We start from the raw sequence: 57,671 nt of genomic DNA on the forward strand, positions 1-57,671 counted from the left end.
TGCTAGCCGAGTTTCTCGGCTTAGAGCGCGGGCGCGGGCTCGCGAGGACGCTGCTAGCCGAGTTTCTCGGCTTAGAGCGCGGGCGCGGGCTCGCGGAGCGACTGCAAGCCGAGTTTTTCGGCTTAGAGCGCGGGCGCGGGCTTGCGAGGACGCTGCAAGCCGAGTTTCTCGGCTTAGAGCACGTGCGCGGGCTCGCGAGTACGCTGCAAGCCGAGTTTCTCGGCTTAGAGAGCGGGCGCGAGCTGGCAGAGACGCTGCAAACCGAGTTTCTCGGCTTAGAACGCGGGAGCGATATAGCGGGGGCGTATGTTCATCCGCTCTTTGTCCGCCTAGCGTGTGTTATGCTTTCGGAAAAAGTAGAACGTGAGCGGTGCGAAAACTACGATGAGCAGAGCTCCCATTCCGATGCCCCACGCAAGGTCAGCCGCAGTCGCCGTTCCATGCATAAGCCCTCTGAGAGCGGATGCAGCAAGGCTGATCGGGTTATAATCAACGATCCTTCCCAGCCAGCCCGGCATCGTAGCCGAGTCGACAAAGATGCTGCTTGCAAAAAGCAGTGGATAAATCATGACCATGCTTGTGCCAGACACCGTCTCCGGCTTCTTCACGACGATGCCCATCATGGCAAATATCCAGCTAATGCTGAAGGCAAAGAAAACGGCATAACCAAGAGCCATCAATACGCCTCCCGATCCTCCTTCTGGGCGAAAACCGAGCAGAAGACCGATGCCGATCGTGACTATCGATGCGACCACATATCGCAAGGAATCGGTGATGATCGGTCCCAGCACGCTCGCCGGCGGCCAGACGGACATCGTCCGGAACCGGTTATGCACACCCTTCGCAATATCCTGGCATAACGTGGTCCCGCTATAGACGGTCATAGGAGCCACAATGAGAACCAAAGCGCCGGGGAGCAGAAATTGAATGTATTCGGAGGTCGATCCCGCAATGGCCCCGCCGAACAAATACGTAAAGATAAGCAGCATCAGAACGGGCGATGCCAGACAATCCACGATAAAGCCAAACGGATTGTTTTTAACGCCAAGGAAGGTTCTTCTCATAAATACGCCTGTTGCGGCAGCACGTCCCGGTCTCCGCAGAACGGCACGCCGGATGATCCAGGCCGGTTGGCCCGACGAGTCCACAGAATGAGTTTTGTTCATGATACCGCCTCCTTGTTGCGCGCATCAGTTAGCGAGAGGAATACCTCATCAAGGCTTGGCTCGGAGAGAGCGAATTCCACTACCGGACAGTGATGGTCCATAAGCGTCTGAATGGCTCGACTTGCCAACCGCTCATCCGGCGAAGGAACTTTGATCATTAGCGGATCTTCCTCATCCCGCGTAATATGCAATCCGTGATCGTCAGCCAGCAGCCGGATATAGGGTTCAAGCACGACCTGCTCCTTCAAGCGAATCGTCAGCGTCTTCCCCCCGACGGCAGCTTTCAGCTCCCTCGGCGTTCCTTCAGCAATGATGCGCCCCTCATCCAGCACAGCGATTCGATCTGCCAGCCGGTCCGCTTCCTCCAGGTACTGGGTCGTCAGCAATACCGTCGTACCCTGCTTCAGCAAGGAGCGCACGACTTCCCAAACTTGCAGACGACTCTGAGGGTCCAGTCCCGTCGTCGGCTCATCGAGGAAGATGACCTCCGGCTGGGCCAATACGCTTGCCGCGATATCCAGACGCCTTCTCATACCGCCCGAGTATTGCTCTACAAGGCGGTGCCTCGCCTCCTCGAGACCGAATGCAGGCAGCAGCTCATCGGCTAGCCGCCGAGCTTCCTTCCAGGAGTAACCGTAAAGCTTGGCGAACATCGCCAAATTCTCAAAGCCGGACATCCCTTCATCCAGCGCAGCGAACTGCCCAGTCAGGCTGATTTTGCCCCGGACGGCCGCCGCCTCCTTCACCACATCGCGTCCCCCGATCCGCGCCGTCCCGCCATCCGGCAAGATCAGCGTGGACAACATCTCGACGACTGTTGTTTTGCCTGCGCCATTCGGACCAAGCAGGGCGAACAGCTCTCCTTGACGAATCGCAAGATCAATTCCTTTCACAACTTCCCGATTGCGGTATGACTTTCGAAGCTGATTCACTTCAATGGCTAGCGACATCGCCATTCTCCTTTCATTCGTAAAAGCAAATACTTGAAATTGCCGGGTATTCGGATGAATACCACACTGAAACCATTTGCCGAATAACGCTTTATATAAATCGATCCTTATGGTCGAGCACCCACTCGGCGAACGTTCTCGCCGGCTTGCCGGTCACCTGCTCCACTGTCGGCAGCACCGTGTACCCGATTTCAGGCGGATTTTTGCCCATCTGGACAAAAAATGCGATGGATTCCTCGTCATAGCCCTGCTCGCTCCATCTTTGTCTGGCTTCTTCCTCCGACAGCTCCTCGAAGCGAATGTCCTTGCCTGTCGCTTCCGCGATCACCTTGACCGCCTCAATCCTTGACAACGCCTCCGGCCCTGTCAAGTAATAGCTTTGGCTATGATGTCCGCCATTAACAAGCGCCGCGACGGATACGGCCGCGATATCTCCTTCGTGAATTCGGGCGCTGCGCACAGAGCCGAACGGCTCCCGGACAACCCCCTCCGCTTGAATGGACGGCTGCCAGTCGATTAGCGCATTGGACATGAACTCCACAGGCATAAGCATCGTCCATTCCAGCGAGCTTGCTTTAAGCGCCTCTTCGAGCGGCCCTTCTTCGTATGACATCAGCAGGGATACCCGCTGCACGCCCGCTTCCTCCGCTAGCCGGATTAGGGCTGGATCGGTATTCCACGGCATATACGAATCATAGCTGGACGCGATCAAATGAATGCCGGTAACGCCCGTCAGCACCTCCCGCAGCGTATCCGCCTTTGTCAAATCGCCCGCTACCGCCTCTGCCCCTTCGGGCAACTGGGCCGTCTCCGGATTACGAGTAACAGCCTTTACCCGCACCCCTTTCTTCACTAGCTGCTCCACTACATGTCTTCCAATCGTTCCTGTTGCGCCAGTTACCAGAATCGTCATCTGTTACGGCCTCCTTTAGTTTTCATATCTTGTACGAATCGCTTCAAGCTGGTTCAACAATTGCTGCCTTAGGTCTTCTGGAGATATAATCTCGACAATCGGACCGAAGCTGAGGATAACGGATAAGGCATAAGCTGGCGAAAAAAACAGCGTATGCACATCGATATGCGTGCCCCGGTGTGTGCACTGGCCTTGAAACTGCTCGAAAATACGCGGCTGATTGGTGGCCTCAAAACGAAGATGAACCTCAATGGCCTGCACATTCTCCTGCCCCATCGATGCAGACATCTCGAGCCTTGGGCGGAATGGTCCATCCGTCACCTGAAGCTGAGACATACGGGATACCTTGAAGCAACGCTGAGCCTGCTTCAACAGGCAGTATCCCTCCACATACCACCAGCCCCGGTCCCAATACAACCGGACAGGCTCCACGCTTCTCTCCGATTCGTTCCCCGCCGAGTCCCTGTACGAGAACGTAACGACTCGTTGCAGTCCGATCGCTTCATACAGAGGCTTGATCGCATCCTTCTCCAATACCGAAGCGCTTGCGTCGATAATAATGGGGTTCGGGCTGCCTCCGTTCAGCAGGGCGGGCTGCAAGCTGCCCAGCTTATGTACAATCGACGTGATTTTGTTCCCGACCGCTTCTTCCATCCCTTTTAGCAGATGAAAAATGACGGACAAGTCATCGATGGAGAAATGCTGCTTCGACAAGTAATAGCCTTCCATCAGCTCGAAGCCCCCGACCACGCCGGAGAAGGACACAACGGGTATTCCGGCCTCGTTAATCAAATCCAAGTCACGGTAGATCGTACGGATGGACACTTCGAAGCGGGTGGCCAGCTCTGCCGCTGTAACCCGTTTTTTCGTCATCAGCTCTATCGTAATACCAAGCAAACGTTCCAGCTTCACACCGTTTCCCCCTCTTTCGGGATGCTAACTCCGATCCGCTACAAGGATCATAACGCAGAAAATATGACATCTTGTATGTCAGTGTTTAAACACGGTAGTTAACTCTTTTCAGCATTTATATCTGATAAAAAAAGAAAAGCGGCATCAGGCATTGTGGCCAGATCCCGCTTCATGTATGAATTAAATGCCTTTCACTGCAAACCGCGTGAAGTGCGTATGGCTTCCATGCATCGTCGCAAAGCCGACGCCGCCATTGAGATAAGGCTGGTCGTTATCCTCGTAAGACAATAACGTCTCACCATTCCATTCTACCGTGAACTTAGCACCCTTTGCCGTAACAGCGATGGTATAGGCTTGTCCTGCCTCCCAAGGGAAATCAACTTCCTTTAAGACCTCATAGCCGTTGTTGTTTTTGAGAAGCGCAAGCTTGCCGCCTGGCGCCAGGCCCACAGCATAGCTCCGAATGCCCCCTTGTACGCGAGTCAACATATAATGGCCCTCACCCAGCTTCGGAATAAGCTCGGCCTCCAGTCGATAATCGGTCCAAGCAGGATCTCCGGTATAGCATTCTGCCGATTCTGCGGAATAACTTCCGCTTAGCTCTCCATCCTCCAGCGTCCATAAACCTCTCAAATACGAGAATTGACTGACTTCAATATGCAGGCTATTCCATACCTCAAGACGTTCTTGTTTGAAGTCAATCTCATAATGAGGCTGACCGGAGAAGCTAAAGTCGTCCACGTAAACCATCAAATCCATCGACCGTCCATCAAGCGGGATAAGCTCAATGCCGGCTTCCTCCAGACAAGCGCCTGACATATAAGGAATATCAAAGGCCGCCTCTTGCCATTGTCCAGGGATAAGCTGAATCGGCTCCCCATAATATCTTTCATTGCGATTGCCATCCTTCACATACATCACCGCTTTGACCGGTACCGGCGAGTCCTGCGGCAGCAGCAGCTGCGCCGAGATCGATTGTCCCGGGTACAGAATCGGCGAGAAGCTAGGGTCATAGCGGCTGTCATCGAAGTCTGCAGGACGGTAATACGTCTGATGATAAAGCCGGTAAGCTTCTCCGCCTTGTACCTTGTCGAACACAACTTTCAATGAACGTGAGCCTGTATAAGCGCATTCTTCCGTATTTTCAATCAAAGCCCTCACATGAGCTTCGTCGCTCGTATCCGTCCTCATCGCGTGCGTAGAGCCAGGATATTCGAAGTGGAATTTAGGTCCTCTGCCCCGTAATATCGCTTCCCATTCCTGCGGCATAGCTTCGCCTGCAATGAGGTAGCCAAAGCGGGAAATATAGGCTGCGCACGATGGCAAATCTGTAATGTTAAGCGCCCCCATCACGCTGGAGCTGCACAGAAAATCATTTATTGGCGCTCTCCACTCGTCCCCGATGCCGTCCAAGCCTACATATACACCAAGAATCGCGCCTACATTCCCTACATTGCAGTCGGTATCCCAGCCGCACATATTGCAAATATTGATCGTTCGCGAGAAATCGCCTGCACCATATAACATGGATAATAGGATAACACCCGAGTTCGGAATGATATGGCAGTTGCCCGGGTACTTGTCATACCCAAAATGGTCTCTGACATACATAAAGCAATCGCGCCAATTGTCCGGATGCTCCAGGTGGAAGGCTCTGATGGCATCCGCCATTTTTCGGTACACGCTTTCCTCTGGAATAACGGACAGACCTGCGTCGATGATCTCATCCACGCTGCCAGCCGTGTATGCGGCAGAGATCGCAGCGGCGATAAAACGCCCCCCGTAGATCCCCTCGCCGTCATGCGATACGCTGGCTGCCTTCTCCGCATATTCGGCGGCAAGCTTCGGATTGCCGGGAGCGATCATCCCCCATACATCGATAAAGATTTGTCCGCCGATTTGCTCCGCAACTACTGCCCCGTTTTGCTCAATCGAACCCGATCTGGGCGCCATGATGCCATTCTTCAAATTCAGATACGCGGTATGCTCCGTGGATACCCCATAGCCGCCCCACCAGTAGAAGCCATGCTGGTCCGGGGCGTAGTTCAGCCAGGTCAGACCGATTTGCTCCGGCGTAATCTCGCGTGTATGTGTATAGTCCTCAAGAGCCCGGAGGAAAAATAAAGGCCCGTTCGTGTCGTCATCAGCGGCAAAATTACGAAAATCATGCGGGTAAGCCGTTATTTCTCCAAATACACGCTGCAGCCGCTCATAGCTCCAATTTTCTACGTTGGCACCATGCCGGACGCCAATCACCTTGCCTAGCCACCCTGCATAGGTGCGTTCAATGTAATCCGCTTTCAAGCCTGTATGGCTTACGGGAGATGCTGCCTTATTATCCATGTCTGTCTCTCCTGTCATTCGAGATCGATTTGTTTGAGTCCACTCTGATTTCAGAACCGCAGGTTAGCATCTATATCCAACCATACGAATCAACTCATTCAACTAAAAATCGTTAATGCGTGCGATACCGGCTCTATTGAATTATTTTCATGAAAATTTTCGAACCGGTTCGAAAATAGTATCACACGGCCTCATTGATATGTCAAGAGACCGCAGCTGACTGCTTGAATGAGAACAATCAGGACTCCGTTACCTTTACCGTAGATTCCCGCACGATCAGCCGAGGCTCCAGCTGCACTTTGCGCAGCGGCGTTGTCTGCCCCTCTTTGATCCGCTTGATCAGCAGCTCTGCGGCGATTCTTCCCGTCTCTGCTGTCAGATTGGAGACCGTGCTGACACGCGGCTTGGTAATGGTGGACCAGCTAATATCGTCTATGCCTACTACTGTAATGTCCTCTGGAACCCGAATGCCGATCTCCAGAAGCCGTTGGATAAGGCCAATGGCGATCATATCGTTGGCAGCATATACGCCGTCGGGCAGCTTCGGAAGATGACTTAGGTAGTCCGCCGCCTCTATGCCTGTCTGCAAAGAGAATTCGGAGCCAATATAGACATGGTCGGGCTTTAACTTCATGAAATTAGCGCTAAGTCCCCCTTCATAAGCGGCATATCGCGCCCCCTGATGCATCTCCTTGGGACCACCAGCGTATGCAATATGGGTACAGCCGATTCGAATCAGATGCTCCATTGCAAGCGTACCTTCCGGCTTGGAGAGATACACCATATCCGCATTCACATCGTCACCCAGATTGCCGATTGCGCACACGGGCACTGTCGAGTGATTAATATACTTCTTTAGTGCTGCCGGGAAGCTGATTGTCGACATAATGATTCCGTCGATATGCATTTCATTGACTTTGCCCATAATCGAGAGTTCTTCCGACGGGTTGCCGTAATGGTTGATCAGCACAAGGCGGAAGCCGTTCTCCTTCGCCACCTGCTCTACTGCCCATGCCAGCTCCGGGTAATAGGGATTGCGAATATCGTCAATGGCAAGCGCAATCTGCAGCTTCATATTCGTCTTTAGACTTCTAGCCAGCATATTAGGCCGGAAGCCAAGCTCCTCAATCGCTTGCAGCACTTTGCTGCGCGTTACCGGCTTGACGCCCGGTACATCGTTAATGATCCGTGACACCGTTGATTTCGCTACGCCTGCCCGCTTAGCCACATCTGCAATCGTAACCGAATCTGATTTGGACATTTGAATCTGCTCCTACGCTTCGTACTGTTCCGATGCTCATGGTACCGGTTCGATTTCATTATGTCATGAAAAGCGATACCCGGCAACTGAACGATAGGACCGGTTATCGGCATATGAAAAAAGACTGGCCTCAATCCCAATACGGCAACTTCTTTAAATCAGCCATTAGGCAAACAAAAGACGGGGCTTTTTCTCCCCGTCTCTCACTTGATGAAGCTTCAAATCACTTGTATCACTTCGCGCCGCTAGGTATGCCGTGCTTGCAAAGCACGCCGTGTATTGCGAAATAAGCTACGTCTGAAGGAAGCTCATCCTTAATCGGCTTCAGCCGCTCTGTGCCGACAAGCTCTATTGCTTTTAATATATTCTCTTCTTGGTGGGGTGGAATAATTCGGTCCCAGTCCACCTCATAGCCTTCGCCTGCACCGCGAATGATATGGCCCTCCACCGTCACTTGGCTGAATCCTCGTTCCTTTGCAATCTCGGCTGTCGACATGCCAGAGTTGAATAGCTCCAGCGAATGCAGATGGCTGGGCTGCTCTCCTTGATCCGATTTTCTGGCAGCCGATGCTTGCTTGCTAGACCGGGAATAGCTCCCTGCTGCGGAATCGCCGGATGATTGCGGGAAGCCGGCAACAATGCCGATAATATCTTCCCCATATTTGCTTCCCTTAGCCGCCCCGATCCCTTTCACATCAAGCAGCTCGTTAATGGATGCCGGGTGGGCATTCGCAATATCTCTAAGGGTAGCATCGAAGAAAATCATAAATGGAGGCACGCCTTCCTTCGCCGCCGCGTCTCTGCGCCACGCTTTAAGCGCATCGAATAATGGGGACGAAACAGATGATGCCGATGCCGCCTGTCTTACGGACGCCCGCACCCGCTGCGATATCCTCTCCTTGCCTTCCAGAACAGGCAGCGCATTCGCCGTCAGCGAGACCGTCGGATATTGGCCTTCGCTAAGCCTCATGTACCCTTCCGCAACAAGCCAATACAGCCAATCCGCAACTTCCTTCTCCGGCAAGTGACGCATGAGTCCGTACGTCGTTAGCCTGTCCAAGCCAAATTCCAGCAGCCTCTTGTCGCGGGAGCCCTTCAGCACTTTCGCCGCCATCGTCACGCCGAAACGTCCCTTCATTCTGCCTACGCAAGAGAGCGCCATCTTCGCATCTTCCGTACGATCGACCGCTTCGCTCTTGTCCAGGCAGCTGCTGCATTTTCCGCATTTGGGGACGTCACTCTCTCCGAAGTAGTCTACAATAAACTGCTGCAGACAGCGCTGCGTCCGGCTGTAATTCATCATCAAATGAAGCTTGGACATCTGAACGGACTTCCGCTCCGTATCCCCTGTTCCCTGCTCAATCAGGAAGCGCTGAACCTGCATATCGGCCGGTTCGAAGAGCAGGATACAGTCGCTCTCTTCCCCATCCCTGCCGGCTCTGCCCGCTTCTTGATAATATGACTCCAGGTCGCCTGGCATCTGCCAATGCAGGACGTATCGGACGTTGGGCTTGTCGATGCCCATACCGAACGCGTTCGTCGCCACCATGACGCGGACCTGGTCGAACCGAAAATTCTCTTGCGTCGCCGCCCGCTCGGTATCTGACAATCCGCCATGATAAATGCCTGATTCCAGACCAAATTGCCGAACGATACCGCCGACTTCTTCTGCTTCTTTTCGCGTCGCTGTATAGATAATGCCGGATTGATCCTCTCGTTGCTTTAAAAAATCTTTCAGGAACCGCTTTTTATCCACTCCGCTCACGACGGACAAGGACAGATTGGGACGGGCAAAACCCGTCACATACCGGCGCGGATCATTCAACCTGAGCATATGAGCAATATCATCGGCTACCTCTTCTGTAGCCGTGGCCGTAAAAGCGGCCACAAGCGGACGATTCGGCATTCGGCCGATCCATCCGGCAAGCTGGCGGTAGCTTGGACGGAAGTCATGTCCCCACTGCGAGACGCAATGCGCCTCGTCAATCGCGATGAGCGGGATGTGCAGCTGCTCCGACAGCGTCTGGAACATCGGGGCGTCCAGCCTCTCCGGTGCTACATACAACAGCTTGTATTCCCCTTGCATCGCCTTACGGAGCACTTCCCGGTACTCCGCAGCACCAAGCGAGCTATTCAGGAACGCTGCTGCTACACCTACGCGGTGCAGGCTGTCGACCTGATCCTTCATCAGCGAGATTAGCGGCGATATTACCAAGCTTGTACCCGGCAGCAGCAAAGCCGGAATTTGATAACAAATCGATTTCCCGCCGCCCGTCGGCAAGATGGCCAGCGTATCGTGACCATCCACTATGCCCGCAATAATGTCTTCTTGACCTTTACGAAACGAGTCGTATCCGTATATTTCCTTAAGCAAGTGCAATGCTTTCTCCATCTCTTACCGCAGCCTCCTCTCTTCCAAAACGGAAAGAACCCTGGCAGCGTTCTGTCAGGGTCCTCCCGTACTTTAAGTCAAAACTATATAGGGATGAGACGAACGAGCCGCTGTTACTGTCCATTACTGCGTGCAGCAAAACGGCTGTATATTTCTGTTTATCCCGTTTTTTGTTCGGATTAACCGGCTGTTACAATTTGAATCACGTTGCGTACGGATTGTGCGGACTGATCCAGCGCCGTTTTTTCTTCAACCGTCAGCTCAAGCTCGATTACCTTTTCGATGCCGTCACCGCCGATTATAGCAGGCACGCCCATGAACAAATTCTCGTATCCGTATTCGCCCTCGAGATACGCGATAACCGGAATAATGCGTTTTTTGTCTTTCAGCACAGCTTCCGTCATTTGTACGAGAGAAGCAGCCGGTGCGTAATAAGCGCTGCCGTTGCCGAGCAGATTGACAATCTCGCCGCCACCGACTCGCGCACGCTTAACGATGGCTTCGATGCGGTCCGCCGGAATCAGCTTCTCGATCGGGATGCCTGCGACGTTGGAGTAACGCACAAGCGGCACCATGTCATCGCCATGCCCGCCAAGCACAAACCCGCGAACATCTTCCACCGACACGTTCAGCTCTTGCGCGATGAAGGTGCAATAACGGGCCGTATCCAGAACGCCGGACTGACCGATAACGCGATTTTTAGGGAAGCCAAGCGACTGATAGGCGACGTAAGTCATCGCGTCTACCGGATTGCTCAGGATGATTACGTAAGCGTTAGGGCTTGTCGCTTTTACGCTTTCGCAGACGGACTTCACGATGCCGGCGTTGGTATTCACGAGATCATCACGGCTCATGCCAGGCTTGCGCGCAATGCCAGCTGTAATGATGACAACATCAGAATCCTTCGTATCCTCGTAGTTCGATGTACCGATAATGTTCGCATCGACGCCGATAACCGGAGTGGCCTCCAGCATATCGAGCGCTTTGCCCTTCGTAGGGTTCTCCAGAGGCGCAATATCGACCAATACGATATCGCCAAGTTCCTTCTGCGCCAGCATAAGCGCCGTCGTCGCACCCGTGAAACCTGCACCTACAACCGTAATTTTCTTACGTTGAATAGCCATTACCAATGACCTCCCTATTCTCATCTATCGCGTAATCACATGATCATGCATCTATACCCTTTTATACACATTTCTGCATCAAAAGATACGCCTACCGCCGCACATCCTGTACGCCAGCGAGGTTTTAGTGGTGCGCGCCGCTCTAAGCCGAATTTTTCGGCTTGCAGCACTACAACAGCTCGCTGCACGCTCTCTAAGCCGAATTTCTCGGCTTACAGCACTCCAACTGCTCGCTGTACGCTCTCTAAGCCGAGTTTATCGGCTTGCAGCGCTACAACAGCTCGCTGCACGCTCTCTAAGCCGAATTTCTCGGCTTACAGCACTCTAACTGCTCGCTGCACGCGCTCTAAGCCGAGTTTATCGGCTTGCAGCACTCTAACTGCTCGCTGTACGCTCTCTAAGCCGAATTTCTCGGCTTACAGCACTCCAACTGCTCGCTGCACGCGCTCTAAGCCGAGTTTATCGGCTTGCAGCGCTCTTTTAAGCCCCACAATGCCTATGCGCCCCTGTACTCCCTCGTGCTTCGAGCGGGAATTCAGAGGCGCATCGCCTTGGCTCCCCTAAGGGAGAGTTAAAGTAGATTCAATCAGGCGATCCCTCGGACGGCTTTATAGCCGCCAGCGAATAGGAAACCTAAACTACATGTTTTTGATGATTTCGTCAGCAAATGCCGAGCATTTTACTTCTGTTGCGCCTTCCATCAGGCGTGCGAAGTCATAAGTTACCGTTTTGTTGTTGATGGAAGTTTCCATGCCTTTATAGATCAGGTCAGCCGCTTCTTGCCAGCCCAGGTGCTCAAGCATCATAACGCCGGACAGAATTACGGAACCTGGGTTCACGACGTCTTTGTCCGCGTATTTAGGTGCAGTACCGTGAGTTGCTTCGAAAATAGCATGTCCAGTCAGGTAGTTGATGTTCGCGCCCGGTGCGATACCGATGCCGCCTACTTGTGCAGCCAGAGCGTCGGACAGGTAGTCGCCGTTCAGGTTCAAAGTAGCGATTACGTCGAAGTCAGTTGGACGAGTCAATACTTGTTGAAGCGCGATGTCCGCAATTGCGTCCTTCACGATCAGTTTACCAGCAGCTTCTGCTTCTGCTTGTGCTTTGTTCGCAGCGTCAACGCCTTCAGCGTCTTTGATGCGATCGTATTGGCCCCAAGTGAAGGTTTGCTCAGCGAATTCTTGCTCAGCCACTTCGTAGCCCCAGTTTTTGAACGCGCCTTCTGTAAATTTCATGATGTTGCCTTTGTGTACCAGTGTAACCGATTTTCTGCCGTGCTTGATCGCATATTCGATCGCAGCGCGAGCCAGACGTTTCGAACCTTCAGCAGATACTGGCTTGATGCCGATACCGGAAGTTTCAGGGAAACGGATTTTGTTAGCGCCCATTTCATTTTGCAGGAACGCGATTACTTTTTTCACTTCTGCGGAACCTTCAGCGTACTCGATACCAGCGTAGATATCTTCAGTGTTCTCGCGGAAGATAACCATGTTAACCAGCTCAGGGCGTTTAACCGGGGAAGGTACGCCATCGAAGTAACGAACTGGACGCAGGCAAGTGTACAGGTCAAGCTCTTGACGAAGCGCAACGTTCAGGGAACGGATGCCACCGCCGATAGGCGTAGTCAGAGGACCTTTGATTGCTACGATGTATTCACGGATAGCTGTCAGTGTATCAGCTGGCAGCCACTCGCCGTATTCGTTGAATGCTTTTTCGCCGGCAAAAACTTCGTACCAAGCGATTTTTTTGGAGCCGCTGTAAGCTTTTTCTACAGCAGCGTCAAGAACGCGTTTCGAAGCGCGCCAGATGTCGCGTCCAGTACCGTCGCCCTCGATGAACGGGATGATCGGGTTGTTTGGCACTTGAAGCACGCCATTGTCAATAGAAATTTGCTCGCCTTCAGTTGGAAGAGCGTATTTTTCGAACTTAGCCATGAATAATTCCTCCTAAAAAGTTTTGTGATTTGGATCAGCGATTAGCTGATTAGAGCAAAACTTACTTCGTAAGCATCGACCTAAGTTTTGTGATTTGGATCAGCGATTAGCTGATTAGAGCAAAACTTACTTCGTAAGCATCGACCTAAGTTTTGTGATGGGAATCAGCAGTTAGCTGATTGGAGCAAAACTTACTTCGTAAGCATAGATCCAAGTTTTGTGTTTAGAGTCAGCGCTTAGCTGACCGAAGCAAAACTTACTTCGTAAGCATCAACCTTAAGTATAGCGATCTTCTGCGACGATAACCAGCCCGCACGGGAAGGAGAACAAGCTTGCCGCTTGCTCTCGCTATATGCGGAAGCCTATGATCGATTAACGTTGCTCGATCGGGATGTATTTTGCATTGACAGGGCCGACGTAGTCCGCACGTGGGCGAATCAGACGGTTGTCTTGGTATTGCTCAAGGATATGTGCGCACCAGCCGGATACACGGCTAATTGCAAAGATTGGCGTGAACAGGTCGCGCGGAATTTCCAGTGCTGTGTATACCGATGCGGAGTAGAAGTCAACGTTCGGCTTCAGACCTTTTTGACCGGTTACGAGCTCTTCGATTTTAACTGACATTTCGTACAGCTCCATGTTGCCAGTCAGCTTGCCCAACTCGCGGGACATTTTTTGCAAATGCTTGGCGCGCGGGTCGCCGTTTTTGTAGACGCGGTGACCGAAGCCCATAATTTTTTGCTTGTTCGCAAGAGCATTGCCGATATAGCCTTCAACGTTCGCAAACGTGCCGATTTCTTCAAGCATAACCATAACGGCTTCGTTCGCGCCGCCATGCAGAGGGCCTTTCAGAGCGCCGATTGCGGAAGTTACACCGGAGTAAATGTCGGAAAGCGTCGCTACCGTTACGCGAGCGGCGAACGTGGAAGCATTCAGCTCGTGGTCGGCGTGCAGGACAAGCGCTTGATCCAAAGCCTTCACTGCCACTTCAGCCGGTTCTTTGCCAGTAAGCATATACAGGAAGTTGTAAGCAATGGATACGCCTTTCTTCGGAGCAACCGGTTCCTTGCCTTCGCGAATACGCGAGAAAGCAGCGATAACTGTAGGCAGCTGCGCCTGCAATTTAATCGCTTTCAGTTGGTTAGCCTCTGCAGTCATGTCGTTCGCCGAAGCGTCATACAGCGCTAGGCTGGATACTGCCGTACGAAGAGCCGCCATGGAGTTTGTATCTTTCGGATACAGTTTAATTTGATCGATTACTGCGCTAGGCACTTCCGAATATTCGTCAAGCTGCTTTTGCAGACCGTCAAGTTCGGAACGATTCGGGAGTTTGCCGTACCAGAGCAGATAAGCTACTTCTTCAAAGGAAGCGTTTTCTGCAAGATCGTCAATGTCGATGCCGCGATAAGTGAGGACTCCATCAATGATCGAACTGATGGAAGACGCTGCTGCGACGATTCCTTCCAGACCTTTAGTTGCTGTCATCGTTCTCTCTCCTTTATACTCGATATAGTTCTCATTCCAGGAATGGTAACGTTATTGATGCACTATCTTTAATCATAAATGATTTTTTCAATGAAGCCAACAAAATAGGACATAAAATTGCTTTATCGGCATCATTGATAATTTGAATCGGTTATGTACGCAGAGTATGCGCGGCCGTGCCGCGCAAATGTTCCCGACAGCTCATTATTCCACAATCCAAACACCAATATACTTCAAAAAAACCGGGACGATATGATAGAATGTCCCCAATACAGACGGCATGCTACCATGCCGGAACGGAGGTTTAACATGACTGGACAACGTATCGGCATCATCGACATCGGCTCCAACTCTGTCAGGCTCGTCGTGTACGAGAGAACAGCAGGCGGTGCCAACCGCGTCGTCGATGCCAGCAAACGATCCGCCAGACTAAGCGGAAAAATAGATGAAGAAGGCGCATTAACCGAAGAAGCGGTGTCCGAGCTTGTAGAGACGCTCCGACACTTCATGCGCATCTGCTCGCATCATGGCATCGGACATATTAGGGCCGTTGCGACAGCAGCTATCCGCAACGCGACCAACCGGGACTACGTCCTTGAGCGAATCAAGACCGATACCTCATTGACCATCGAGCTGCTGACCGGCGAGATGGAAGCTTCATTCGGCTTTCTCGGCATGATTAATTCGCTTAACGTGACGGACGGCTATCTGATTGACATCGGAGGCGGAAGCACAGAGCTGTCGCTATTCCGGAACCGGGAGCTGATCCATTCTGTGTCCTTTCCGTTCGGCTGCGTCAGCTTGAACAAGTCCTTCGACGCCAAAGAAGAATTGTCGGACGAGTCGCTGAAGGCGATTGAAGCCATAGTGACCGACGCCGCAATAAAGCATGACTGGATACATGAAGCGCCGGGACTTCCCCTCGTTGGCGTCGGAGGAACGGTTCGCGCGCTGGGCAAGGTGCACCAAGCCGTGCATCATTACGCATTCGAACAGACGCATAATTATGAACTCTCAGGAGCAGGCGTAGATGAGCTGTTCCAGACCATGAGAAGCCAGCCGCTGGAACGCAGACGCAAGCTGCCCGGCTTGTCCAAAGACAGGGCAGATGTCATTGTGCCAGGCGTTGCCGTGCTACGGATATTGTTCCGATTAGTGAGAGCATCTCATTATCAAATTTGCGGAGCTGGCCTTCGGGACGGTCTGTTCCATGCGACACGCTTTCCCGCACAGCCTAAGCTGAATGACCCGCTAGCCTACAGTTTGCAGAACTTGAACGCCCTGCATACTGAAGCGCCAAGACAGCATGTGATGCAAGTGAACCGTCTATCCCTGGAGCTATACGATGAGCTGCATCGCCGTATGCCCACAGGAGGCGACGCTCGCTCCAGACTGCTCCTTGATGCCGCCTCGCAGCTCCATCGAATTGGAGCGTCTATCGACTATTACGATTATGCGAGGCATTCCTTTTATCTAATAATCCATTCCCATTTGAATGGACTCTCCCATCGAGAGATTATTATGACAGCGGCAATCGCATCGTTCAAAAGCAAAGGACGCATCAAAACCCAAACCGCGCCTTATCGCACGCTGATCCAAGATGAGGATATCGATCAAATATGCAAATTAGGCTTAATCCTTCAGTTGGCCGCTGCGTTAGATCGAAGCGAGACACAGGCGATCGGAAAGATCGCCATCCGTCAAGCCGAGCCCCAGCTCCTCCTGCGGCCGCTTCATCCCCGCGGATCGCTGGCGGTAGAGCGCCGGGAAGTCGAAGAGCTGGCTTCCGATTTCAAGAAGCACTGGCATCTCACGCCTGTACTTGATCATTACCGAATGCACCGCTAAACTTCACCTTTCCACAGCGGAATCACCTTGGCTTCGAATTGGCTGCGGAATGGCTTGTCGCTTTTGCTGACAACCGGCTCATAGAGTCCGCTCGGCTTTAATTCCCTGGCCTTGACGTTATCCTCCAGGTTCAGCTTCAGCATATTGATCAAGATGACGCGCAGCTCAGAATCGAATACGGGACACATCAACTCGATCCGCTTCATGAGATTTCGCGTCATCCAATCTGCACTGGAGAGATACACTTCCTCTTCCCCGTCATTGTAGAAATACATCACTCTGGCATGCTCCAAATAACGGTCCACTATGCTGATCACTTTAATATTTTCGCTGCGCCCGGCCACACCCGGCCTCAAACAGCAAACACCTCGTACGATCAAATCGATTTTCACACCGGCCTGTGACGCTTCATACAATTTATCAATTATATCTTGATTGGATAATGAATTCATCTTGGCGATAATATGCGCTTTCCGTCCGGCCAGCGCATTGGCCTTCTCCCGGTCGATCAGCCGGAATAGCTTCTCTCTCAGATCGGTAGGCGCCACTCCGAATGCCTTCCAGTTATAAGGAGAGGAATAGCCTGTAACCTCATTAAATAGGGCCGATGCGTCTCCGCCAATGACGGGATGCGAAGTAAATAAGCCGATGTCCGTATACAGCGTTGCTGTATTGTCATTGTAATTCCCTGTACCTACATGCACATAGCGGCGAAGCGTCCCTTGCTCGCGCCTGACGACCAGTAATATTTTGGCATGGGTTTTCAGTCCCACAAGACCATAGACGACATGACAGCCTGCCTTCTCCAGCTGTCTTGCCCAAGCGATATTGCGCTCCTCGTCAAACCGGGCTTTCAGCTCAACCACGACCGTAACCTGCTTGCCTGATTCCGCTGCCTTCGCAAGCGCCTGCACGAGCGCCGATTGTCCGCTGACGCGATAAAGCGTCATTTTGAGAGCCAGAACATCAGGATCATAAGCAGCCTGCAGCACAAAATCATTGACCGGCTCAAACGACTCGTACGGATGATAGACCAGCACATCCCGCTGCCGTATCACGTCAAACATATCATCCGACTCATCGAATTCACGAGGGTAGACCGGCTCCAGCTTCTCGTATCGCAAGTTATCATAGCCTGCCAAGCTCCCGGCAAACCGCAACAGAAAGCTGAGGTCAAGAGGTCCTTCGATCTCGAACAGATTATCCTCAATCTCCAGCTCCTCCCTAAGTGTTTGCAGTGCGTACGGATGCATGCCCTTCGCTACTTCAAGACGGACAGGAATACCCCACCTGCGCCGGCGCAGCTCCTTCTCAATCTCTTCCAGCAAATCCTCCGCCCCTTCTTCGTTCAGCGTCAGATCTGCGTTGCGGGTCAGCCGGAACGGATGGACAGAAAACGGCTCGTAGCCGTTGAACAACGTATGAATAAATTGCTCTATCAACTCTTCAAGCAGCACAAACTCTTGTTTCTTGCTATTCACTCTTCCTGGCACAGCTACGAATCTCGATAAAATCGATGGCACCTGCACAATGGCAAATAGCGGCTCTTCTTCTTCCTCTGCCCCTTCACGCTTCAGCAGTACCGCCAAATACAGTTCCTTCGTATGTACGAGAGGAAACGGTCTGCTCTGGTCTACGGCCATCGGCGTAAGGACCGGAAATACGATTTCATGGAAGTAATCGGATACGGATTTCTGCTGATTCGCATTCAGCTCATCCAGCGATCGAATACATATTCCTTCTTTGGCGAGGCAGCGTGTCACTTCACGATAGGTGCGGTATTGTTCGAACATCATACTGGTAGCGCGTTTTATTAGCCGCTTCCATAGACCTGCAGGCGTATATCCCGTAAAGTCCATTTTCGTCAAACCCGCTCTCATCTGATCCTGAATACCGGCCACTCGTACGCTCATGAATTCATCTAGATTACTGGACACGATAGACAGAAACTTCGCTCTCTCCAGCAATGGATTACGCGTGTCCTGCGCTTCTTCGAGCACTCTCCGATTGAATTCGATCCAGCTTAAATCCCGATTGACGTATGGGGACAACTGCTTCGTCATGGTAATCCATTTCCTCGCTTTCGATGTAACTTGCTATAGCAAGCCAAAGCATATGCTATCGATACCATTATGATAGATGACTATTTTTGGCACATTATCGATTTGTTAACTTCATGTAAACATTAAAAACGCCTGATCGTAAAGCCTCCATTGCGCATTCGTTTCTCCAGCCACTGCAATATCATATTGCGGAAGAGGGGTCTGGTGAACGGCAGGAGCATGATGATACCAAACAAATCGCTGAAAAATCCTGGAAGCAGTAACAACAGCCCGCCCAGCAGCACACATATCCCGTCTATCATTGCCCGGCCAGGGATTTGCCCAGATTGCATTTGTCTCTGCGCCTCCACCCATACTTTCCGGCCTTCAAACTGAGCGACCAATGCGCCTGCAGCGCTTAGTACGAGAATAAGCAGGAATGTATTCCAGCCGCCGATCCAATCGCCCATTCGGAGAATGCCCCAAATCTCAATGATGGGCACTATTATTATCGCTGCTAATATCCACCTATACATCATATTCCACCTTTCGCTTGTAGCATGCACATGATTATTTCCGGACCAGCAAGCGGTAGTAAGTCGATGTGATCGACTTATATGGTCTCAACTGCGCAACAGCTCCTGCACCAACCTGTCACTTACTTCCCGCTAATGAGCGCATACAACTCTGGAAGCACCCGGCTTAGCCTTGCCGGCTGCCACTGTTCATTCACCCAGACATGCTTGGTGCCGCCTTCAACCAGCAATTCTCCCGGGAGCTCATCGCCATATGCTGCCTTAGCTGCCTTGAAGTCCGCCTCCGTCACTCTGCGAACCTGCGATTGAAACTCCACGCGCAGCGGTGAGCTGCTGGCAATACGAGTGCACACGACAACAAGATCGTCGTATTTGGCCGGCGCAACATACGTGCACTGAAGATCAACGACCGGCAGCAGCAGTCCTTTGCTTTCAATCGTCTTATAGTCGTATCCGGCCGACCTTATCCATTCCGTACGGCCAACTTCGAACCAGGTTACATAATTACCGTGAAAAACTACGCCCATCTGATCCGTTTCCTGATATCTGACCCGAATGGGATATAATGTCCATGCGCCTTCCGTCCCCACCTTTTCATCCCCCGTTCTATTGTTTGCGACTATGGCGTGCCCTAAGCTTACGGTTTGAAAAAACCTCTAACGAAGCCGTCATTAAAGAAGCGGCCGCATTAGAGGTTGTCCGATAGTTGAATAAAAAGCGACGGTGAACGCACCATCGCTTTCTATCCATTTATAAAGTTAAATTACAGTACTTTGGATTGGCCGGAGTAGATAAAGCCCGTTTCCGCATATACAGTAACTTCCATACCGTCTTTCAGTGTATCCGTAGCACCTGTCACACCCAGAATGACCGGAACGCTCAGGTTAAGACCGCATACTGCCGCATGGCTCGTAATGCCGCCTTGCTCCGTAATAACCGCTCCCGCCTTCTCGAATGCAGGCATGTATTCCTTGTCTGTCGAGACAGCTACCAGAATGTCGCCTTGCTGTACTTTTTCATTCGCTTCTTGCGGCGTGCGAGCTACTACCAGCTTGCCCGTAACCGTCTGGCTGCCGATGCCTTGGCCTTTTGCCAAAAGCTCGCCAATGTGGTGGATTTTCATCAGGTTGGTTGTGCCTGCAAATCCTACCGGTACGCCTGCCGTAATGACAACCGTGTCGCCCAGTGCCAGCAAACCTGTGCCCAGTGCCCCTTTGACCGCATTGTCGAACATCTCGTCAGTAGTGTCCGCGTCAGCTCCCTTAACCGGGATTACGCCCCAGCCCAATGCCAGACGCTTCATTACTTTCGCATCCGTCGTAACCGCGATGATCGGTGCTTTCGGACGGTATTTGGATACCATGCGAGCTGTAAAGCCGCTTTGCGTTGAAGTAATGATCGCTTTTGCATTCAGATCCAAAGCTGAGTTTGCTACCGCTTGGCTGATTGCTTCCGTTACGGACGTTTGCTGAGCGTTCGCTTGCTTCGTGAAGATCTCACGATATTCAAGCGCGTTCTCCGCGCGCTCTGCAATACGGGACATCGTCTGAACCGATTCAACCGGATATTTGCCCGCAGCCGTCTCGCCGGAGAGCATGATGGCATCCGTGCCGTCGAAGATCGCGTTCGCTACGTCACTCGCTTCTGCGCGAGTCGGACGAGGATTGCGCTGCATGGAATCCAGCATTTGTGTTGCTGTAATAACCGGCTTGCCTGCGCGGTTACACTTCTTGATCATCATTTTTTGAACCAGCGGCACTTCTTCCGCCGGAATCTCAACGCCAAGGTCGCCACGGGCAACCATCAGACCGTCGGATACTTCCAGAATCTCATCCAGGTTGTCTACGCCTTCCTGGTTCTCGATTTTGGAGATGATCTGGATATGGCTCGCGTTGTGCTTCTCCAGCAATTCGCGGATTTCCAGAACGTCGCTTGCTTTACGCACGAAGGAAGCTGCGATAAAGTCGACGCCTTGCTCGATACCGAAGATGATATCGTTCGCATCTTTTTCCGTGATGCCCGGCAACGAGATTTTAACGCCTGGAACGTTCACGCCTTTTTTGCTCTTGATCGGACCGTTGTTCACGATGCGGCAATGAATTTCTGTACCCTCGATGGACTCAACAGTCAGACCGATCAGACCGTCGTCGATCAAAACTGTCGAACCTACGGAGATGTCATTGGGAAGATTATTGTATGTTACGGGAATACGCGTGCGGTCGCCCAGAATTTCTTCCGTAGTCAGCGTAATCGCATCGCCTTGCACCAACTCAATCGGCTCTTCCTTCAGCTTGCCCAGACGAATCTCAGGACCTTTCGTATCCAGCAAGATTGCTACCGACGTACCCATCTCGGCATTAGCCAATCCTACGTTTTTGATCCGGTTGCCATGTTCCTCGAAGTCACCGTGCGAGAAGTTGAGACGGGCTACGTTCATCCCGGCTTGGATCAGTTTTTTTGTGTTTTCCAGTGATTCGCTGGAAGGTCCGATTGTACAGACGATTTTAGTTTTGCGCATGTTATGTTTCCTCCGTTTAATGCCTGAAATGTCATTATTGAATATAAATACACGCCTTCACGGGCTTGTCCCCCGCGTAATAGCGATTGTATACGTTAATTAAGGGTTGGGGCAGCTTCCTGTCCCGCGGAATGGCTGGCTGCTGGTCCGCCCAGCTCGTTCCCTTGCTCCGCAGCCGCGGACGGCTCCCGGACTTCCCCGGCCGCTTCAAGCTCGGCCATCTGGAAATATCCGATTTTACGGAACTTGTTGTAGCGATCCTCAATCAGCTCATCAGCGCTCATTGCGAGAAGTTCTTGAAGATGAGTCCAAAGCCCTTCCTTAATACGCTCCGACTGGTATTCAAGATCGCGATGGGCACCGCCTTGCGGCTCTTCGATAATCTGCTCAATAATGCCGAATTCCAGCAGATCCTTCGCAGTAATCTTCATGGCTTCGGCTGCCTGGTCGGCTCTCGAAGCATCCTTCCAAAGAATCGATGCCGCGCCGTTCGGCGATATCGCCGAATAGATGGCGTTCTCCAGCATCAATACACGGTTGCCGACGCCAAGCGCCAGGGCGCCGCCGCTTCCGCCTTCACCGATGACAACGCAGATAATAGGCACACCGAAACCGGCCATCTCACGCAGGTTGCGCGCAATCGCTTCCGATTGACCGCGTTCCTCTGCCGTATTGCCCGGATAGGCGCCTTTGGTATCGATAAAGGTAATGATCGGGCGATTGAATTTGTTCGCCTGCTGCATGAGTCGCAGCGCTTTGCGGAAGCCTTCCGGATGGGGGCTGCCGAAGAAACGGGCGATATTCTCGCGCGTATCCTTGCCCCGCTGATGACCGATGACCGTTACCGGCACCCCGTTTAGCTTAGCCAGACCGCCAACGATCGCCAGGTCGTCGGCGAATAGCCGATCGCCGTGCAGCTCCATAAAGTCGGTAAAGACCTCGCCGATGAAATCCAGCGATGTCGGACGTTGATGATGACGCGCAAGATGCATCTTCTGCGCTGCCGTCAGTTCGCTGTAGAGCTCTTCTTCCAGCTGCTTGCAGCGTTCCTCCAGCCGAAGAATCTCTTCGGAGAAATCAATACCTTTGCCGACGCTCAAGCTTTTCAGTTCTTTGATTTTTTGACGCATTTCCACAATTGGCTTCTCAAAGGGCAGTTCATTCGGCATGGAACGATTCCTCCTTCACGCAATGCATGTCCAGCAGCTTTGTAAGCGTCGCCTTCATATCCTTGCGGTGCACGACTTTATCCAGCTGACCGTGCTGCAAGTTGAACTCGGCCGTCTGGAAGTTGTCCGGAAGCTTCTGGCGGATCGTCTGCTCGATGACGATGCGTCCCGCAAAACCGATCAATGCGCCGGGCTCGGCCAAATTATAGTCGCCAAGACTCGCGAAGCTGGCGGATACGCCGCCTGTCGTCGGGTCAGTGAAGACGGAGATGTACAATCCGCCAGCCCCTTGGAACTTCGCCAGCGCAGCGCTTGTCTTGGCCATCTGCATCAGGCTCAAGATACTCTCCTGCATACGAGCGCCGCTCGATGTCGAGAAAATGATAAGAGGCAGCTTCTTCTCATGAGCCGCTTCGATCGCTCTTGTAATTTTCTCGCCAGCGACTGAGCCCATGCTTCCTGTAAAGAAGTCGAAGCTCATCACGGCAACAACCACAGGAAAGCCGCCAATCTTGCCTTCGCCCGTTATGACGGAATCGCGAAGATTCGACTTGGCTTTCTGCTGTTCAAGCTTATTGGCATAACCCGGGAAGGACAACGGATCGACCGATTCCATAGCGGCATCGTATTCCGTCAGCTTGCCGTCGTCCAGCGTCATGCCGATCCTCTCCCAAGCATTCAGCCGGTAATGATGCCCGCAAGAGGAGCAAACCTTCATGTTTTTTTCCAGCTCTTTGCTATATTGAATCGTGCCGCACTTGGAGCACTTATTCATCAAGCCTTCTGGAATATCACGCTTGGGACGCTCCGAAGGGATCGTCGCATATTTTTTTTTCGAAAATAAGTCCTTAATTTGCACTGTTACACCTCTCAAGGCGCAATAATGAACAATTAGCCATCAAGAGCGGAACAAGGAATTGAATACTTCCTGTACTTCCTCAAGCTCGCCTGACGGAACTAATATCTCATATTGCTGTTTAGACAGATTGACGGGCCGGACCTTTATCAAAAAACCTTCTTCCGTGAGCCGCTTCTTGATGTTTTCTGCCATTTTTGCTGTTGGTGCGATATAGATAACCGTCCACATCTTGGTACCTCCTGATAACCCCGCGTTAGCAAAGTTAACCTGTCGAACGTTCACGACTGTCGCCGTCCTGTCTAGTAAAACCAAACTAATCCCGCCAAAAGGCCATATGATGCCATAATGATAACATAGTTATGGCGAATCGGGCAAATGATATTGGATGGCTTTCGGATCGCCGTGAGCGATGCGGGCAGATGCCGCAGCCGCCAGACCGGCTACCAAATCGTCCAGAAAGACATGGATTTTTTCGCCTTTGACATTCAATTTGCGAATGATGCCTGGCTTCATTTTGTCCAAATATCCGAAGCTCGTAAGCCCGATCATGCCGTACACGTTCGTAATGCCAAGGGCAAGCGTCTCATCGACGCCATACAGCGATTCGTCGCGCTCCATAATGGATTGCAGCGGCTCAGGCAGAAGCTTCCGCTCAGCCAGCTCATCCAGAGCTATGCCGGTATATAGCACATATTGCACTTCTCTCTTCTCCAGCACTGCTCGCACGCTTTCCCGGCACTCCTCTATGCGTAGATCTGAATTATACGGCGATTGCAGCGTATATACAATCTCTGCAATATCCTCAACCGTCACGCCGCGTGTCTCCAGCCATTTTTCGATTGCGTTCACGGACATCCTTCCTCTCGGGGCCTGCTTGTATCTCTATGCATATGCGTGGACAAGCCATAATGTGCATAGAAATACAAAATCCGATAAGAAGAGCGCCTGAGTGCTTATCTGATTACAGCTGAACCGGTACCCAGCAGCTCCTCGATCGCCCCCAGCAGCTTGGGTCCCGGCTTTATGCGATGGCTTGCGCTGAGCGCGATCGCTTTGCCTTCCCGTTCATAGAACAACGCGCAATCTATCGTTCCCGGATGGGACAAGAGCAATTCCTTCAGGGCGTTCAGCACATACGCACGCTCGTTGCTCTCCGTAATTTTGATGTAGAGCAGCTGGCGCTTGCCCGTCCTTATCTCGCCGCCGGCGGCAGGCCGGACAGCAGCGCTCGTCCCGGCAGGCTGCTGCCGAGCACCGTCTCCATTCGAACGGAATGATGACTCTGAGGAGGCTTGACGCTGCGGCGCTTCCCCCGTTGAAGACATTCTACCAGATGCCCCGCGGGAAGAGGAGTCTACGCTGGCAGCAGTCCGGGATTTCGATTCGGCTGCTTGCTGCTGAGTCCCGCCAGCCGATGCCGGACGACTGCTGTCCATTCTGGCCGACCGAGTGCGCGCTGCGTTACGCAGTCGTCTGACCTGGGCCGCCATATAGTCATCGGTTCCCTCGATCGGAACGACATCATCGACCAACAGCTTGAAATCCTCGTCCTCATGCTGGACCTTCGCTTGTACAATGACGAGCCCGTCTTTGGCAAGCTTGGCGCCTACCCGCTTCCATACGGCCGGGAATACGACAGCTTCCACTCGCATGATGCGATCCTCTACATCCATAAACCCCATCGCATTGCCTTTCTTATTGGTGAAAGGCTTGAGGCCCGCAACCATGACGCCGACTACAGCAATCGTCCCGTCCGCCGCATCGTTCAAGTCCACCAGACGGTCAAGCTCCAGCTGATCAAGCCGTTCTGCTACGGATTCCAGCGGATGGCCCGACAAATACATGCCTAGCAATTCGCGCTCGAAGTCCAGCTTTTGGGAAGTCGTGAACGGCCTGATGTCCGGCAGCTCTACATCCCAATTCTGCACCTCCTCGAAGCCGAACATCTCAATCTGCAGCTCTTCCTTCTCCTTGCGCCACTTCACCGCCGTCTCCACCGTCTCCTCCAGCGAAGCAAGCAGCTGGGCGCGGTGGCCCGGCAAGGAATCCAGCGCGCCGGCCTGGATCAGCGATTCCAGTACGCGCTTGTTCACGACGCGCAGATCGACCCGCTTGCACAGATCGAGCAGGCTGACGAACGGTCCGTTCTCCCGCTCCCGCAGCACAGCATCTATCGCTTGAGTGCCGACGTTCTTAATGGAAGCAAGCCCGAATCGTACCGCAGATTCCACAGGGGTGAACGACACGCTGCTTTCGTTCAAATCCGGCGGCAGCACCTCGATCCCCATCCGGCGGCATTCATCGGCGTATTCTGCCGTCTTGCGCATATTGCCCGTAACCGATGCCATCATGGAGGCCATAAAGGGGACAGGATAATGCGCCTTAAGCCAGGCGGTCTGGAATGCAAGCACGCCATATGCCGCGGCATGCGCGCGCGGGAAGCCGTAATCGGCGAAGCGGACGATCATGTCATAGACCCGGTTGGCCTCCTCTTCACTGTAACCTTGCCCCAGGCTGCCCTTCACGAAGTGGGTGCGCTCCTCATCGAGCACCTCGCGCTTCTTCTTGGATACCGCACGGCGCAGCAAGTCGGCTTCACCGAGCGAGAAGCCCGCCATCAGAGAAGCAATCTGCATGATTTGCTCCTGGTAGACGATGATTCCGTACGTATCCTTCAGGATAGACTCAAGTTTCGGGTGAGGATAAGTGACATCCAGCACACCATGCTTGCCCCCGATATACTTGGGTATAAATTCCATCGGACCCGGACGATACAAGGCCACCACCGAGATGATGTCTTCAAAGGCTGACGGCTTCATCTCCCGCAGTACTCGCCGCACGCCAGTCGACTCCAGCTGGAAGATGCCTGTCGTATCGCCTCGTCCAAGCATCGTATAGGTATCTGGGTCAGAATCGTCTATCGTGCGGAAATCAATTTCCTTCCGGAACAGCTCCTTCACCCAGGCAAGCGTTCGTTCCAGAATAGACAGCGTTCTTAGGCCCAGGAAGTCCATCTTGAGCAGGCCGATCGCCTCCAGATGCTCCATGGAATATTGGGTCAGCGGAATCGATTCGCTCCCGCCCTGCAGCGGAACGTAATCCGTCAGCGGCTCCTTCGAGATAATGACGCCTGCGGCGTGAGTCGAGGCATGACGGGGCATCCCCTCTACCTTGATCGCCATCTTCAGCAGCGCATCTGTCTTCGGCTGCCGTTCGCAGGCGGCTCGCAGCTCCTCGCTCTGGCACAGCGCCTCCTCCAGTGTAATGCCAAGCTGATTCGGGATCAGCTTCGCGGCCCGGTCCACCTCTTGGAACGGCACGTTCAGCGCTCTGCCCACATCTCTGACCGCAGCCTTCGCGGCCATGGTGCCGAACGTAATAATTTGCGCCACATGCTCCTCGCCGTACTTGGCGGATACATAGGCAATAACTTCGTCGCGGCGCTCGTCGTTGAAGTCGATATCGATATCCGGCATCGATATCCGCTCCGGGTTCAGGAAGCGCTCGAACAGGAGCTTGTATTTCAGCGGATCGACATCGGTTATTCGCAGCGCGTAAGCGACGAGACTTCCTGCGGAGGAACCCCGGCCAGGACCGGTGCGTATGCCGCGTTCATGGGCGAAGCGAATGAAGTCCCATACGATCAGGAAGTAATCGCTGAATCCCATATTCTCGATAACGGACAACTCATAAGCCAGCCGCTCTTCAGCCTTCACTCGGAAATCCGAGCCGTCCGTCCACTCCGGCAAACCCGCATATCGCGACACAAGACCGCTCCCGCATAGCTCCGCCAAATATTGAGCAGAGGACGCTCCGGCGGGAACAGGTCGGAATACGGGCAGAGCTGCCCTGCCGAATGTCAGCTCCAGATTGCATTTGTCCGCAATTTCTACCGTATGGGCGATCGCCTCCGGCACATGGCGGAATAAAGCCGCCATCTCTTCGCCGCTCTTCATATATAGCTGGTCCGTCGACATGCGCATGCGGTCCCCATCCTCGACGGTCTTGCCCGTGCCGATACAAATGAGCACATCCTGCACGCTGGCATCTTCCGGCCGCAAATAATGCACGTCATTGGACGCAACCAGCTTGATCCCCGTCTCCCGGGCAAGTTCGATCATGGCCGTCGCCACCTTCTTCTGCTCCAGCATCCCGTGATCCTGAAGCTCCAGGTAGAAGTCGTCTCCAAAGATCGTCCGGTAGCGAAGCGCGGCTTCCCTCGCCTCATCCATGCGGTCGTAGAGCAAATGCTGGGAGACCTCTCCCATCAAGCAGGAGCTGAGGCAGACCAAGCCCTCAGCATGCTTAGCCAGCGTCTCCATGTCCACTCTCGGCTTATAATGGAAACCCTCCAGATGGGCGATAGAGCTGAGCTTCATCAAATTGCGGTAGCCCGTCTCATCCTTCGCCAACACGATAAGATGATAGGTCGGATTATCCTTGCGCGCCCCCTTCTCGAATCGCGATCCCGCTGTCAAATACAGCTCGCAGCCGATAATCGGCTTGATCCCGTTCGCACGGCAAGCGCGATAGAACGGAATCGCCCCGTACATCACGCCGTGATCCGTCAAGGCAAGCGCGCGCATGCCCAGCTCGGCAGCACGGGATGCCAAGTCCCGTATGCGGGCGGCGCCGTCAAGGAGGCTATATTCGCTATGCGCATGCAGATGTACAAATGCCTTTTCTTGTCCGGCACTTACGCCCATGGTATGACCACCTTTCCTAGCAAACCTCTGTTCTCATTTTAAAGTTATCGCTATTTTATCATAATCGGGTTGGACACGCCCATAGAATGGTATAAAGCGCTGGGATTACGAATTGGAGGCAATGGGCATGAGCTATTTTTTATCAAAAGCGGGTATGGATTTTTTTATCGCCTTTGGCGTCGTCATCGGAGGAGCCACGCTGGCGGGCGTCGGCTCTGTCTTTATGCTGATGCCTCCTGCCACCGTTATGCTCGACACCGCACTCCGGCTGAAAATATGGGCCATCGTAGCCGCGATAGGCGGATCGATCGATCCCGTCAGAGTCATTGAAAGCAATATCTCATTGGGCCAGCTGTCGCCGGTGGCGCAGCAAATCTGCTTCATTCTGTTCGCCTTTCTGGGTGCGCACATGGCCACCGAGCTGGTTCGATTAATATGCAAAGGAACGGTATAGTCGATGAGACTGCCTCCGTTCGAACGATATATAAGAGGCATGCAGCTAATAGGCGTGTTCCTGCTGGGCATGCTGGCCGGAGCTGTCACGCTTAACTCCCTGTTTGTTGCGCAGTTTGAAGCTATGTATCATACAAAGAATGAACTGGAAGCCAAGCTGGAGCAATACGAGCAAGATATTCGGGGGTTAAATCAATACAAAAACCAGCATACGGTCATTAAGAGCATTCAGTTGAGGCTCGCCGAAAACAATGGCAAGCGTACGCATCTGGACAAAGTGACGGAAGCGGAGCTGATCAAGCGCGTAAAGGAGGACCTCTCGATCTTCCTGGGCCAAAGCATCTATGAGGTCGACTCCGACGCCAAATTCGCCCGCAAGATTCTGGAGAGGAAGGTCTATGAGGACATTAACGGAAAAGATTATGTGGTTGAGCTGCAGACGGTGCTGCTTGCAGACAATGTACTTCAGATCTGGATGATTGCTCTGCCCCATGCCAAAGCTCCCGCTTCTTGAGGAGGTTGTTCAAAAAGTCCGCTTTTGATCACGAAGGGGATCATGAAACCTATTCGACATCGAATATAGCATTCAGCCGAACTTTCGGTGCTCACAAAAGCTTCCACTACGCTCCGCTCCTCATTTCCCAGCTTCATCCCATCTTCTGCAGCGTTTTGAAAAAACGCATCATCGGAAGCATAAGCTGATGTGCTGAAAACCGGACTTTTTGAACACGCACTTGAAGCAAACACACACACAATCTGATACAATAGAAAACGATTGACAGCCGTGAACGCCGATAGCGGCGCCGGCCTCTATTTTTTGAATTAAAGGAGCTGTATAGGTAACATGGATCAATTGCTGCAATGGCTGCTCTTCCCGGGCATCCTGATTACGCTGGCGCTTTCGACCGTATTCAGTTTCAAGTCACGGCGCGCCACGGATCCCAGAACAAGGGGCATACAAGCCGCAAGAATGAACATAAGCATGGGCGGCATGCTGCTATTTATCGCCGCTGTCCAGCTATTCCTGTCCGCCGAATCTACGCTTCGCATCGTGATCGGCGCGATCTTTATCGTCATCGGCCTGTTCAACCTGTTCGCGGGCATCCGCAACTTAAGCGTCTATCGTTCCATGGCTGCAAGCGAGCAGACACAGCGTTAATACGGATCGATCATCTGGGCCGTCAGCATCGCCTTCGCGGCGAGTCCCTGCCGGTCCAGCACCTCGATCTCAAGCTTGGAGAATTTGCGGCTTAGCTCAAGCGGCCGCGGCTTTATCGTAATCTCACTATCGATTTGCACGGGTCTGACATAATAGGATGTCATGCTCTCCAGCAGGAAATCCCGCTTGCCGGTATCACGGATCATTCTTCTGGCGGCTTGCGCCATAAGTGTCGTTAAGAGCCCCTCTGAGGCCATACCGAGCGCGCCTGACATTTGCGGCGTAATAGCCCCTTTGTAGCTGATCCCCGCATCGTCCTGGCTGCTCTCCTCCGTCTGAATGAAGCCTGCCCACATCAAATCCTCGAACGTCTGTCCTGATTCCGGCTGCTTGCCCGCGAATCGCATTGCATCCAGCACCTCTTGCCGCGTTACGACGCCCAGCAGCTTGCGATGCCGATCGACGATCGGCAGCAGATCAATGCCCTCAGCCGCCATCGTATGTGCTGCGGATGTGACCGTAATATTGGGCGCTGCCGTAATAGGCTGCCTGGTCATAACCTTGTCCACCGCAATATCTTCCTTGGAGCCTACCGCATCCTTCGCCGTCATCATCCCGATTACCCTGCCCCGATCATCAACGACTGGAAAACGCGAATACCCTGTTTCCTTGGACAGCCTATTATAGTCCGTTACAGTAGCTCCGGTGCGAAGCACATCCGCTGGACGGCTGAATGTGACGATATCCTCGATCAGCATAATCTTCCGCTTGATAAGCCTGTCATACATCGCCCTGTTGATCATAGAAGCAACGGTATACGTATCGTGTCTGGATGACAGAATCGGCAAAGAGAGCTCGTCCGCTAGCGCAATCACCTCTTCGCTAGGCTCGAACCCTCCTGTAATCAGTACGCCTGCGCCCTGCTCCAGCGCCCTGCGGTGGACGTTCACGCGGTTTCCTACGATAAGCAGACTGCCTTGGTCGATATACCGAAGCATCGCTTCCAGCTCCATCGCGCCAATGACGAATTTGTGTAGCGTCTTGTCCAGCCCTTCGCCGCCTCCGAACAACCGGCCTTCCACAATTTGCGCAACCTCGCCGAACGTTAGTTGGTCCAGCGCGTCACGCCGCTTGCGGTCGATTCGCACGGTGCCGATTCTCTCCTTCGTGCTGACGAGGCCGGACGCTTCCGCTTCCTTGAATGCCTTGTATACGGTGCCTTCGCTCACGCTCAGCTCTTTTGCAATGGCTCTAACCGATATTTTCGTGCCGATCTTAAGTCCCTGTATATGTTGAAGAATTAGCTCATGCTTGGTCGTCGTATCATTGCCTGGCTCATGGATCGTACTCACGTTCGTTCCCTCCTCGTTAGCTCCATTATAGGACATGGAAACAAGAATCGGAAATCCGGAACGCTTGTCCTGAGCTTGGCAGCTTAATCTACCATTGCAACTCTACCTTCTTCACCTTCAGATGGGCGTCGACCGGCTGGCCGCTCGCCCCAAGCAGCTTCCATTTCTTAAGCAATACGTTCATGCTGTTCGCGTTAATGGCGCTCTCTGCTCCGTCTACTATAAATTGCTGCCAGTCATAATCGATCGGCACACGGTAGCGAAGCTTATGAATCGGATAATTCATATAATCGATAACCTGTTCCGGAATGGCCTCATAAATACTGGAAAACAGGAACGAACCGCTTTCGCTATAGGGCCTTTCTATCGGTTCCGATTTCAATTGCATCAAGTATTCGACCGTTTGCGTGTGCGCATTCACTCCGCAACTGAAAGTCCCCTTTGCTGTCGCGGACTTGTTAAGCCTGTGCGAGAAGCGATAGGTGAAGGACAGCGAGAACGACACATTGCAATAAAAAGCCCGGACCTTTCTATAAAATTCAAATTCCTCTACCATCATCCCTTCTTCACCCTGCTCCTTCAACTATTATCCCACCATTCTAACACATTTGTCATATTTATGTTAATTATAATAAATCATCCACCCCCGAGTCAATGACTATAGTAATGATTTAATATACATCCTATATAACGTTGAGACGCTGCGTTTAACCTTTTATCGTTAGGCTGAGGTGACTTTATGAGCGACATCGGACGTTTGGTCGGCGAGAACATACGCGCATTGCGCAGAGCCAAAGGGCTTAGTCAGGAGCAATTGGCGCTGCGCGCGGATATCAACGCTTCTTATATGGGACAAGTCGAGCGTGGTGACAAAAACCCGACGATCGACGTTCTGAGCAGAATTGCCGCCGCGCTGCATACGCCGCTGGAGACGATTGTGAACATCCATGCGGAGCCGCCAACCGAAGAAAACGACGAGGCTGTGCGGTATGCTGACAAGATCGCAAGCCAGCTGTCGGGTCTAAGCGTCAAAGAACAAGAAGCCGTCTATAAACTAGTCAAGCAATTGGTTCAGTTCAAAGATTTGGAATAATACCAGCATCTATTGCCGCACACCAAAAAGGCCCCTGTCAGGGGCCTTTATTGTTAAGCTTATTCCGCCTAGAGACAATAGGGGCGGGCCTCGCGCCTCTCCCTTATCCTCTGCCTCTAGTGCGCTGCACAGTCTCTGCCCGCTTCGATATCCGCTTCTCCAGGGCGCGCTCCCACCGCTGCGCCTTCGCCCGCTTGATGCGGGCCATCTCCTTGCGCTTCCCTTCGCTCATGAGCAGCATATTCACATTGGCTGCTATGATGACCGCCGTAAAGGCGAGCCATACATACCAGAACAAATGGGCAGTACCGCCTCCCGCGCTTTGTCCCATTTGGGTCAACGCATAAAAAAGCATGCCCGAAGCAGCGATCAGATAGAATACATGACGGCCTTTACCCGGCAATTTTCGTTTACGCTCCATACTCTCCTCCTTATTCACCCCGATGCGGACAACAATAGTCTTGTCCTTTGTACTTCTATTCTATGATCCGAATTCCGACTCTATGACTGCGGAAAGTGCTTCGCTCCGAACACGCATTCACCATCCGGTAGGCGAACTCATATGATGAATTAATTCGTGTAAAACACCTACAGGCCTCCATATCCCTCATCGCATGACCTTCTGGCTTGGAAGGAGATTAGAAATGCTAAGAACGAAAGTCGCCATACAAGTCATCGCTGCAAATCAGCTGCCCGAAGATACCATCGTGCTTGGCGAAGGCTACATCAAGCATTGGAAGATCCCTAGAGGACAGCATGTAGAGCTCAAGTTCGGCGCTTTCCGCCGGCACTTGAAAGTTATACCGGCAGCGAAGCTCGACGGCATGCGCATCAGCCAGTCGCTCGCAGCCAAAATGGGCTGGCCGCCAGACTCACCCGCACGCATCCATCTGCGTATGCATTACAAGACGGCTACCGGCATGCTGTCACTTGGTCCGCTCATCGGCGTACTGGTAAGCCGCGACTTCCCCCAGACGCCGGATAAGCCGTTCGGCACCATAACGATGTTCTGCCGAGAGCTGGTGGAAGCGTGCACGGCGCAAGGGGCGTACGTCTACTTCTTTACGCCCAGCCACATCGGAAAGAGCGCCGATGCAGTCGAAGGCTGGACCTATTCAGGCGGGTGGAAGCAGAGCCGGTTCCCCGCGCCCGATATTGTGAACAATCGCCTGACGACGCGAAAGCTGGAGAACAGCTATGAGGTGCAGCGGTTTATGAAAGAAACCAAGCTCTATCATTCCACTGTCTTCTTCAACGAAAAGTTTCTGGATAAGACCGAGGTGTTCGAAGCGCTTCAGAAGGACGAATCGCTCGTCCGGTACTTGCCGGAGTCGCATCCGCTGCGCAGCTATGCCACACTCCGGAGCATGTGCGGCAAATACAGCAATGTGTTTCTCAAGCCGGTACGAGGCAGTCTGGGCAAAGGCATCATTCGCATCTCCCATCTGGAGGGCGAAAGTTACCAAGCGCTGCATGCCACCCCCGCAGGCTCGCGCAAGCAGGTGTATCCCAATCTGACAAGGCTGTACGCCTCGATCTCTTCCAAAATGAAATCAGTCCGCTATCAGATCCAGCAGGGCTTGCATCTGATTGAAATCCAGAAGAGGCCGGTCGACTTCCGTGCGCTCGTCCAGAAGAACGCCACCGGCAAATGGATGATCACCTCCATCGTCGCCCGTACAGCGGGCAATCAGCATTTTGTGTCCAATCTCGCGCGGGGTGGTACGCTCAGCACGGTAACCGCAGCCGTGTCCAAGTGCAATATGAACAGCAACATCAACCGGCTGGACACCACCGGGCGGCTCCGCAATGCGGCGCTTCAAATCGCCAAGGGCATCGACACCCATATTCCCGCCCACTTCGGGGAGCTTGGCATTGACCTTGCGCTCGATACAAGCGGCAAAGTATGGCTGCTCGAAGTCAATTCCAAGCCGTCCAAGAACGACAACACGCCGCTGAACGAAGGCAAGATCAGACCTTCCGTTCGAATGATGATCCAATACGCCCGCTTCCTTGCGGGCTTCTGACGGAGGCAGCTATGGAACACACGATATTGTACCTGGGCATTCTGACCGCACCGTTTCTTGGCCTTGCTTCAGAGGGGCAGGGGCGAATGACACCGCCGGAGCCTCGTCTATGCAGGGATCTGTCCGAGACTTCCGACCGATTGTCTGTGCACGCTTATGTCTTCACCTCTGAAGACTACGATCATGCTGCCGGAGAACTGTGCGGCTGGTGCTGGCAGAACGGCGAATGGGTACGGCAGTTAGTGCCGCTGCCGGATATCGTGTACGACAGAACCTTCTTCCATTCCAAAAGGGAGCGGCTGCGCTGCGAAGCGGCGCTGTCGGCCATCCATGCACGCAAAGCCCATCGCCGTATGAACGGAAGCTTGCCCTCGAAGCCGGTCGTCTACGACCGGCTTGCCGAGGACACGAGGCTTGCGCGTCACATCCCGCCAACCATTCGTTACGCTCCCGAGAGGCTGAAGCCGTTCCTCGCCTCGCATGGAGGGAGCGCCATTATAAAGCCCGCCGCCGGCATGCAAGGCAGGGGCGTCATCCTGATTCGGCAAGGATTGTGGAACGACGCGCTGTCAATCAAGGGCAGAACCCGCAGCAACCGCCCGTTCGAGCGTATCCTGCCGAATCTGGCGGAGCTGTCAGATCGGCTCTCCCGATTTATGGGAGACTCCCCTTTTCTTATCCAGCCCTATCTGCAGCTGCGTGATCGCGAGGGACGCCCTTACGATATACGCGCGCTGATTCAGAAGGACGGGAGTGGCAAATGGAGAATAACCGGAGAGGCTGCGCGGATCGGCCGCAGCGGCTCCTTGACGTCCAACCTGCACGGGGGCGGGGAAGTTATGGACTCCTTCGCCCTGCTATCTGCCAATTTTGGCAAGCCTATGGCCGAACGTTTAATCCGTGAAATCCATACAATAAGTGGGCATACAGCAATACGGCTGGAGCATGGCTTTGGAAGATTCGGTGAGCTTGCCATGGATTTCGGGATTGAGTCGGACGGCTCGATATGGCTGCTGGAAGTCAACTCGAAGCCTGGCCGCGAAGCCTTCCGCCAGACCGGTCCGGATACCGTCTACGCCATGTCCATCGAACGACCGATTCGTTATGCCAGATACTTGAAGGACCGTTTATCGCCGACCTTTACCGCATCCGAGTCTGCATACGACCTTTTTCAACCGCAACGTTAGATGGCCCATTCTAGGCAGGCCGAGGTCTTTACACGTTCAGGAGGTTCATCGATGAGTTTGACAACTTGCAACGTACACTTCTCACAGCAGTCCGATAAAATCATCTATTTGTCCAGACCGCTCTACAGGCAGCTCAATCTAACTGACAATCGGTCGATCCATCTCAAGCTGGGCAATGAAGTCATTACCGCCGCGGTCAAGCAATTGAAGCGCGCCGGCAACCATCTGTATCTGTCCGCCGGGGTACGCAATTCCATTAAGGTGCCGAAGTCGGGCAATGTCTATTTGCTGAGCACCGGAGAGAATGAATTGCAGCTTGGACCGCTAGTCGGCATCTTGACCGATACGATTCATCCGGCAGAAAGCTATCCCTTCGGCTCCCGCTCAGGCTTTATCAAGCAAGTGATCCGCACGGGCGACCGCAAGGCTTATATGTTCGGCTTTACACCCAGCGATATCAACTGGCAGCAGGAGACGGTCAACGGGTATTTCCTGAACACCCAAGGCAACTGGTACCGCAAAATCGTGCCTTTGCCCGATGTCGTCTACAACCGCCTGCCTAACCGCAAAGCGGAGATCTCCCCCTACATCAGCTCCGTGCGGGAGAGATTCGTGAAGAAGCAAATTCCGATCTTCAACTGGAGCTTTCTCAATAAAGCGGATGTCTACAAGCTGCTCGACAATGATCCGGAGGCGCTGGCGCATCTGCCGGAATCCGTATCCAATCCGACCCCCGCCAAAATGAAGGAGATGCTCGACCAGCATCAGTTCATCTATTACAAGCCGGGAGGCGGCAGTCTCGGGATCGGCATATACAGGCTGACCTACAATCCAAAACGGGGCTATTTCGTCCGTTACCGGAAAGGAAGCCAGAACGTACTGGCCCGCTACAGTACCTTCCAAAGCATGATGAAGATGCTGCAGGCCCGGCACGGCAGCCGGCTTAGCCAATATGTCGCCCAGCAAGGCATCCGCCTAATCGAGATAGACAAATGCCAGTTGGACTTCCGTTTTCATATGCACAAGAATGGCAGCAATCAATGGATTGCCGCCGGAATCGGCGCCAAGAAAGCCGGGCGCGGCAGCGTCACAACCCATGTCAAGAGCGGCGGATCGCTCATGACGCCCGAGCAGGCGCTAAGCCGCACCTTCGGCACTGAAGCCGGCGCGGTATTGGAGAAAGCGAAGCGCGTTGCCGTCAAGCTGTCGGAGGCCATCGAGCGGAATTATTCGCACCGGCTGGGCGAGCTCGGCCTTGATATCGGTATCGACAAATCCGGCAGCGTATGGATGTTCGAGGCCAACGCCAAGCCGGGACGCTCCATTTTCAAGCATCCTTCGCTGCGCTCTGAAGGAAAAGCATCCATTTCTTACATCTTTGATCATTGCCTGTATTTGAGCCGATTCAAAGGAGGTACCAACCTATGAACAGCTTAATCCAGGATGAAAGGTATGCGAAGGAGTCTTCCCGCCCTTCAGCCCACGTACTGGCGATCTTGACGGTAGACGATCCCGCAGGCGACTTCCGCGGCAACCGTTCCAACTTCGCCGATCTGATCCGTACCGGGCAATCATTAGGCTTCCTAGTCTATGTGCTGACCGTCAAACACTTGCATCTGCACCGAAAAATACTGCGCGGCTACGTGTACAACAAAGAAGCAGGGGGCTGGCAGAAGCAGCCCGTTCCCTTCCCCGACATTATCTATAACCGCATTCCGCTGCGCGAGAACGAGGTTCAACCTGCTGTCCGCCAAAAAATCAATGCGTGTCGCAAGCATTCACGCGTCATTCTATTCAATCCCTCCTTCTTCAACAAATGGGAACTGTTCGAATGGCTGAGCCAATCGAAGTTGACTCGGCCGTTCATTCCGACGACCAGGCGACTTATGTCAGTAAGCGGACTGGGGAGGCTGATGCGTAAGCACAGCTATCTCTATTTGAAGCCAGAAAGCGGCAAAGCGGGCAAGGGCATTATGACCGTCAAGGTGCACGGGGAGAAAAGCCTCCCCTATCGCCTTAAAATTCAGGAAAATAAAACCAGCTCCACCTACAGCTGCTCTTCCCTGCAAAAGCTCTGGACGCGAATCCAGAAGCAAAGCGGGGGCGAAGCTTATATTGCGCAGCAGGGCATTCAACTGGCATCCGTCAACGACCGCAGATTCGACCTGAGAGCACTTGTGCAAAAAAATCGCAGAGGCTACTGGGAGCTGACAGGCATGGGCGCCCGTCTGGCAGGTGCGACCAGCATTACGACGCATGTGCCGAGAGGCGGACGGATCGAAGATCCAGAGAAGCTGTTGACGTATTCATTCAACTCGGAGCAGGCTCATAAGCTATTGCAAAAAGCCAAATTTGCCGCCCTGACGATCGCAAGACAGATTGAGCGCGCATCCGGGCAGCGCCTTGGCGAGATGTCGATGGACCTTGGCGTCGACAGCAATGGGAACCTGTGGTTTTTTGAAGCTAACTCCAAGCCAATGAAATTCGATGAGCCTCACATTAGGCAAAAATCGCTTGAGCGCATATTCCACTACGGAGCTTATCTGGCACGGAAGAAAAAAATAAAACGAGCGGGAGGCGCGTAATGTGGAGCTGCTGCTGCTGACACCTGAAATGTGGATAAAAGAAAAGAGAAAGCTGCTTGGCTTTATTATACGATTCGGGGAAAAACGCATTACAGTAGCGTCGCTTCATGCGCTTCGAAGCCTTGAGCCCGCCTGGCTCATGGCGGATGAGAGCGGCTACAGCAAAGCAGCGGTAGTGATATCGAAGTCAGGCGGCCGCATCACCGGCCTCGGCTTCGCTGCCGAAGGCGGTGATGGCGGCTGCCTGATCGTCGTCCATCCCGGCGCCCGCCGAACCGGCACGGGCACCGCGATTATGCAGCGCATGATGCATGCGCTTGGCCATCTGGCTTGTCACGTCGCAGCCGATAATATCCCCAGTATGGCTCTCTGCTTCTCTCTCGGCATGAAAGCCGTCTCGATCCACAAAGGGCCTACCGGTAAATCGACGCTCCGTTTCGAGGGGGGAATTCAGCATGACGCAGCCCGTCCTGGGCATATTGACGCTATATCTCAATGACGCCGGCGCCCTGGAGGAGAGGGATTATTACCGAAGGATGACGGAAGAGGGACGGCGTCTTGGCATTGATGTATTCGTCTTTACGCCGGAGGATGTGCATTATAAGCGAAACCGGATACGGGGCCAGTTCTATCATCCCGATACGCGATCCTGGCACAAAAAATGGACGGATTTTCCCGATATGATCTTCGACCGCTGCCGAATCCAGCGCTCCCACAGGTTCGAGCAGCTGCTAAAGTTCAGGGCGCGTTATCCTAGCGAAACTTTCCTCAATCGCCCGCTTCGCAATAAGTGGACGATCCATTCCCTATTGGCCAAGGACGCCCGATTCAGTCCGTACTTACCGGCTACACGCTACTATGAAAGTGTGCAGGACGTCAAAGAAATGCTCAGAGTTCACTCCCAGCTGTACCTGAAACCGATTAACGGCACCGGCGGGCGGGGCATTCTCCGCATCGAGAAGGAACGTGACGGGTTGCTGCTCATCCAAGGCCGAAACCACTCCAGGCGCATCATCCAGCCCAAGCGGATGAATGCCGGGCAACTGGGCGACTTCCTGGCCGGCTGGAAAGTGAAGGACACCCGTTATATCGTGCAGCAAGGTCTCCAATTAAAGCTGAAAAACGGACGCGTCCATGATTACCGGCTGCTCGTACAGAAGGACGGCAGCGGACAGTGGCAGGTGACGGGCTGCGCAGGCCGGGTTGGTGCGGCCGGCAGCATTACCGCCAATCTGCATGGCGGAGGCCGAGCCGTCAAGATGGATATTTTACTTCGGTCATGGATCGGGGATGAAGCCAAAATGGCGAAGATTAAAGAGGATGTCGAGCGTTTCGGCGTATCCGTCGCTCAATATCTGGAGCTTTGCTATGACGCGCTCTGCGAGCTTGCCGTCGATATTGCCATTGATCGCAAAGGGCGCATCTGGATGATTGAGGTCAATCCGAAGCCTGCCAGAGAAGTGTTCATACGGGCAGGCGAATCTGACGTCTACCGCAGCGCCATCGTCAAGCCGCTGGAATACGCCCTCTGGAAGTACAGGAGCATGAAAACCAGAGACAGCAGCGACGAGAAAACCGACTAACGATGAAACGAGACTAATATAAAAATGTTCTTTCACCTCAGCAGTTCGATTATGTCGGTAAGATCGACTTAATAGCGTCCGCTCGCCTCAGTAGTGGAAATAAGTCGGTAAAACCGACTTAAAGTCGTCCGTACGTCTCGGTGGCGGAAATAAGTCGGCAAGACCGACTTAATAGCGTCCGCTCGCCCCCCATAGCGGGAAATTAGTCGGTAAGATCGACTTAAAACCCTTGGATAGAGGCCGGACCAACAGTTTCAAGAAAGCGGCAATCGGCCAAAAGCAAGAAATGGCGATGCAGAGGGTCTCCTTAGCATCGTCATTTCTTTGCTGTTTTTTGATCAAACGAGTCTTCTCGCCAATCGAGCTGACCAGCTTCCGTGACAGCCTCCTTCAGCTACAAATGCAAATCTGTCAGAATGGCTGCATGCCCAGCGTATCTACTTTCTCTCCTGTAATATCAACGCCCATCTGCTTCGTAATATCGCGGTAGTGGCCTGCACGGCGCTTGACCGGGCTGCCGTCCGTCTCGCCGAGATTCGCTTCCAGACCGTTCAATACCATGATGGTGACGCCGAAGCCGCGGTTGCCGAGACCCTTGTCTATCTGCTCCTGCGTAGGCTTCCATTTGTTAATGATCACATCATGCGCGGATGGCTTCGGATCTTGCGGCGTCATCCAGAACAAGATGGCGGTCATATAGCCGACCTTGCCATCCTGCGCCAGAATTTCCGGCTTGTTCAGCAGCACGTTTTTGTCCCCATAAATAATGGAGCTGAATAGCCCGTAGTTAAAGTTCCAGCTCATCATGATCGGACCGCGCCCGTAATAACGCTTGCCCTCTGCGCCCGGATACAGCTCGGCGCTGTTCGGATCGACGAAGTCGGACATATTGGCGCCTGTTCTGCCCGCTATGTTCTCGTTCCAGAAAAGCCCCCACTTCAGCTCGCCGCCAGGAGCCGTCGCCCAGCCGCCTCCCGTCTCATGGGACAGGTTCGCAAGGAAAGCTGCCAGCTCGCGCTTGCGATCCTTCTTGAAGCCTTCCTTCAGGAACGTGCCAAAATCAATGATAACGGTTTCAATTTCCTTCTTCTTGTTTTTCGAGGAGTTGAAATCGGCTGAGCGGCTGACCAGCGTCTCAATCCGGGCATCCTTGTCCAGCCGGTAGATTTCCTGTACGCCCGGGGCGTCCCTGCGCGTACTGATCTTCAGCTTGATGTTCGCTACCTCCGTTACGGCGCTGATCAGATTTTCGTAAGAGAAATAATCGGTCTGGTTTTCTTTGTAATACTCTTTCTCCTTCGCGACTTCCTTCCAAGCCTTCGAACCCAGCCGGTACGGGAACAGCTCCTCGAAGTCCTGCTTCGTCAGCAGCGCACGTACCGCCTGGACTGCCTGGTCAGGCTTGTAATCCGGGTCGATCCCATCCCATTCCCTGCGAATATCCTGACGCGTCAGGAAGCGGTTCTCTCCAACGGCCAGATTGCTGCCTTCATACACAGCGGCGGCTTCGTGCTTCGTTGTGCTTATGACTGGCTGAGGCCCTGGCGCGGCAGATGCGGCAAGCGGCGTCAGCAGCAGGGCGGCACCAAGAGATAGGCAGGCCGTACGGTAGAGCATGTTGCGGGAACGCGATTCATTGCGTTGTAGCATGAACAAGTCTCCTTTACGAAAAATTAGTTTACCACTAAAAGATAAGCACGCAGACCGCGCTTGTACATAGAGCCGGAATCCTGCATAGAAAGGCCGATATGCCGATTTCCGATTCGTTTCTTCCATTGTCCGGCGGCGGGGCGGGATCAGCTTTAAGACTTCGCTGTCGAATTAGACAAAATGGTATATTATGCCATGTTTCCAAGGAACTACGAGAGAACTCGTTATCCGGGCGCTCCTGAGCGCAAAAAAATAACTGTCGAAATGAATTCGACAGTTCATTGTTGCCCAGATCTTACAGCTGAAGCTGCAGCAGCTCCCGGAAGTCGGAAATCCGCACATCCGCATCCGCGAGCTCCGAAGCACGGCCATAGCGCGCATAGGCGCATCCGATCGTCTTCAGGCCGTTGCCTCGTCCCGCTTCCACATCCGAAGAGCGGTCGCCCACCATCCACACGGCATGCTGTGAGCCCAGCTTATGGTCGTGAAGCAGCCTTGCGACCAGATCAACCTTGCTCGCCGTTTCGTATTCGCCCGCACTGTAGATGCCATTGAATAGCGAAGCAATCCCCTTATGCTCCGCAACTCCCTTCACATACCATTCCAGGCCGTTGCTGGCGACAAACAATTTGGCGCCGTTCTCCTTCAGCTTCCGAAGCGTATCCTCAACATGCGGATACAGGGCGCCTTCGCCTTCCGCCAGTCCCTCCAGCTCATATTGCAGCAGCAGCTCATCCGCCCGCAGACGTGCCTCTTCGGTGCTGCCCGGCATAATCTCGCGCCATATATCATCCAACAGCATGCCGAGACATCCCAGCAAGCGCTCCGCTGGCGGGGCCTCTTCTACATACAATCCCTCTTCGCGAAGCGTCCGGAATACGCGCTCGTGCACCGGAATCAGCAGCTTATCCGTCTCAAATAATGTTCCGTCCATATCAAAAATGACGGCATCTGGCCGTCCTTGTTGCCCTATCGTCATGAAATGCGTCATCCTTTCAACCAAATTCCATCTATCATATCGGATGCCGACTGTTCCCGCAAGCCTCGCCCTACTTCCCCCGCCATGCGAGCAGAGCTAATCTGGAGACGCCATAGGGTCCGAGGTATGCGCCGCTGATCAGAAATGCAGGATTCAACAGCACGCTGTGAACCTCTGTCATGAATACTGTATCGTCAAGCAGCGTCTTCAAGACAGCTCCCGACACGGCAACAAAAAAGACAAATGCCGCGAAGCAACCCAGCCCGTCAAGCCATCTTCTTACCTTCTCGTACTTCCCCCCGGCCGCCGTGAGTGCAAGCGAAGCTACCGCCAAGCTTATTGCAATCATGATGATCACTCGATCTCCTCCTTTACTTGTTCGCCGCTATTGATAAAATGAACCGATTATGTCAAACTGTGTGTTGGACCAAAGGCCTCCGGCCAACACATGCGCATGACGCAAGGAAAGGACGTGACGGTGCCGTTATGACCAAATGGCTGCTTCGCGCCATGACGGAGCTTAGCTCCCGCAAATGGATTTCCCGCCTGACCGGCAAATTCGCCCAATCTTCGGCAAGCCGTCTTATGATTCCCCGATTCGCCAAGCTGTATGGCATCGCGGTGGAAGAAGCAGAGAAAGAGCTTCGGGAATATCGCACATTAAATGAATTTTTCACCCGCAGACTAAAACCAGGCATGAGAACGATCGATTCCGGACCCGCTGCGCTGGCAAGCCCGGTCGATGCGGTCATAACCGGACTTGGCCCCATCAACGCGGGTACGATGATGAATATTAAAGGACAAGACTATACCGTCGATGAGCTGCTGAACGGTTCGTCAAGAGCGAAGAGCTATTATCACGGTTACTATATGGTTCTCTATTTAAGCCCAACTGATTATCACCGTATTCACGTTCCCGTGTCGGGAGTCGTCACAGAGAATGTACATATTCCGGGGAAGGTTTATCCCGTCAATGATTTCGGCCTGAAGCACATGAAGCGAGTGCTGAGCCGGAATGAACGCCTGATCACGTACATTCGCCATCAGGGCGGAGAAGCGGCTGTCGTCAAAGTCGGCGCGATGAACGTAAGCAGCATCAAATACGCCGCTCCGCTGCCGAAGTCGGTGGAGAAGGGCGCCGAGCTTGCTTATTTTGAATTCGGCTCGACCGTTGTCCTGCTTCTGGAAGAGGACACCTTCACCCCGCGCCCGGATTTGAAGCTTGGCACAAAAGTGCGAATGGGCGAATCACTGGGTGAATTGCGCGGGTAACCTCGCACGCGCTTACCGGCTATGCTGTAATTGCAATATCAACTTATATGAAATTCATGTATACAGAAATGGCGGCGCCCGTTTTATCTAGCGCCGCCATTTTGCTTGCCTTGACTATCCAAATCAATTTATTCGATATCTACCGGATGCTTGATCCCATCCTTGAAAAAATCCACATACAACTGCCCGTTGCTTCCCTTTACGGCATAAAAAACCTCCTGTACCGTTTTGCCGATTACCTTTAGCTCTTTATGCAGCCAATCGCTCGATATGTGGTTATTTTCAAGATTGCCGACTAATATTTGGCCGTCCATAATTAACTCGATCGGGACAGGTTTATGCGCACTCGCCTTCAACTGCAAATCTTTTAATGTCACATTTCTGTGCATATCTTTTTTCATAACAGACAATCTGCCGTTCAGTTCCAGAAATGCGTGCCCTACCTCGCCAATATCAAAAATATCCTTCTGCCGCAGCAATTGATTCATCGAATCCAGTGTCAGATTATTTTTCTTTAAATTCTCTTCAAGAATTTTACCGTCTTCAATTAGGACTGTGGGGGTGCCCTCCGTCCACTTGCGGAGTTTTCTGTTGCGGATCAGAAGCTTAGCGAGTACATAGGAGGTTCCTGTAAATACGATAAGCGATATAAGCAGATGGGTTACCTCAATTTTTTCGTTAAAGGCAAAATTCGCTCCAATCGCGCCCAAAATTACAGCTGTCACAAATTCATGGAAGTTCATGTTAGAGAGGGTCTGTTTGCCCAATATTCTAGTTATAAGCAGCAATGTAATAAAGGCGGAGATGCTCCTTATAAAGATGATGAAATGTTCGTACATTCATATCGCTCCAATCAGACAGTTATCCAGTTCTTGTGTACCCGCTTGGGTATAAGTATGTTCCGAACCAGATAGGCATATCCCAATCACGCTCTTGCTCTAACATAAAAAAGAGCACAATCAGTAGATTGCGACTCTTGATCATGACACTATAGCATTTCACCTGATCTCAGACGGACTTCGTCCCGTATATTGCTTGAATTGGCGGCTGAAGAAGAAGATATCCCGATAGCCAAGCGCATCAGCTACCTCCGTCACATTCATGCCCGCATGCATAAGCAGATGTTGTGCACGATCGATTCGGGTGCGAATCATATAGGTCTGGACGGACATGCCGACCATCTCCTTGAATTTCGTCGAGAAATAACGGGGAGAAAGCTGGGCTCTCGTAGCCAGATCCTCTACCCGGTGCGGAATACCTGGATGCTGCCGGATATAATTCGCAATTTCATGTATGGCTTCAGTCAATTGATTGCTCGCCTTCTTCTCGATCGGGGCATGGTTATGATTGTCAGCCCTCAGCAACTGGATCAGAAGTGCCTTCAGCACGACCTTGGCTTCTTCCTCCGCGGCATAGGTTTGAACCAGGAACAGCCTGACGTATCTGGATAGCATATATTCGAAATCGACCGTTTCGTCCAGCACGCGATACCGTTCCGGAACTTGGTCTACCAAACCATTGACCGAGAAGTGAATATAGGTAAGCACTAAAGGCCTCTGCGGGTTATGCGTCGCGCTTGTGTAATCCCCAGGCCGGAACAGGAAGCAGCTCCCCGGCCCCACCTTGTAATGGACGCCGTTCACTTCAACCTCTCCTTCTCCGCTCCAGACATAGAACAAGTCGTAGTTCGCCATCGGCTTCTCGCGTCTGGCCCATCGCCACCCGGGCTCACAGGAGATCTTGGCGAAGGCTGGCTGCAGTCCTAGCGAATCGGGCGATATATGAAGCATAAGTGATCCTCCCTCGCATCATGCGCTGTTTCTATCGCGGGTAGGCGATGCCACAACGCTTCCTTCCTTTATTATAGTGGATTAACGCTATCAATCAATAGAAGGACTTCAAGCGCTAGCAACGATTATCCCAAAATTATTCACAATCCTGAATGGTTTGCGGCGAACAAAAATGGTATAATATCACGAACATTAGAAGTACAATAACGATTGAATTCGGAAGGATGGAATGAAATCCATGAACCCACTGGCAGAGCAATTAAATGAGACGTTGCAGAAGGAGAGTCCGAACGTCTACGCCATGTTGTCAAACCTAGGTAAAGCGATCTATTTCCCAAAAGAAGGCATTCTCAGCCAATCTGCTGAAGCGAAGACGAAGGCAACCAAGTTCAATGCTACCATCGGCATCGCGACAGAAGGCGGAAAGCCCATGCATCTTAAGCTCATTCAAGATACGCTAAGCGCCTATAATCCGAAGGATATATATGAATATGCACCACCAGCCGGAAAACCTGAGCTGCGGAGCGCTTGGCGCGCCAAAATGTTAAAGGACAACCCGTCGCTGGAAGGCGTGAGCTTCGGCAATCCGATCGTAACGAACGCGCTCACTCACGGACTAAGTATCGTAGCTGATCTCTTCGCTGACGAAGGAGACGCTGTCGTCATTCCGAATAAAAACTGGGAAAACTACGAGCTCACCTTCGGCATCCGCCGCGGCGCCGAGATCGTGGAGTACCCGCTCTATAACGAAAACATGCAATTCAACAGCGCTGCTTTGCGCGACGCGCTGCTCGCTCAGAAAGGTAAAGGCAAAGCGATCGTCCTGCTGAACTTCCCGAACAATCCGACCGGTTATACGCCTGGCGTTCGGGAATGCGAGGAAATTGTAGCTGCCATTCGTGATGCTGCAGAGGCCGGCATTCATGTCGTAGCCGTAACCGACGATGCCTACTTCGGGCTGTTCTTTGAGGACTCGATTCAAGAATCGCTATTCTCGAAGCTGGCTGCGCTGCACCCGCGCGTCCTTGCTGTGAAGGTGGACGGTGCTACGAAGGAAGAATACGTATGGGGCTTCCGCGTCGGATTCATCACATTCGCTTCCGAATCACAGGCAACGCTGGCTGCGCTGGAGCAGAAGACGTTAGGCATTATCCGCTCGACGATCTCCAGCGGTCCGCATCCGTCACAGACCTTCGTGCTGCACGCACTGCAGTCACCGGAATTCGAAGCACAGAAGGCTGAAAAGTTCGACATTATGAAAGGACGCGCCAATCGCGTCAAGTCACTGCTGGACAGCGGCCGGTATGGCGATACATGGGGATACTACCCGTTCAACTCCGGATATTTCATGTGTCTGAAGCTGACGACGGTATCCGCAGAGTCTGTCCGGCAGCATCTCTTGAACGAATACGGCATCGGCACCATCGCTTTGGGCGAGACAGATCTTCGTGTTGCCTTCTCCTGTATCGAAGAGGAGAACCTGGAGGAGCTGTTCGACTTGATCCACAAAGCGGTAACTGAAGTGGCCGCGCGATAAACCGATCTTTATACATGCGTTTATAAACAGCAAACCGCCCGGGGCATCTGCCTCAGGCGGTTTATTTTGTTTATGTTCTTCAGTCTTCGTCGGCATCGGATCTGATCTTGCGCCGCAGCCGCATTGGTCTGATCGCCAGATACGCCAAGGCGCCAATTAGCATGACCACAGGCGGTGTTACGATGCCGGTTAGCAGCAGCGGCAACGCTGCGGGCAGCCAAAGCAGCAGCAAGCCTGCCGCCAGCGCGACCCGATCCACCTGAAGCAGCTGACTGGTCTGCTTGTCATCAGGAAGCGGATAGACATGCTTCCATACCGAATAGCGATGTACGCTTCGAAGCCCGCCAAGCTGCAGGCTGAATACGATGCCGAACAAGGCATATACAAAGGCGGTAACCCAGCCCGACAAGGAAGCCGCATCCGCAGTCATATAGTTCACGAGTGCGCCAAGCAGCAGGATACGAATCAGTATGCCGCCGATCTCGGAGCGGAACAGCGTGGCGCTGAACAGATAGTTGAACGTATACCGGTGCGCAAACGGAATACGCGGCAATAGCCAAGACAGATATGCTCTGCGCTTGATGCTGGACGGGAGCACCGGCACATCAATGAACAGGCCAAAAAACGCATAATAACGCCTCCGCGTCACCGCTTCCTCCGCAATCAGCCTCTCCCAAGGCAACCGATGCCGCTGCGGCAGCCGGTAGCACACGAACGCCAGCACTGCGCATAAAACGGTGAACAGCAAGGCTTGCCACGGAGGAGTTAATAGCCAAGCCGCAACCGCAAGACCCGTAAGCAGCCACCGCGCCGAACGCAGCAGCAGCCTCATACTGTTCCAGGCCAGCTTGCGCTCCTGCCACCCCCCGGCAGCATTGGCCGCTTTCAGAACAAGCGCGGCGAGTACGATCCATACCATGTCGCTTCCGGTGCCTGCTTGCCTATAGATAGGCAGGTATAGCAGCATAACGGCAGCTGCAAGAAAAACGCTCTTCACGATGGTTCGCTGAAAGGAGGATCGAAGATAAGGCCCCATCTCGTATTCCCGCGGCATGAGATAGACGACGTCCGCGCCTGCTAGATAGGTACGCATGGGACTCCAGCATAATACAGGCGTCAATACTAACACCCCAACCTGCACAATGGGAAAGTCTGCTGGCACATCCCGTACAAGGGTGAAATATCCGATAGCCGAAGCGATGAACACCAGCGACAAAAAGGATGGAAAACCGCTCATCGCCATATAGCGGATATAAGGCTTGATCTCATTCCGGAAGTCTTTGGCCCTGCTGCGCCACAGCGCTGCCGGTTCATGATTGGCGGGCAGCATCAGTCTACTCCTCCGGCTACCAGCTTGTAGAAAGCATCCTCCAGCGTCCCGCTTCCGGCATCCATTCCCGCTGCGAGTCTGACGTCATCCAGATTGCCTTGCGCGGCAATTCTTCCATGGTGCATCACGATATACCGATCGCAATACGCCTCTACTGTGGATAAAATATGCGAGCTCATTAATATAGCCGCTCCTCCGCGCTTCACTTCGACCAATTGGTCAAGCAGCGAGCGAATGCCAAGCGGGTCGAGTCCCAGGAAAGGCTCGTCAATAATGTACAAAGGCGGCGAAGCCAGCAGCGCACTCATAATCATAACCTTCTGCTTCATGCCCTTGGACAGATGTGAAGCGAATGCCTTCCGCTTCGGCACCATCTGATACTGCTCCAGCAGCTTCGACGCTTGCTCCTCGTAATCCGAGCCAGGAACATTGTAAGCCATGCCGCTCAGCCGCAGATGCTCCTCTACGGTCAATTCATCGAAGAGCACCGGCGTCTCCGGCACATAGGCGAATGCCGAACGGTATTGCTGCGGCGATTCGTTCAGCGTGACGCCCGCTACCTTGATCCCGCCCTGATGGGGACTCATCAGCCCCAAAATATGTTTGATCGTCGTGCTTTTCCCTGCTCCGTTCAAGCCGATCAGTCCGACCATCTCGCCGGCCTTCAGCTCGAAGTTCAGATCATGGAGCACCGGTCTGCGCGGGCTATACCCGCCAGTCAATTGCTCGACCTTTAATATGGATTCCATATCAATCACCTTCTGCCTTCCAATTATCGCCTTCCTATTAGCTAGCATACCGAATCCTCAGCCTAATATCAAAAAAAGACTGTTTAACCCTATGGCTAAGAACACAAACTGCGCAAGATATATACAACCTTACGGCTAAGACCACAAACTCCGCAAGATATATTCAACCTTATGGCTGAGAACACAAACTGCGCAAGATATATTCTTCCGATCGCTGTTGTATCCAGATTCCTTGAACAATGGTTAAAGGTTGGAATCCGGATACAAAGGCGAACGCTATCGCTTCTCCAGAATATATCTTGCTCCATTTGCTTCGGCCACGCAGTACAACTTACGAAAATCCAATTCAAAATCTCTAAAACCGGACTAATATAAAAATGGCGATGCCAGGAGTAATCTCCAGAGCACCGCCATTTCTCATTGTTGCAACTTCATATCAATTTACAAGAGCATTATTTGATTTCAATCGTTTTAACGACGTTTTTGTCGCCCTTCACTTGAACCAGCTGGCCGTTCTTCAGCTTGGTAGCGTCGCCGACGATGGTGACGTTAGGATCGACATTATAGATAAGAACGGAATTTTGAGTGCTGTCAGCCGGATTGATCGCAATGGTCGACAGCTTGGCCTGGGAGTTGAAGCCCAGTGTACTTACAACGCCTAGCTGTGTGAATGCAGTGCTCGCCTGGCCGTTTTCTGTCACTTCAATAAAGACCACTTTGTTCTGGTAAGTGCGCAGGAACAGCTTATCTCCCGCTTGCAGCGCGCTGATCGGCGACTTCTTGTCGTCGCGGAAGATGAAGACCGTCGGGTCAATCGCCAGCGTCAACTCCGTCTTGTCCGGCTTTATCAGCGTAAGCTTGCCATTCGCCGGCGCTGCTTTCAGCTGGCCGGAGATGGCTTGCGCGTCATGGTCCGGCATCTCGCCGTCTGTACGGTCAAGCAGCGCAGCAAGCTCAGCACGCGTAACCGGTTGGTTCGGACGGAATGTTTTGTTGCCATGCTTGTCTTCATAGCCGGTAATAATACCCTTCTGCAGCGCGAGCGCTACATAGCCGACGGAGCCAGCTGGAATCTCATGCGCATCCTTGAAGTCCAGCTTCGTGTTGTTCAGCGCTTTTGCTTCGTTCTCCAGCTTGAGCGCTTTGATCAACAGAATCGTCGACCATAGTCTTGACGCATTTTGCTCAGGCTTGATTTCTGTATCCGTCTCGAAGAACAGGTCGTTCTCCAGCGCTACAGCAACGTATCCGACTGCCCAAGGATATTTTTTCTTCAGCTTGTCCGCATCCTTGAAGTGAAGCTCTGTATTCATCTCCGTCGAAGATTCCGCTTGATCGCGCAGGCCCATCAGCCGTACCGCTGCAGTAAGCGTCTCGATGCGGGAGATTTTTTGCTTCGGCTTGAACGTGCCGTCCTCATAGCCGGTGAATACGCCTTTGGAAGCCAGACGCATAATGTATTCCAGCGCCCATTGCAGATCAGCCTCGTCCTCGAATTGCCATGTTACTTTCTTCTCTTTTTTATCGTCATTATCTTTGTCATGCTTGTCATCTTTATCTTTGCCTTTGTTCTTGTTTTGCTCATATTCCGATTTCCATTTGCCGTTTCCGTTGTTACTATGTTTCCCGTCAGCAAAGGCGGTGGTTGCTCCTGTTGCCAACATCACTAGCGCCGTAGCTGACAGCGCAGTTTTTTTCAACATTTTCATTTTAGACATAAAAAGCCACTCTCCTTTTTTTTGAACGATTGCGGGAAATACCGCTTTTTACCTTCGCCCATACCTTTCGGGGGGACTCGTTCGTTTAAAGGGGGTGGCTTTCTAAAAAAATATTTTATTCCGGCTTCGAAGCCGACTGGCGCTTCTCCTTCAACCACTTCGGAGCGCCCTTGTCTTTGGCTTCCCGTTTCCGGACCGCCTTGCTCTTCGCAGGCTTCACTTCAGGCTTGTCCTTCGCTCGCGCCGGCTTCTTCGGCGAAGGGGTCGCACCACCGCCAGCGCGAGTGCGTGAAGCTGGTTCTGCGCTTCTTGCTGGGGCTGTCGGCTTCGCTGAGACGGATGCTTGTGCCGGCTTTCCGCCTTGCTCGGCTGATGGTTTACCTGTCTGCTCTACAGACGGCTTGGAAAGATTGCCTGTGCGTGCGCTCTCTCTAGCCAGGCGCTCCATCTTCGGTCTCGTCGCCTCGCGAAGCTCCTCCTCGGACAGCAGCTCGCCACGGTACATCGCCCGTTCGCTCAGATTGACGCCGAGCTGCTTGCGGAATTTTTCCATGATGAAGAGCTCATGCGGCGTGACGATCGTAATGACCGTGCCGCTGCGCCCCATTCTGCCCGTCCGGCCCGCGCGATGGACATAGTGATCCGCATCGACGGCAGGGTCAAGCTGAAGCACAAGCGGAAGTCCTTCGATATCCAGGCCGCGCGCCGCCACATCGGTCGCCAGCAGCAGCTGGCAGCGGCCTTCGCGGAACCGCTCCAGCGTCGCCGCTCTGCGCTGCTTGTCGGAATCGCCATAGAGCATCTCGACTGTGAAGCCTTCATAGCTCAGCTTGGATTCCCAATTGGCAATTTCATTGGTATCATTCAGGAACAGCAGCGCCGAAGACGGGTTAAGCAACCGGATGAGCCTTCTTGCTGTATCGGTCTTATCCCGCTTGTCGCTAATGACGTAATAGTTCTCGATCGTCTGCGAGACCCGGTGCTCCGGCGTCAGCTGGATACGCTGCGTGCCTCTCATCCAGCGGCCTTCGAACCGTGCCATAATGTCCGGATAAGTCGCGGAGAAAAACGCCGTCTGCCGCTCCTTGCCCATGCCGAACAATACGGCCTCCACTTCCTTCGTCGAGCCGAGCTGGAATACCTGGTCCGCTTCGTCGATGACGACATGACGCACATCGCTAAGCTTCAGCTTGCGATTTTTCAGCAATTCATGAATCCGTCCAGGCGTACCAATAACCAGCTGCGGACGAAGCTTCAGCTTCTCGACCTGACGCTTCATGGCGGCTCCGCCGATCAACTGCTGCACGCGGACGCCAATCGGCTCCGCATAACTCTGCGCAACGCGGACAATCTGCATCGCAAGCTCCTGCGTCGGAGACAGAATAACCGCCTGAATCGCTCCAGACTCCGTGTTGATCTGCTGCAACAACGACAGCAGGAAGGCAAGCGTCTTGCCCGTGCCGGTCTGCGATCTTGCCGAGACATCATGTCCGGCCAGCATGGCCGGGATGGTCTCCGCTTGCACGGACGTCGGCTCCTTGATGCCGTTTTTGGCCAATTCTTCAATCAGTTTCTCTTGAATTCCTAGATCAGTCCAGGTTGTTCCGCTCATTGTTATACCTCGCTTATCTTCTATAACCCTATTGTTATCTTATTTCTTGTTGAACAGTCCGCCGAACAGCACATCCGCCATCCGCGGAAACAAACCGTAGAGCTTAATACCTATGGACGCCGTGCGCGGCAGATCCAGCTCGGCAGTCCGCTTCTCCATGACGCGCACGATGGCGCGGGAGACATATTCCGGCTTCATCATGAACCAGCTTACGTTTTTCACATAGGAGCCTGAAGGGTCGGCCAGCGCAAAAAACTCCGTGTCAATCGGTCCCGGATTGATGGCCGACACATGGATGCCTTGCGGCCTAAGCTCCATCCTAAGCGAATTCGTAAAGCCGAGCACAGCATGCTTCGTCGCCGAATAGCTGGTCGACTTGGAGGAGCCGATCTTGCCCGCCATTGAAGCCACGTTAACAATATGTCCCTCGCCGCGCCTCTGCATATAGGGCAGCACTGCCTTGACGCAGCGTACGATGCCCATATAGTTGGTTTCCATCATTGCCTGGAACCGCTCTACGGGCATCTCTGTAATCGTCTCGAATTGGCCGTATCCGGCATTGTTCAACAAAATATCGATTCTACCGTACTTTGCGATGACCGCAGCGACCGTGCTCTCTACGTCTTCGGTCTTCGTTACGTCCATAACGTAATAGGAGCATTCGCCTTGTATAGAGTCTGTCTGCTTCTTCAGCCTCTCGACATTTCGGCCGGTTAATACCGGTATCGCTCCCCGCTCGGCAAGCATCGAAGCCGTCATGGCGCCTATTCCGCTGGAAGCGCCCGAGATGAGTACGATTTTTCCTTTCAACATGCAGCATCACCCATCCCTCAGTGTACTCCATACCAAGCCCTCTAAGCAAAAAAAAGCTCCAAAAAGGAGCTTCTTCTGCATTAAGATGCAATAAGCACTTGAATGTCCAACTCGCCGATCCCGTCCATAATGAGAGGAATCGTCAGCGCTTGCGTAGCGTTGAACCCGGCCGACTGCGCCGATTGAATCAGCTTCGGCGGCGTAATATCCACCCTTACGCCCTGATTGTACAAGATGGTGCTGGCATTGCCGCTGATCATATTGCCAAGCTCGGAGATTGCGCTGCGTCCCATCTCATCGATCTCAGAGATGGCGTATCCGCCCATCATCGCCGATACCATCTTGAGAGCTACCTGTTCACTTAGTCCGAATACGATATCACCGTTCATTTGTCCGTTGAGGCCTATTTGAATCCAAATATAGTTTTCTACGAACTTAATGTCCTTGACTCCGAGCTGCCCTGTCGCAGGCTTGATCTGCACAAGCTGCTCGATTACGATTTTTGCTGACTCAAGAAACGGGTTTATATATTCTGCCTTCATAAAGAGGATGCGCTCCTTTTTCGACAAAATTCGCAATTTGTCTATTTTGCCACTATTATACTTGAAATAATAGGACAAGTATACTACTAGAAACGCATATCGATCTTAAGACCTACAAAAAAATAAGGCCGCATTCTAGTCTAAACGGCTTTGTCTTGGCTCGTTTTCCGGTAATGCATTCTAATTAGCCTAAGTCTTTCGTATAGGATTTCAACCGGCTGGCCGGGCTGAGCGGCTGCCTCATCCCCATACACATGCTGGAGTACAGGCTTCAGGTACCGGTCTCCGAGGGACGCCATTGCCTCCAGAATCTGCTCCCTCTCCTCCTCTGGAACTACGCTTAGCTCACGCTCAATAAGAGCGTCAACGTCATAACCTTCCTGCTCCAGCAATTCGATTCGCAAGAGAAGCTCCCTGCGCGGCAGCTTCAGCTCGGTCTGTAATTGGTCAAGCCCGCCCGCTTGCTGCAGAACGGCCAATATCCTCCGCTTCTCTTGCTGGCGGTCCATGATGCCCTTAAACTTGTTTTCCTTTTGCTTATATAGCCAAGCCGTGTAGTGCTCTGCATCTAGCTTCTCCTGCACCCAATCCAAGGGAAATGACGTTTCCCGCGCCATGCCTGAGGTAAGGCCGATAATGGCATCGCCATAGGCCTCCTGCTTGCTCTTGCCCCAGCCCGGAATTTGCTTCAGCTCGTCCAGCGTCTGCGGGACAAACGCGCTGATCATCCACAGCATCCGGTTCGTTGCTACCAAATACGCGGAGCGCTTCTCTGCAGCGGCGGTCTTGCGACGCCACTCTCTCAGCGCTTGGAACAGCACTTCATCGGCATTCAGCTCTCCATAGCATTGCAGCATGGATGGCTGGCTGCCGCCGGAGGCGCGTCCGCTATCCAGCATGCCATCCATAATCGGGGCATAGCCCGCTCCCATCATTCTCGCTACGCCATACCGGAAAGCGGTCAGCATCTCCTCCCACGATATCCCCTCGAACCAGCGAAGCGGCTCCTTCTCTCCCTCTTCATCGGCACCAGCTTCCAGCCAGAGTACCGAATAACGCCCTCCCTCCTCGCATATGGACAGCTGGGCCGACTCGATTCGGCCTCCCTCCGCCGGCTTCTCAAACGTGTTCAAAAATACGATGTGCATAGCTTCTTCTCACCTTTCGTCATAGATATTGGCGAATGCAAGAACGAAAGCCCCCACTTCAGATATGCCGACAAATAAAAGCACCCCTTCCGCAAAGGCAGAAGAGGTGCTTCCTCACACGTTCATGATTCGATTGCCATTATGCTAACATATTACGGTACAATAGGCAAGCCTATCCTTTTATCTGCAAATTCGCTTCCTTATCTTTTGCCTCGTCTTCAGGTATAATGTTCTCAAAACCGAAGCGGAGGATGATCGCCATGGAACTGCCTCATTACGACTTTATGTCCGATACGACAGAAGATACGACTACGAGATTCACAACCTTTATAACACCCAGCATGAAGCGCTTCGATCTGGCTGTTACGACGACGAACCGCTTCTACGGCAAGAAGCTAATTACCGACCTGCAGTCAGGCAAGACGGCCATCATCGGGCCGGACGATCTGGAGCAGGAAGGCTATCTGGAGCATACGTTCAAGCTGACCGAGGAAGAAGCCGTCGAGCTGGCCCAATTCCTCTACTTCGTCGTCGGCACAGTGAATTTTACCGACTGAACTCGGCAACCCTAGGATGGCATACCATTGCCAAAGAGGAGGGACTTGCCACTTGGATCAGTTTGATTCGGAACAGCGTGATGCAGTCGAGGATCTGGCTACAGTCGAATCACATCAGAATGACCTGGCTCTAGAGGAATTCCCGGAGGGGCCTTACGGCTCCGACCTGATTAGCGAATCGCTAGGAAAAAGCACGCCATGGAGCACGGGTCAGCGGTCTTCGCCGCGATTCGGCTACGAGAACCGCGAGCTGCACGCGGGACTTCCTCGCCAGTATCCAGGCCAAGATGATAACGCAGCAATCCCGGAAGCTCTGGATGAACCATAAGTTCAATCGATAGGAACAACGCCCTTATCGGCCAATTGGCTAATAAAGGCGTTATTCATATTTCATGAAGCGTAATCTCGCTTCTGACCATAAAACGCGCGTTTATGCCCGCTTGCCCGATCCCTTTGGAAATATAATAGGTCCCGCTCGGGCTGTGATGCAGTCCCTTGTAGATGCCTTTGGCCGGCAGCGGCCCCTTCTGTACAAAGGAAAAGAAAAACGGGATGTTCATCTGCTTCCCGTGCAGATGACCGGACATGAGATATTCAAAGGGCCTGCGCAGGACAGGCACAATATTGGGGTCATGAGTGATGACGATGACCGGCTTCATGCCGTTGTTGCCGTCCACATCCCGATACGCTTCTTGTATCCGGCTATGGCCGGTTCCATAGTTATCGATGCCCACGAGGATGAAATCAGCAAGCTCCCTCGATTCATTGCGCAGCACCGTTACGCCGTAACGCTCCATCACATCGATTATTCTCTGCACACCTGGGAAGTTATAATCGTGGTTGCCAAGCACCGAATAGACGGGTACACCTTCCTCGGCAATCATTCTAATATAGCGGTCCAGCTCCGGCAAACAACTTTCCTTGTACGTATAGTCGCCTGTTAGAAAAATATAGTCCGGCTTGGTTCTCTGAATCGCCTCTTGCAGCTTGCCGGAGGATACACGGAGCATATCCACATGCAAATCGCTAATCTGCAAGATACGGGCGCCGATGCCAAGCGGATGCCGCACCTGCTCAATCTTAAGCCAACGGGTAGGAACGATTAATGCAATATAGAGCAAAGCGGCCACAGCCGCAGCGACAGCGAGCAATTCCAGCAGCAGGTCCAATGGCGGCGCTCCTCTCCCCTCATCTTATAGGAATATAAGATTTAGTATAGAGAAATTGAGGCTACATTGCCACCGGCTGCTTGCTGCCGAGCAGGCTGCGGAACATGCCCCCCTGCTCCTCTGCGAGCGTCTGGAACTCTCCTGCCTGCACGATCCGGCCATCGTCGACCACGATAACATGATCCGCATCTTGAATCGTGGTATAGCGGTGGGCAATGACGATCATCGTCAGCTTCCCTCTCAGCCGCTCCAGCGCTTGCTGGATTTTGGATTCGTTCAGACTGTCCAGCGCGCTCGTCGCTTCATCAAGGATCAGGATCGAGGGCTTGCGCAGGATGGCCCGCGCCAGTACCAGCCGCTGCCGCTCTCCGCCGGAGAGCAGAACACCCCGGTCGCCAATGATCGTATCCAGCCCTTGGGGAAGCTCCCGCACAAATTCGATCGCCGACGAGAATTCCATGGCCTCCCACATCTCTTTCTCGGTCGCGTCCGGATCGATTGACAATAAATTGTCGCGGATACTGGCATGGTACAAGAAGGAATCCTGCGGTACGTAGCTGATGGACCTGCGAAGCCTCATCACCCCTTCCGGTTGAAGCGGCTTGCCGTCCACAGCCACGATTCCCCGCTCCGGCTCGATCAATCCCAGCAGCATATCGACAATGGTGCTTTTGCCAGCACCCGACTTGCCGACAATAGCCGTCATCCCGTTCACAGGAATGCGCAGGTTGACATCATGCAGCGTATAGTCCGGGCTGCTGCGGTCATAGCGGAAGAAAATATCCCTCAGCTCCAGCGCTTCATTCATAGGCAGCGGAAGCAGCTTCTCCTCGAACGCTCCTGTTAGCAATCCGCCCCGCTCTCGCTCCGCCTTGCATTCCAGTTGAAGCTCCATTAAAGCTCTGAAGGCAGGGATCGAGGAAGCCAGCTGCTCCAGATTGGATTGAATGCCGGTAAATCTGGGCCATAATCTGGCAAACAGCAGCGTGATCAGCAGCATCTGTCCACCCTGCGTATCGAACAGCGTCACCGCCGCAAAGATAAATACCGCGATCATGACGGCCGAAGCCCATTTATAGAAAAGCTGCGAATTGTTTCGCACCTTGGTGAATTCGTATCGTTCGCGCTCGATCTTCGCCGACCAGTCTTGCAGCCAGCGATAACGGGATTGCTCGAGCGAGTTGCTTTTGATCTCTTTCATGCCGTTG

Annotated in this window: 50 protein-coding genes and 1 pseudogene (1 of these 51 running past the window's edge); 15 read left to right on the forward strand and 36 right to left on the reverse strand. The window is 53.0% G+C overall.

The annotated features are described in order from the left end of the window. Positions 1-329 precede the first annotated feature (329 nt). The 10 genes from ACFVSO_RS18470 to citZ all read right to left on the reverse strand — a co-directional run bounded on the left by ACFVSO_RS18470 (position 330) and on the right by citZ (position 14,480). Entirely contained in the window at positions 330-1,166 is an 837-nt protein-coding gene (locus ACFVSO_RS18470) for an ABC transporter permease (protein WP_387476252.1), read from the reverse strand. Further along, positions 1,163-2,116: an ATP-binding cassette domain-containing protein gene (locus ACFVSO_RS18475; RefSeq protein ID WP_387476254.1), complete on the reverse strand. Its 954-nt coding sequence runs from the start codon at positions 2,114-2,116 to the stop codon at positions 1,163-1,165. Before ACFVSO_RS18475 ends, ACFVSO_RS18470 begins: the two co-directional genes overlap by 4 nt. Before the next feature lie 91 nt (positions 2,117-2,207). Then, positions 2,208-3,029 carry an SDR family NAD(P)-dependent oxidoreductase gene (locus ACFVSO_RS18480; RefSeq protein WP_387476256.1) on the reverse strand — a complete coding sequence of 274 codons (822 nt, stop codon included), beginning with the start codon at positions 3,027-3,029 and terminating at the stop codon, positions 2,208-2,210. A 15-nt stretch (positions 3,030-3,044) separates the two neighbouring features. After that, positions 3,045-3,941, reverse strand: a complete 897-nt coding sequence (locus ACFVSO_RS18485) for a helix-turn-helix transcriptional regulator (RefSeq protein ID WP_387476258.1) — start codon at positions 3,939-3,941, stop codon at positions 3,045-3,047. Positions 3,942-4,121: 180 nt separating this feature from the next. Further along, entirely contained in the window at positions 4,122-6,284 is a 2,163-nt protein-coding gene (locus ACFVSO_RS18490) for an ADP-ribosylglycohydrolase family protein (RefSeq protein ID WP_387476260.1), read from the reverse strand. Between the two features lie 238 nt (positions 6,285-6,522). Then, positions 6,523-7,545 carry a LacI family DNA-binding transcriptional regulator gene (locus ACFVSO_RS18495; RefSeq protein ID WP_387476262.1) on the reverse strand — a complete coding sequence of 341 codons (1,023 nt, stop codon included), beginning with the start codon at positions 7,543-7,545 and terminating at the stop codon, positions 6,523-6,525. 232 nt (positions 7,546-7,777) lie between these two features. Next, positions 7,778-9,937, reverse strand: a complete 2,160-nt coding sequence (gene recQ, locus ACFVSO_RS18500; protein ID WP_387476264.1) for a DNA helicase RecQ — start codon at positions 9,935-9,937, stop codon at positions 7,778-7,780. A 179-nt stretch (positions 9,938-10,116) separates the two neighbouring features. Then, a complete protein-coding gene (gene mdh / locus ACFVSO_RS18505; protein WP_387476266.1) occupies positions 10,117-11,061 on the reverse strand; it encodes a malate dehydrogenase in 945 nt (314 codons plus the stop codon). Positions 11,062-11,699: 638 nt separating this feature from the next. Next, positions 11,700-12,995, reverse strand: coding sequence for an NADP-dependent isocitrate dehydrogenase (icd, locus tag ACFVSO_RS18510; protein WP_387476268.1), 1,296 nt, complete (start codon positions 12,993-12,995; stop codon positions 11,700-11,702). A gap of 372 nt (positions 12,996-13,367) precedes the next feature. Further along, entirely contained in the window at positions 13,368-14,480 is a 1,113-nt protein-coding gene (gene citZ / locus ACFVSO_RS18515; RefSeq protein ID WP_387476270.1) for a citrate synthase, read from the reverse strand. A 309-nt stretch (positions 14,481-14,789) separates the two neighbouring features. Here citZ and ACFVSO_RS18520 point away from each other — a divergent pair, with 309 nt between their 5' ends. After that, complete coding sequence (locus ACFVSO_RS18520; protein WP_387476271.1) at positions 14,790-16,328, forward strand: Ppx/GppA phosphatase family protein; 1,539 nt, start codon at positions 14,790-14,792, stop codon at positions 16,326-16,328. Here ACFVSO_RS18520 and ppk1 read toward each other — a convergent pair. From ppk1 to ACFVSO_RS18565, 9 genes and pseudogenes are all read right to left on the reverse strand, one after another. Further along, positions 16,325-18,409: pseudogene (gene ppk1, locus ACFVSO_RS18525) on the reverse strand (polyphosphate kinase 1); the annotation flags it as partial. The gene ACFVSO_RS18520 and the pseudogene ppk1 overlap by 4 nt on opposite strands. A gap of 104 nt (positions 18,410-18,513) precedes the next feature. Next, the gene (locus ACFVSO_RS18530; RefSeq protein WP_387476273.1) at positions 18,514-18,909 is read right to left on the reverse strand and encodes an FxsA family protein; all 396 of its coding nucleotides are present in this window, start codon (positions 18,907-18,909) and stop codon (positions 18,514-18,516) included. A gap of 119 nt (positions 18,910-19,028) precedes the next feature. After that, entirely contained in the window at positions 19,029-19,496 is a 468-nt protein-coding gene (locus ACFVSO_RS18535; protein WP_387476275.1) for an acyl-CoA thioesterase, read from the reverse strand. Positions 19,497-19,669: 173 nt separating this feature from the next. Next, positions 19,670-21,424, reverse strand: a complete 1,755-nt coding sequence (gene pyk / locus ACFVSO_RS18540; protein WP_387476277.1) for a pyruvate kinase — start codon at positions 21,422-21,424, stop codon at positions 19,670-19,672. Between the two features lie 95 nt (positions 21,425-21,519). Further along, complete coding sequence (locus ACFVSO_RS18545; protein ID WP_387476279.1) at positions 21,520-22,593, reverse strand: acetyl-CoA carboxylase carboxyltransferase subunit alpha; 1,074 nt, start codon at positions 22,591-22,593, stop codon at positions 21,520-21,522. Further along, positions 22,583-23,452, reverse strand: a complete 870-nt coding sequence (accD, locus tag ACFVSO_RS18550) for an acetyl-CoA carboxylase, carboxyltransferase subunit beta (RefSeq protein ID WP_387476281.1) — start codon at positions 23,450-23,452, stop codon at positions 22,583-22,585. The genes ACFVSO_RS18545 and accD overlap by 11 nt, the downstream gene beginning before the upstream one ends. 39 nt (positions 23,453-23,491) lie before the next feature. Beyond that, positions 23,492-23,680, reverse strand: a complete 189-nt coding sequence (locus ACFVSO_RS18555) for a glutamate decarboxylase (protein ID WP_116042381.1) — start codon at positions 23,678-23,680, stop codon at positions 23,492-23,494. Positions 23,681-23,809: 129 nt separating this feature from the next. Next, positions 23,810-24,307 carry a phosphatidylglycerophosphatase A family protein gene (locus ACFVSO_RS18560; protein WP_387476284.1) on the reverse strand — a complete coding sequence of 166 codons (498 nt, stop codon included), beginning with the start codon at positions 24,305-24,307 and terminating at the stop codon, positions 23,810-23,812. A 98-nt stretch (positions 24,308-24,405) separates the two neighbouring features. Beyond that, on the reverse strand, positions 24,406-28,158 hold the full coding sequence (locus ACFVSO_RS18565; RefSeq protein WP_387476286.1) for a DNA polymerase III subunit alpha: 3,753 nt from the start codon (positions 28,156-28,158) through the stop codon (positions 24,406-24,408). A 127-nt stretch (positions 28,159-28,285) separates the two neighbouring features. Here ACFVSO_RS18565 and ACFVSO_RS18570 point away from each other — a divergent pair, with 127 nt between their 5' ends. From ACFVSO_RS18570 to ACFVSO_RS18580, 3 genes are all read left to right on the forward strand, one after another. Next, positions 28,286-28,612, forward strand: coding sequence for a YtrH family sporulation protein (locus ACFVSO_RS18570; protein WP_387476288.1), 327 nt, complete (start codon positions 28,286-28,288; stop codon positions 28,610-28,612). A gap of 3 nt (positions 28,613-28,615) precedes the next feature. Further along, positions 28,616-29,125 carry a sporulation membrane protein YtrI gene (locus ACFVSO_RS18575; RefSeq protein WP_387476290.1) on the forward strand — a complete coding sequence of 170 codons (510 nt, stop codon included), beginning with the start codon at positions 28,616-28,618 and terminating at the stop codon, positions 29,123-29,125. Positions 29,126-29,455: 330 nt separating this feature from the next. After that, positions 29,456-29,770 (forward strand): YtpI family protein, encoded by a 315-nt coding sequence (locus ACFVSO_RS18580; protein WP_387476292.1) that lies wholly within the window; start codon positions 29,456-29,458, stop codon positions 29,768-29,770. Here ACFVSO_RS18580 and ACFVSO_RS18585 read toward each other — a convergent pair. Together ACFVSO_RS18585 and ACFVSO_RS18590 are read right to left on the reverse strand one after the other, a co-directional pair. Next, entirely contained in the window at positions 29,767-31,122 is a 1,356-nt protein-coding gene (locus ACFVSO_RS18585) for a DRTGG domain-containing protein (protein WP_387476294.1), read from the reverse strand. The genes ACFVSO_RS18580 and ACFVSO_RS18585 overlap by 4 nt on opposite strands. 88 nt (positions 31,123-31,210) lie before the next feature. Continuing rightward, the gene (locus ACFVSO_RS18590) at positions 31,211-31,705 is read right to left on the reverse strand and encodes a hypothetical protein (protein WP_387476296.1); all 495 of its coding nucleotides are present in this window, start codon (positions 31,703-31,705) and stop codon (positions 31,211-31,213) included. 156 nt (positions 31,706-31,861) lie between these two features. Between ACFVSO_RS18590 and ACFVSO_RS18595 the strand changes: the two genes are divergently transcribed. After that, positions 31,862-32,215, forward strand: coding sequence for a helix-turn-helix domain-containing protein (locus ACFVSO_RS18595; protein WP_387476298.1), 354 nt, complete (start codon positions 31,862-31,864; stop codon positions 32,213-32,215). 103 nt (positions 32,216-32,318) lie between these two features. On the opposite strand, the gene ACFVSO_RS18600 is transcribed toward ACFVSO_RS18595, so the two are convergent. Further along, the gene (locus ACFVSO_RS18600; protein WP_387476300.1) at positions 32,319-32,636 is read right to left on the reverse strand and encodes a hypothetical protein; all 318 of its coding nucleotides are present in this window, start codon (positions 32,634-32,636) and stop codon (positions 32,319-32,321) included. Positions 32,637-32,859: 223 nt separating this feature from the next. Between ACFVSO_RS18600 and ACFVSO_RS18605 the strand changes: the two genes are divergently transcribed. The 6 genes from ACFVSO_RS18605 to ACFVSO_RS18630 are packed head-to-tail and all read left to right on the forward strand — an operon-like array spanning position 32,860 to position 39,597. Beyond that, positions 32,860-34,242 carry a YheC/YheD family endospore coat-associated protein gene (locus ACFVSO_RS18605; protein WP_387476302.1) on the forward strand — a complete coding sequence of 461 codons (1,383 nt, stop codon included), beginning with the start codon at positions 32,860-32,862 and terminating at the stop codon, positions 34,240-34,242. 11 nt (positions 34,243-34,253) lie between these two features. Then, on the forward strand, positions 34,254-35,429 hold the full coding sequence (locus ACFVSO_RS18610) for a YheC/YheD family endospore coat-associated protein (protein ID WP_387476304.1): 1,176 nt from the start codon (positions 34,254-34,256) through the stop codon (positions 35,427-35,429). Positions 35,430-35,480: 51 nt separating this feature from the next. Then, a complete protein-coding gene (locus ACFVSO_RS18615) occupies positions 35,481-36,857 on the forward strand; it encodes a YheC/YheD family endospore coat-associated protein (protein ID WP_387476306.1) in 1,377 nt (458 codons plus the stop codon). Next, a complete protein-coding gene (locus ACFVSO_RS18620) occupies positions 36,854-38,014 on the forward strand; it encodes a YheC/YheD family endospore coat-associated protein (protein ID WP_387476308.1) in 1,161 nt (386 codons plus the stop codon). Before ACFVSO_RS18615 ends, ACFVSO_RS18620 begins: the two co-directional genes overlap by 4 nt. Before the next feature lies 1 nt (position 38,015). Beyond that, complete coding sequence (locus ACFVSO_RS18625; protein WP_387476310.1) at positions 38,016-38,513, forward strand: GNAT family N-acetyltransferase; 498 nt, start codon at positions 38,016-38,018, stop codon at positions 38,511-38,513. Beyond that, complete coding sequence (locus tag ACFVSO_RS18630; protein ID WP_387476312.1) at positions 38,470-39,597, forward strand: YheC/YheD family endospore coat-associated protein; 1,128 nt, start codon at positions 38,470-38,472, stop codon at positions 39,595-39,597. Before ACFVSO_RS18625 ends, ACFVSO_RS18630 begins: the two co-directional genes overlap by 44 nt. A 411-nt stretch (positions 39,598-40,008) precedes the next feature. On the opposite strand, the gene ACFVSO_RS18635 is transcribed toward ACFVSO_RS18630, so the two are convergent. The 3 genes from ACFVSO_RS18635 to ACFVSO_RS18645 form a co-directional block, all read right to left on the reverse strand. Further along, positions 40,009-41,247 (reverse strand): chitinase, encoded by a 1,239-nt coding sequence (locus tag ACFVSO_RS18635; RefSeq protein ID WP_387476314.1) that lies wholly within the window; start codon positions 41,245-41,247, stop codon positions 40,009-40,011. Between the two features lie 295 nt (positions 41,248-41,542). Beyond that, the gene (locus ACFVSO_RS18640) at positions 41,543-42,226 is read right to left on the reverse strand and encodes an HAD family hydrolase (protein ID WP_387476316.1); all 684 of its coding nucleotides are present in this window, start codon (positions 42,224-42,226) and stop codon (positions 41,543-41,545) included. Between the two features lie 70 nt (positions 42,227-42,296). Further along, positions 42,297-42,584, reverse strand: a complete 288-nt coding sequence (locus ACFVSO_RS18645; protein WP_387476318.1) for a hypothetical protein — start codon at positions 42,582-42,584, stop codon at positions 42,297-42,299. A gap of 128 nt (positions 42,585-42,712) precedes the next feature. On the opposite strand from ACFVSO_RS18645, the gene asd reads away from it, so the two are divergent. Continuing rightward, complete coding sequence (asd, locus tag ACFVSO_RS18650) at positions 42,713-43,498, forward strand: archaetidylserine decarboxylase (protein WP_387476320.1); 786 nt, start codon at positions 42,713-42,715, stop codon at positions 43,496-43,498. A gap of 128 nt (positions 43,499-43,626) precedes the next feature. Here asd and ACFVSO_RS18655 read toward each other — a convergent pair whose 3' ends face one another. Next, positions 43,627-44,337 carry a DUF421 domain-containing protein gene (locus ACFVSO_RS18655; RefSeq protein WP_387476322.1) on the reverse strand — a complete coding sequence of 237 codons (711 nt, stop codon included), beginning with the start codon at positions 44,335-44,337 and terminating at the stop codon, positions 43,627-43,629. 159 nt (positions 44,338-44,496) lie between these two features. Continuing rightward, positions 44,497-45,288 carry a helix-turn-helix domain-containing protein gene (locus ACFVSO_RS18660; RefSeq protein ID WP_387476324.1) on the reverse strand — a complete coding sequence of 264 codons (792 nt, stop codon included), beginning with the start codon at positions 45,286-45,288 and terminating at the stop codon, positions 44,497-44,499. Between the two features lie 238 nt (positions 45,289-45,526). Between ACFVSO_RS18660 and ACFVSO_RS18665 the strand changes: the two genes are divergently transcribed. Then, positions 45,527-46,825, forward strand: coding sequence for an aminotransferase class I/II-fold pyridoxal phosphate-dependent enzyme (locus ACFVSO_RS18665; protein ID WP_387476326.1), 1,299 nt, complete (start codon positions 45,527-45,529; stop codon positions 46,823-46,825). Between the two features lie 79 nt (positions 46,826-46,904). On the opposite strand, the gene ACFVSO_RS18670 is transcribed toward ACFVSO_RS18665, so the two are convergent. The 7 genes from ACFVSO_RS18670 to ACFVSO_RS18700 form a co-directional block, all read right to left on the reverse strand. Beyond that, a complete protein-coding gene (locus ACFVSO_RS18670) occupies positions 46,905-48,155 on the reverse strand; it encodes an ABC transporter permease (RefSeq protein ID WP_387476328.1) in 1,251 nt (416 codons plus the stop codon). Beyond that, positions 48,155-48,904: an ABC transporter ATP-binding protein gene (locus ACFVSO_RS18675; RefSeq protein ID WP_387476330.1), complete on the reverse strand. Its 750-nt coding sequence runs from the start codon at positions 48,902-48,904 to the stop codon at positions 48,155-48,157. The genes ACFVSO_RS18670 and ACFVSO_RS18675 overlap by 1 nt, the downstream gene beginning before the upstream one ends. 452 nt (positions 48,905-49,356) lie before the next feature. Continuing rightward, positions 49,357-50,622: an S-layer homology domain-containing protein gene (locus ACFVSO_RS18680; RefSeq protein ID WP_387476332.1), complete on the reverse strand. Its 1,266-nt coding sequence runs from the start codon at positions 50,620-50,622 to the stop codon at positions 49,357-49,359. A gap of 115 nt (positions 50,623-50,737) precedes the next feature. Then, positions 50,738-52,234 (reverse strand): DEAD/DEAH box helicase, encoded by a 1,497-nt coding sequence (locus ACFVSO_RS18685; protein ID WP_387476334.1) that lies wholly within the window; start codon positions 52,232-52,234, stop codon positions 50,738-50,740. Positions 52,235-52,273: 39 nt separating this feature from the next. Then, positions 52,274-53,047 carry an SDR family NAD(P)-dependent oxidoreductase gene (locus tag ACFVSO_RS18690; RefSeq protein WP_387476336.1) on the reverse strand — a complete coding sequence of 258 codons (774 nt, stop codon included), beginning with the start codon at positions 53,045-53,047 and terminating at the stop codon, positions 52,274-52,276. 80 nt (positions 53,048-53,127) lie between these two features. Further along, positions 53,128-53,589, reverse strand: coding sequence for a chemotaxis protein CheX (locus ACFVSO_RS18695; RefSeq protein ID WP_119798676.1), 462 nt, complete (start codon positions 53,587-53,589; stop codon positions 53,128-53,130). Positions 53,590-53,729: 140 nt separating this feature from the next. Continuing rightward, positions 53,730-54,737 (reverse strand): HRDC domain-containing protein, encoded by a 1,008-nt coding sequence (locus tag ACFVSO_RS18700; RefSeq protein WP_387476339.1) that lies wholly within the window; start codon positions 54,735-54,737, stop codon positions 53,730-53,732. A 260-nt stretch (positions 54,738-54,997) separates the two neighbouring features. Between ACFVSO_RS18700 and ACFVSO_RS18705 the strand changes: the two genes are divergently transcribed. After that, positions 54,998-55,294: a DUF3055 domain-containing protein gene (locus ACFVSO_RS18705; RefSeq protein WP_387476341.1), complete on the forward strand. Its 297-nt coding sequence runs from the start codon at positions 54,998-55,000 to the stop codon at positions 55,292-55,294. Positions 55,295-55,346: 52 nt separating this feature from the next. Then, entirely contained in the window at positions 55,347-55,622 is a 276-nt protein-coding gene (locus ACFVSO_RS18710; protein WP_387476343.1) for a hypothetical protein, read from the forward strand. Between the two features lie 55 nt (positions 55,623-55,677). Here the strand turns inward: ACFVSO_RS18710 and ACFVSO_RS18715 are convergent, their stop codons facing one another. Next, positions 55,678-56,463 (reverse strand): metallophosphoesterase, encoded by a 786-nt coding sequence (locus tag ACFVSO_RS18715; protein WP_387476345.1) that lies wholly within the window; start codon positions 56,461-56,463, stop codon positions 55,678-55,680. 61 nt (positions 56,464-56,524) lie between these two features. Next, positions 56,525-57,671, reverse strand: the 3' portion of a protein-coding gene (locus tag ACFVSO_RS18720) for an ABC transporter ATP-binding protein (RefSeq protein ID WP_387476347.1). The gene runs 662 nt beyond the window's last position; only the last 1,147 of its 1,809 coding nucleotides appear in the window; its start codon lies beyond the right edge, outside the window; it ends in the stop codon at positions 56,525-56,527.

The sequence above is a fragment of the Paenibacillus sp. NPDC057967 genome, from assembly GCF_042887015.1.
Lineage (GTDB): Bacteria > Bacillota > Bacilli > Paenibacillales > Paenibacillaceae > Pristimantibacillus.

What these genes read in the sequence shown, in the direction of transcription:
- ACFVSO_RS18470 (WP_387476252.1), bottom strand. Translation starts at nt 1,166, where the DNA reads ATGAACAAAACTCATTCTGTGGACTCGTCGGGCCAACCGGCCTGGATC.
- ACFVSO_RS18475 (WP_387476254.1), bottom strand. Translation starts at nt 2,116, where the DNA reads ATGTCGCTAGCCATTGAAGTGAATCAGCTTCGAAAGTCATACCGCAAT.
- ACFVSO_RS18480 (WP_387476256.1), bottom strand. Translation starts at nt 3,029, where the DNA reads ATGACGATTCTGGTAACTGGCGCAACAGGAACGATTGGAAGACATGTA.
- ACFVSO_RS18490 (WP_387476260.1), bottom strand. Translation starts at nt 6,284, where the DNA reads ATGGATAATAAGGCAGCATCTCCCGTAAGCCATACAGGCTTGAAAGCG.
- ACFVSO_RS18495 (WP_387476262.1), bottom strand. Translation starts at nt 7,545, where the DNA reads ATGTCCAAATCAGATTCGGTTACGATTGCAGATGTGGCTAAGCGGGCA.
- recQ (WP_387476264.1), bottom strand. Translation starts at nt 9,937, where the DNA reads ATGGAGAAAGCATTGCACTTGCTTAAGGAAATATACGGATACGACTCG.
- mdh (WP_387476266.1), bottom strand. Translation starts at nt 11,061, where the DNA reads ATGGCTATTCAACGTAAGAAAATTACGGTTGTAGGTGCAGGTTTCACG.
- icd (WP_387476268.1), bottom strand. Translation starts at nt 12,995, where the DNA reads ATGGCTAAGTTCGAAAAATACGCTCTTCCAACTGAAGGCGAGCAAATT.
- citZ (WP_387476270.1), bottom strand. Translation starts at nt 14,480, where the DNA reads ATGACAGCAACTAAAGGTCTGGAAGGAATCGTCGCAGCAGCGTCTTCC.
- ACFVSO_RS18520 (WP_387476271.1), top strand. Translation starts at nt 14,790, where the DNA reads ATGACTGGACAACGTATCGGCATCATCGACATCGGCTCCAACTCTGTC.
- ACFVSO_RS18530 (WP_387476273.1), bottom strand. Translation starts at nt 18,909, where the DNA reads ATGATGTATAGGTGGATATTAGCAGCGATAATAATAGTGCCCATCATT.
- pyk (WP_387476277.1), bottom strand. Translation starts at nt 21,424, where the DNA reads ATGCGCAAAACTAAAATCGTCTGTACAATCGGACCTTCCAGCGAATCA.
- ACFVSO_RS18545 (WP_387476279.1), bottom strand. Translation starts at nt 22,593, where the DNA reads ATGCCGAATGAACTGCCCTTTGAGAAGCCAATTGTGGAAATGCGTCAA.
- ACFVSO_RS18555 (WP_116042381.1), bottom strand. Translation starts at nt 23,680, where the DNA reads ATGTGGACGGTTATCTATATCGCACCAACAGCAAAAATGGCAGAAAAC.
- ACFVSO_RS18560 (WP_387476284.1), bottom strand. Translation starts at nt 24,307, where the DNA reads ATGTCCGTGAACGCAATCGAAAAATGGCTGGAGACACGCGGCGTGACG.
- ACFVSO_RS18565 (WP_387476286.1), bottom strand. Translation starts at nt 28,158, where the DNA reads ATGGGCGTAAGTGCCGGACAAGAAAAGGCATTTGTACATCTGCATGCG.
- ACFVSO_RS18570 (WP_387476288.1), top strand. Translation starts at nt 28,286, where the DNA reads ATGAGCTATTTTTTATCAAAAGCGGGTATGGATTTTTTTATCGCCTTT.
- ACFVSO_RS18575 (WP_387476290.1), top strand. Translation starts at nt 28,616, where the DNA reads ATGAGACTGCCTCCGTTCGAACGATATATAAGAGGCATGCAGCTAATA.
- ACFVSO_RS18580 (WP_387476292.1), top strand. Translation starts at nt 29,456, where the DNA reads ATGGATCAATTGCTGCAATGGCTGCTCTTCCCGGGCATCCTGATTACG.
- ACFVSO_RS18595 (WP_387476298.1), top strand. Translation starts at nt 31,862, where the DNA reads ATGAGCGACATCGGACGTTTGGTCGGCGAGAACATACGCGCATTGCGC.
- ACFVSO_RS18600 (WP_387476300.1), bottom strand. Translation starts at nt 32,636, where the DNA reads ATGGAGCGTAAACGAAAATTGCCGGGTAAAGGCCGTCATGTATTCTAT.
- ACFVSO_RS18605 (WP_387476302.1), top strand. Translation starts at nt 32,860, where the DNA reads ATGCTAAGAACGAAAGTCGCCATACAAGTCATCGCTGCAAATCAGCTG.
- ACFVSO_RS18610 (WP_387476304.1), top strand. Translation starts at nt 34,254, where the DNA reads ATGGAACACACGATATTGTACCTGGGCATTCTGACCGCACCGTTTCTT.
- ACFVSO_RS18615 (WP_387476306.1), top strand. Translation starts at nt 35,481, where the DNA reads ATGAGTTTGACAACTTGCAACGTACACTTCTCACAGCAGTCCGATAAA.
- ACFVSO_RS18620 (WP_387476308.1), top strand. Translation starts at nt 36,854, where the DNA reads ATGAACAGCTTAATCCAGGATGAAAGGTATGCGAAGGAGTCTTCCCGC.
- ACFVSO_RS18630 (WP_387476312.1), top strand. Translation starts at nt 38,470, where the DNA reads ATGACGCAGCCCGTCCTGGGCATATTGACGCTATATCTCAATGACGCC.
- ACFVSO_RS18635 (WP_387476314.1), bottom strand. Translation starts at nt 41,247, where the DNA reads ATGCTACAACGCAATGAATCGCGTTCCCGCAACATGCTCTACCGTACG.
- ACFVSO_RS18640 (WP_387476316.1), bottom strand. Translation starts at nt 42,226, where the DNA reads ATGACGATAGGGCAACAAGGACGGCCAGATGCCGTCATTTTTGATATG.
- asd (WP_387476320.1), top strand. Translation starts at nt 42,713, where the DNA reads ATGACCAAATGGCTGCTTCGCGCCATGACGGAGCTTAGCTCCCGCAAA.
- ACFVSO_RS18655 (WP_387476322.1), bottom strand. Translation starts at nt 44,337, where the DNA reads ATGTACGAACATTTCATCATCTTTATAAGGAGCATCTCCGCCTTTATT.
- ACFVSO_RS18660 (WP_387476324.1), bottom strand. Translation starts at nt 45,288, where the DNA reads ATGCTTCATATATCGCCCGATTCGCTAGGACTGCAGCCAGCCTTCGCC.
- ACFVSO_RS18665 (WP_387476326.1), top strand. Translation starts at nt 45,527, where the DNA reads ATGAACCCACTGGCAGAGCAATTAAATGAGACGTTGCAGAAGGAGAGT.
- ACFVSO_RS18670 (WP_387476328.1), bottom strand. Translation starts at nt 48,155, where the DNA reads ATGCTGCCCGCCAATCATGAACCGGCAGCGCTGTGGCGCAGCAGGGCC.
- ACFVSO_RS18675 (WP_387476330.1), bottom strand. Translation starts at nt 48,904, where the DNA reads ATGGAATCCATATTAAAGGTCGAGCAATTGACTGGCGGGTATAGCCCG.
- ACFVSO_RS18680 (WP_387476332.1), bottom strand. Translation starts at nt 50,622, where the DNA reads ATGTCTAAAATGAAAATGTTGAAAAAAACTGCGCTGTCAGCTACGGCG.
- ACFVSO_RS18685 (WP_387476334.1), bottom strand. Translation starts at nt 52,234, where the DNA reads ATGAGCGGAACAACCTGGACTGATCTAGGAATTCAAGAGAAACTGATT.
- ACFVSO_RS18690 (WP_387476336.1), bottom strand. Translation starts at nt 53,047, where the DNA reads ATGTTGAAAGGAAAAATCGTACTCATCTCGGGCGCTTCCAGCGGAATA.
- ACFVSO_RS18695 (WP_119798676.1), bottom strand. Translation starts at nt 53,589, where the DNA reads ATGAAGGCAGAATATATAAACCCGTTTCTTGAGTCAGCAAAAATCGTA.
- ACFVSO_RS18700 (WP_387476339.1), bottom strand. Translation starts at nt 54,737, where the DNA reads ATGCACATCGTATTTTTGAACACGTTTGAGAAGCCGGCGGAGGGAGGC.
- ACFVSO_RS18705 (WP_387476341.1), top strand. Translation starts at nt 54,998, where the DNA reads ATGGAACTGCCTCATTACGACTTTATGTCCGATACGACAGAAGATACG.